The organism is Nocardioides sp. OK12, assembly GCF_024341885.1.
Taxonomy (GTDB): Bacteria; Actinomycetota; Actinomycetes; order Propionibacteriales; family Nocardioidaceae; genus Nocardioides; species Nocardioides marinisabuli.
The window spans coordinates 513,358-568,985 of the sequence record NZ_BNET01000004.1 but is presented as its reverse complement, the minus strand read 5'-3'; the positions used below and the strand labels follow the sequence as shown (position 1 = coordinate 568,985).

Sequence of the window (55,628 nt, the reverse complement as noted above, 5' to 3'; positions counted from 1 at the left end):
GCGGCGGTAGCGCTTGCCGATCGCGCCGGCGTCGTCGAAGTCGACGTACCAGTTGCGGCGCAGCTCGGTGGCCAGGTCGCGGGCCTTGGGCGAGAGGTCGGCGTTGCGGCTCAGCGGCAGCACCGCCACCTTGACCGGGGCCAGGCGCGGGTCGAGGCGCAGCACGGTGCGCTTGTCGACGCCACCCTTGGTGTTGGGTGCCTCGTCCTCGGAGTAGGCGTCGACCAGGAAGGTCATCAGCGAGCGAGACAGGCCCGCCGCGGGCTCGATGACGTACGGCGTGTAGCGCTCGCCGGCGGCCTGGTCGTAGTACGACAGGTCCTTGCCCGAGTGCTTGGCGTGCGTCGAGAGGTCGAAGTCGGTGCGGTTGGCGATGCCCTCGAGCTCGCCCCACTCCGAGCCGGCGAAGCGGAAGCGGTACTCGATGTCGACGGTGCGCTTGGAGTAGTGCGACAGCTTCTCCTGCGCGTGCTCGTAGTGGCGCAGGTTGTCGGGGTCGATGCCCAGGTCGACGTACCACTTGGTGCGCTCGTCGATCCAGTGCTGGTGCCACTCCTCGTCCTCGCCCGGCTTGACGAAGAACTCCATCTCCATCTGCTCGAACTCGCGGGTGCGGAAGATGAAGTTGCCGGGCGTGATCTCGTTGCGGAACGACTTGCCGATCTGGGCGATGCCGAAGGGCGGCTTCATCCGCTGGCTGGTCACCACGTTGGCGAAGTTGAGGAAGATGCCCTGCGCGGTCTCGGGGCGCAGGTAGTGCAGGCCCGACTCGTCGTCGTGGACGCCGAGGTAGGTCTTGAGCAGGCCGGAGAACTGGCGCGGCTCGGTCCAGGCGCCGCGGGTGCCGCAGTTGGGGCAGGCGAGGTCCTCGAAGGTGACCGTGTCGGGGTCGTCGATGCCCTTCTTCTCGGCGACGGCCTCCTGGAGGTGGTCGGCGCGGAAGCGCTTGTGGCACGACTGGCACTCGGTCAGCGGGTCGCTGAAGGTGTCGACGTGGCCGCTGGCCTCCCAGGTGCGCGTCGGCAGGATCACGCTGGAGTCGAGGCCCACGACGTCGTCGCGCATCTGCACCATGGACTTCCACCACTGGCGCTTGATGTTGTCCTTGAGCTCCACGCCGAGCGGGCCGTAGTCCCACGCCGAGCGGGTGCCGCCGTAGATCTCGCCGCAGGGGTAGACGAAGCCCCGGCGCTTGGCGAGGGAGACGACGCTGTCGACGACGGAGGGAGGCGGCTTGGCCACGGAGGGGCTCACTTTCGCGTGCAGGCGCACCGGCTGGCTGCCGGCGGGCGGGAGGACGTGCGGGAAGCGCTCAGCCTAACGACCGGGCAGCCGCCACGTTGAGGTCGGTCCCGGGCTCGACGACCTCGTAGGCACTGGCCTCGTCGATCGCCCGCGCGAGCAGGCGCACGGCGCCCATCTTGACGTCGTACGACGACAGGGCGCGGCGGTAGGCGCCGACGTGCTCCCAGCGCGTGGTCAGCACCCACAGCGTGGGCTCGTCGAGGTTGCGGCCGACGGTGCCGGCGACGAAGCCGGGGCGCGCCGCGAGCACCGCGTGGGCGGCCTCGAGGTCGGCACGGAACGCCTCCGCCTCGTCCTCGGGGACGCGGAACCTGTTGACGACGAGCACGGCGCCGACCCTACGCCTCCTTGAATTGACAACGATTCTCAACACTCTGAGAATGGTTCTCATGACTTCACGCCGCGCCCTCGTCCCTGCCGTCGCCGCGATCGCCCTGGGCCTCAGCGGGTGCGGTGCGCTGACCTCGGACGACTCGAGCAGCGCGAGCGGCTCAGGCGACTCGGCCGGCTCCAGCACCGTCGCGACCGGCCTCTACCCGCTGCAGTACGTCGCCCAGCGCGTGGCCGGCGACGCCTTCGAGGTCGAGAACCTCACCCAGCCCGGCGGCGAGCCGCACGACCTCGAGCTCGGCGTGGGCCAGACCGCCGCCCTCTCCGACGCCGCCCTGCTGGTCTACGTCGACTCGCTGCAGCCGGCCGTCGACGAGGCCGCCGAGGAGGTCGGCGGACCCGAGCTGCTCGACGCCGCCGAGGTCGTGGACCTGGCCCCGTTCGAGGACGAGCACGACGAGCACTCCGACGAGGAGCACTCGGCGGAGGAGCACTCCGACGAGGAACACGGCGAGGACGAGCACTCCGAGGACGAACACGCCGAGGAGGACCACAGCGACCACGACCACGGCGAGCTCGACCCCCACTTCTGGCACGACCCGGCGCGCATGGCCGCCCTCGGCGACGCGGTCGCCGAGCGGCTCTCCGAGATCGACCCCGACCGGGCCGAGGACTTCGAGGAGCGCGCAGCCGACCTGCGCAGCGACCTCGAGGCCCTCGACGAGGAGTTCGTCTCCGGGCTGGCCGACTGCGAGATCACCACGGTGATGACCAACCACGACGCGTTCGGCTACCTCGAGGGCTACGGCCTGGAGCTGGCCTCCATCAACGGCATCTCCCCCGACGCCGAGCCGAGCCCCGCCGCCCTGGCCGCGCTGCAGGACCTCATCGACGAGACCGGCATCACCACCGTCTTCTCCGAGACCCTCGTCAGCCCCCAGGCCGCCGAGGTGCTGGCCTCCGACGCCGGCGTCGACACCGCGGTGCTCGACACCATCGAGGGCCTGACCGACGAGACGGCCGACGAGGACTACCTTTCCCTCATGCGCTCCAACCTGGCCGCCCTGCAGGAGGCGAACCGCTGTTGAGCCTCGACACGGACCCGGTGGTCGAGCTGCGCGACGGCGCCGTGGTGCTCGGCGGGCGCCCCGTCGTGCGCCAGGTCGACCTCACGGTCCGCGCCGGCGAGTTCGTGACCCTGCTGGGCCCCAACGGCTCCGGCAAGTCGACGCTGGTGCGCGCCCTGACCGGCCTGCGCCCGCTGGAGCGCGGCTCGCTCAGGCTCTTCGGCATCCCGATGACCTCCTTCCGCGACTGGCACCGGCTCGGCTACGTGCCGCAGCGGGCGAGCGCCGCCAGCGGCGTACCGGTCTCGGTGCGCGAGGTCGTGGCCTCGGGGCGGCTCACCCGTCGCCGGGTGCTGTCGCTGCCCAGCCGGGCCGACCGCGCGGCGGTCGCCGAGGCGCTCGAGGTCGTCGGTCTCGCCGACCGCGCCAAGGACAGCGTCGCCACGCTGTCGGGCGGTCAGCAGCAGCGGGTCCTCATCGCGCGGGCGCTGGCCGGCGGGCCCGACCTGTTCTTCCTCGACGAGCCGACCGCCGGCGTGGACCTGCCCAACCAGGAGGCCCTGGCCCACGCGCTGGCCACCCTGTCGCGCTCGGGCAGCACCATCGTCCTGGTGACTCACGAGCTCGGGCCGCTGGCGCCGCTGGTCGACCGCACCGTCGTGCTGCGCGACGGGCGCCTGGTCTACGACGGCCCGCCGCTGGACCTCAACGACGCGCACGGCCACCACCACCCCCACGACCTCGACGCGGGTCGCCACGACCACCACCCCGACGTGGTGGCCCCCTGGGACCGGGAGGACCACCGGCTGTGATCGACCTCCTCGCCTACGACTTCATGCAGCGGGCGCTGCTCGCGGCGCTCGTCACCGGCCTGGCTGCGCCGGTGATCGGCACCTACCTGGTGCAGCGCCGGCTCGCGCTGCTCGGTGACGGCCTCGGCCACGTGGCCGTGACGGGCGTCGCCCTGGGCCTGCTCACCGGCGTCGCCCCCACCTGGACCGCCGTGGTCGTCGCGATCCTCGGCGGCGTGGCGATCGAGACCATCCGCGACCGCGGCCACACCAGCGGCGACCTGGCCCTGGCCCTGCTCTTCTACGGCGGCCTGGCGGGCGGCGTGATGATCACGGGCCTGGCGGGCCAGACCGGCGCCACGCTCCAGCAGTACCTCTTCGGGTCGATCACCTCGATCTCCCTGACCGACATCTGGTTCACGCTGGCGCTGGCCGTGGTGATCCTGGCGCTGGGCCTGGGCCTGATGCCGCAGCTGTTCACCGTGGCCCAGGACCAGGACTTCGCGCGGGTGGCCGGGCTCAACGTGCGGGCCTACAACCTGCTGGTCGCCGTGCTGGCCGCGGTCACGGTCACCGTCGCGATGCGCACCGTCGGGCTGCTGCTGGTCTCGGCCCTGATGATCGTGCCGGTCGCGACGTCGCAGCAGCTGGCGCGCTCCTTCCGGGCGACCGTCCTGGGGGCGGTGGTGGTCGGCGCCGGCGCGGGCGTCGGCGGCCTGCTGGTGTCGGCGTACCTCTCCCAGTCCTACGACCTCACGGTGCCGCCCGGCTCGGCGATCGTCCTGCTGGCCCTGGCGTGCTTCGTGGCCACCTGGCCGCTGGGGGCGCTGCTGCGCCGGCGCCAGCGTCGCCACGTACCGTTCCCCGACGACGTGCCCGAGGACCACGAGGTCACCGGGCACCACGACCACGAGCACGGCCCGGACTGCGGTCACCTGGCGATCCCCCACGGCGACCACGTCGACTACGTCCACGACGGCCACCGGCACGCACCCCACGGGAAGCACTATGACGAGCACTGACCGCACCGGCGCCGGCTCCGGCTCCGGCGGCCCCGCGACCTCCGGCCTGCGGCCCACGCGCCAGCGCCTGGCCGTGGCCGAGGCGATGGCCAGCTTCGACGACTTCCGCTCCGCCCAGGAGATCCACGACCTGCTGGGCAGACGGGGCGAGACCGTCGGCCTGGCCACCGTCTACCGCACCCTGCAGCGCCTCGCCGACGGTGGCGAGATCGACCGGCTGCTCACCGAGGGCGGGGAGGCCATCTACCGCGCCTGCTCCACGACCCACCACCACCACCTCGTCTGCCGCTCCTGCGGGCGCACCGTCGAGGTCGAGGGGCCCGCGGTCGAGAGCTGGACCCGCTCCATCGCCGCCGAGCACGGCTACGACGAGGTCAGCCACACGCTCGAGATCTTCGGCACCTGCCCGGCCTGCCGCGGCTGAGCCCACCCGCCTCGCCTAGGGTCGTGCCCGTGCAGATCGTGGTGATGGGTGTCTCGGCCACCGGCAAGTCGAGCGTCGCCGAGCGCGTCGCCTCCGAGCTGGGGTGGGACCTCGTCGAGGGCGACGACCTCCACCCGCGCGCCAACGTCGCCAAGATGGAGGCGGGCGACCCGCTGACCGACGACGACCGCTGGCCCTGGCTGACCCGGGTCGGCGAGGCGATGGCCGCCGCCGAGGACGCCGGGCGCAGCAGCGTCGTGACCTGCTCGGCACTCAAGCGCGCCTACCGCGACCGCCTGCGCGAGCACGTCGCCGACGTCCGCTTCCTGCACCTGCACGCCCCCGTCGACGTGCTCGAGGACCGGATGAGCAGGCGCACCCGCCACTTCATGCCCGTCTCCCTGCTGGCCTCCCAGGTCGCCACCCTCGAACCGCTCGCCGACGACGAGGCCGGCCAGGTCGTCGACGTCACCCCTCCCCTCGACGACGTGGTCGCCGCCGCCGTCGCCGCGGTCAGGGCCATGCCCCGCCCGCACTGACGCCCGGCACCGTCGCCGGTCGAGACCCGCCATCATCGAGACGGCGCCACTTCCCCCGACGTACGTCGCCTCCGTTGGTCGAGCAGCAAGGAGCGCCAGCGACGCGCGTCGTCGAGACCCCGCGACCACCGAACCGGCATCTCCCCACCGCAGGTCGTGGGGGTGCGCCCAGAACTCCCATCACTGCCTTCAAGCCACTCTCCACAGAAGCCACATCACCCTTGACTCGAACACATGTTCGACTAGAATGGGGGCATGACCACCCAGGAGCTCGAGCGCTGCGACACCGCTGACGCGGTCCTCGCCTACGCCCGCTCCCAGCGTGCGGCCCGCGACGCCGCCGAGGTCGCGATGTACGAGGCCACCTGCACCTGGGCCGCCATGCACTCCACCCGTGACGAGGCCAAGGCCGCGGTCCTGCCCGGCACCGACATGCTCATCACCCTCGCCGGGCCCGGCGCACCCAAGGTCTCCGAGTTCGCGGTCATCGAGTACGGCACCGCTCTCGGGATGTCCGCCGACGCAGCCATCCGCTACGTCGCCCACGTCGTCGAGACCCGCTACCGACTCCCCCGCCTCCACACCGCGGTGGTCGCCGGCCGGGTGCCGGTCTGGCGCGCCCGCCGCATCGCCGAGGCCACCCTCGGCCTCCCCCTCGAGGCCGCCGCCTGGGTCGACCACCACCTCGCCGGCGTCGCCGCCACCTGCTCCTACACCGTCCTCGGACGCCTCGTCGAAGAAGCCCTGTGCCGCTTCGACCCCGAGACCGCAGAAGACAAACGAGCCATCGCCGCCGAGGACCGCAAGCTCGACATCCACCTCGACACCGCCACCACCGGCGGGCAGTGCATCGAGGGCACCGTCGACATCACCGGCTGCCTCGACCTGGCCGACGCCCTCGACCTCGACAACGCCGTCACCCGCGAAGCCCGCAACCTCGCCCTCGCCGGCTCCGACCAACCCCTCGACGTACGCCGCAGCATGGCCCTCGGCATCCTCGCCCGTGCCCAGACCTCCCTCGACCTCAGCGGCAACGACACCGACGACGAGGCCGACGACGAGGCCGGCGAGCCCGCGCCGCGGGTGCCGGCACGCCAGGTCGTCCTCAACGTCCATCTCACCGACACCGCCCTGGCCAGCATCGACCCCACCACCCTCAGGTCGAACGACCTCTCCGCCGGGATGCACCTCGCACGGGTCGAGGAGACCCGCAGCTTCGTCGGCGTCGACCAGGTCTGCGAGTGGCTCCGCGTCCCCGACACCCACGTCACCTACCGCACCATCACCGGCAGCGGGTCGGACCCCGAGGCCTACGAACACCCCTTCCGCCAGGTGCACCGCCCGGCACGTCAGCACATCACCGCCGACGACATCCGCGGCTTCGCCAGCAACCCCGACCTCCGCCCCCACCCCCGCCGCCCGATCGACCTTGCCGAAGAACTCACCAGCGACGGCTACACCCCCAGCGAACGGCTCGCCGAGCAGACCCGGCTCCGCCACCCACGCTGCGTCTTCCCGCACTGCACCCGCCGCGCCCGACGCCGCACCCCCGACGAGACCCACGCCGACCTCGACCACATCGAGACCTACGACCCCGGTGGTCCACCCGGCCAAACCACATCGGCCAACCTCGCGACCCTGTGCAGACGCCACCACCGCGCCAAGACCCACACCCCCTGGACCTACCGACCCGCCCCCACCGGGTTCCTCTGGACCAGCCCGCACCGCTACCAGTACCTCGTCGAACCCACCGGCACCACCGACCTCGGCCAAGCACCCAGACCACCCACCCGGCCCGTGTAAACCAGCCGACTCGCCACACCCCCGCCGCAGCACCACCGCGACGGGGGCACCGGCACGTCCGCCTGCCAGCGACGGGTCCCGGTGTCCGGACTACCTCAGTGGTCCCGGTCGCGCACCCGCTGGATGACCTGCGAGGTGGAGAGGTCCAGGACGCGCCGGACCTGGACGAGCCTCCCGGCGGACACCGCGGGCCCGTAGACCGACTCGGCCACCTCCGGCGCCAGGTCGTTGCCGTAGACCACGATGGAGATGCGGTGGCGGTCCGGACAGCGCCGACCTAGGCGTTGGGCAGCGCGCCGCCGTAGCGCCGGTCGCGGGAGGCGTAGGTCTCGATGGCCGACCACAGGGTGCGGCGGTCGACGTCGGGCCACAGGACGTCGGTGAAGACCATCTCGGCGTACGCCGCCTGCCAGAGCATGAAGTTGGAGAGCCGCTGCTCGCCCGAGGTGCGCCAGATCATGTCGGCGTCGCCGAGGTCGGGCAGGTAGAGGTGGCGCGCCACCGTCTTCTCGGTGATCTTCTCGGGGTCGAGGCGGCCGGCGGCGACCTCGCGCCCGATGGCTCGCGCCGCGTCGGCGAGCTCGGCGCGGCCGCCGTAGTTGACGCACATGGTGAGGGTCAGCACGTCGTTGTCGCGGGTCATCTCCTCGGCCGCGCGCAGCTCCTTGACCACCGAGCGCCACAGCCGCGGCGTCCGACCGGCCCACCGCACCCGCACGCCCAGCTCGTGCATCTCGTCGCGCCGGCGACGGATGACGTCGCGGTTGAAGCCCATCAGGAAGCGCACCTCGTCGGGTGATCGCGACCAGTTCTCGGTGGAGAAGGCGTACGCCGAGACCGCCTTGACCCCGATCTCGATGGCGCCCTCGACGACGTCGAAGAGCGAGCTCTCCCCCATCTCGTGGCCCTTGGTGCGGGCCAGTCCGCGCTGCTTGGCCCAACGGCCGTTGCCGTCCATGACGATGGCGACGTGCCCCGGCACGAGCTCGCGCGGCAGGGCGGGCGGGGTGGCGCCCGAGGGGTGCGGGGTGGGCGGTCGTACGGCTCGCTTCACGCCCCGGAGCCTACGGCGCCGCCCCCGGTGGGCAGCAGCACCCGCGCCAGGGTGCCGCCGCCCGGCGCCTCGTCGAGCTCGATGCGGCCGCCGTGCGCGACCACGATGTCGCGGGTGATCGCCAGACCGAGCCCGACGCCGGGCACCACCTGCTCCCGCGACGCGCGGGTGCGGAAGAAGCGCCCGAAGACCTGGTCGCGCTCCGAGACGTCGATGCCGGGCCCCGAGTCGACCACCCGCAGCTCGACCTCGTCGACGCGGGCCTCGAGCACCACCTCGACGCGGCCCCCGCACGGCGTGTGCTTCAGCGCGTTCGAGAGCAGGTTGTCGACCACCTGCCGCAGCCGCTGGCCGTCGACGTGCGCGTGGGCCTCGGCGGGCACGCGCGCCTCGAGCAGGACCTCGCACCCGGCCGCCGCCGGCTGCGCCGCCTCGGTCTGCTCGCGCACCAGCACCGCCACGTCGCAGGCCCCGCGCTGCAACGAGGTGGGGCTGGCGTCGGCCACGGCCGTCGAGAGCAGGTCGCCGACGAGGCGGTCGAGGCGCCCGGCGTTGCGGTCGGCGACGGCGAGGTGCCGCACCGCCTCGTCGGGCAGGTCGTCGCGCTCGAGCAGCACCGCCAGGTAGCCCACGATCGAGGTCAACGGGGTGCGCAGCTCGTGCGAGACCGCCGCGACGAACTCGTCCTTGACCGCCAGGGCGTCCATGAAGTCGGTGACGTCCTTGTAGGCCATCGCGGAGCCGGTCTGGCGGCCCTGCTGGTCGCGGATCGAGCGGGCCGAGACCGACAGCGCCCGCCGCTCGGCCCCCGCGCCGACCCAGATCCGGATGTCGTCGAACTCCTCGCCCCGCTCCGCCCTGCGGGTGGGCATCTCGTCGTGCGCGACCGGCGTCGTGGCATCGGCGTGCCAGACCAGCCCCAGCTGCCCCGCAGCGCCGTCGTGGCCCTCGGGGAACGCCAGCCGCATGAAGTCCTCGTGGCGCTTGTTGTGCCCGACGTACCGACCCTCGCCGTCGAGCAGGAGGAGCCCCACGTCGACGGTCTCGAGGATCGCCTCGGCCGTGCGTCGCTGGTGCTCGATGGTCTCCATCGCCCTCTCCAGCTCCCGACCACGCCGCTCCGCCTCGTCGCGCTCCGCCTCGGCCAGCCCCGCCCCCAGCGCACGACGGCGCCCGCTGCGGTGCGCCAGCCAGGCAGCGGGCAGCACCAGCATGACCGCGGCACCCAGGGGCACGCTGCGGGTCGGCCGGGGGTCCCTGCTCATCGGCGTGCGGCTCCTCTCGACGCCCACCACCCTGGCAGCCCGGTGGCGTGCGCGGGCTTTCAACCGCGGACCGGCCGCCCGCGGGAAAGCTCGCTCAGCGCTCCACGTAGGCCAGCGAGCGCAGGCCACGCTCGACGTGCCAGGCGAGGTACGCCGCGACCAGGCCGCTGGCCTCCTTGCGGGTGCGCTGGTCGGCCAGCGCGACCACCGGCCAGTCGCCGGCGAGCAGCGCCCCGAGCAGCTCGACGGTCGCGGCCGCGGGGCCCGCGGAGCCGGGCAGCCGGCAGGTGCTGCAGAGCATCCCGCCCATCGAGGGGTTGAACCAGCGGTGCGGGCCCTCGACGCCGCAGCGTGCGCAGTGGTCGAAGGAGGGCGCGTAGCCGGCCACCGACAGCGAGCGCAGCAGGTAGGAGTCGAGCACCTGGCTCGGCCCCTTGTCGCCGGCCATCATCGCCCGCAGCCCGCCGACCAGCAGCAGGAAGTGCTGGGTCGCCGGCTCCTTCTCCTCGGTCACCAGGCGCTCGGCCGTCTCGAGCATCACGGTACCCGCGGTGTAGCGCTCGTAGTCGGCACCGAGGCCGCTGGCGAACGGGGTGAGAGTCTCGGCCTGCGTGATGGTGTCGAGGTTGCGGCCGTCGGCGAGCTGGAGGTCGACGTGGGTGAAGGGCTCCAGGCGCGAGCCGAAGCGCGAGGTCGTGCGTCGTACGCCGCGGGCGACCGCGCGCACGCGCCCGTGCTGACGGGTCAGCAGGGTGATGATGCGGTCGGCCTCGCCCAGCTTGTGGGTGCGCAGCACGACCGCCTCGTCGCGGTAGAGAGGCACTCCCCCATTGTGCCCGCCGGCCGGGAGGATCCTCCTCAGGCGCGGCGGGAGCGCCGCTTGGGCGAGCGCCAGGCCGCCTGGCAGAAGTCCCCGGCGACCCGGTCGAGGCGCTCCGGCGAGACCCGCCACTCGAGGATCGAGCGGGCCTGGACGAACTCGGCCCCCGGGATCTCCCCGGCCAGCAGCGCCGCGTCGGCGGCCGGGTGCACCGGGTCGCGCGGGTGGCCGACCACCAGGGTCGGGGCGGTGATGGCGCGCCGCTCGGCGGCCGAGGGCGCGATCCGTCCGAAGAAGAGGCCGTGGACCACGGCCGCCACCGCGTCGGCGCGCTGGTCGAGGGTGTCGAGGCCGATCCCGGCCCAGAAGGGCACCACGCCCCGGGGCACCGGCCGGGTCAGCCGGCGCAGCGTGTTGATGGTGAACGGCGCGAAGCGCGCGGCCATCAGCAGTGGCGAGAACGTCAGGATGCCCGCCTCCAGGGCGTTGTCTAGCACCGGCATCTCCAGCAGCAGCCCGCGCACCCGCTCGGGCGCCGTGGCGGCCACCTCGAGCGACACGTTGGCGCCCAGGGAGGTGCCGCCCACGACGGCCTGGGCGGCCCCGAGGTGGTCGAGCAGCGCCACCACCTGGCCGCCGAAGGCGGCCACGGAGTAGGCCTGCGGGTCGGCGGGCCGGTCGGAGCGGCCGTGGCCGAGCAGGTCGAGCGTGACGACGTGGAACCCCTCGGCGGCCAGGCTGCGCGCCAGCGGCTGGTGCATGCGCCGCGGCATCAGCTGCCCGTGCAGCAGCACCACCCACGAGTCGCCGCCGCCGTACTCGGTGTACTCGAGGCGGTCGCGCGCCCCGTCGGCGTCGAGGAAGAACTGACCGATGTGCTCGGAGACCAGCATGGCGCCCAACCTAGGGCAAAGACTGGGCTCCTCAGCGCTTGTCCACCGCCGCGCCCGCGGGTTCTCGGGACCGGACGGCCCGCACAGGTGATGATGTCGCCATGCCGACGACGAGCCGCGAGCACCTCAGCGGCCGGTGGACCGTCCTCCTCCTGGTCGCGGTGTACGCCGTCGGGCTGGGCTCGGTGGTGCTGCGCCCCGCCGACAACCCGGTGGCGGTCTGGTGGCCGGCGGCCGGCCTGTCGGTGGCGCTGGTCGCGCTGACCCGCCCGGGCCGGCGCGAGCTGGCCCTGGTCGCGGCCGCGCTGGTGGTCGTGACCGGTCTGTCGAACCTCACCGGCGGCCGGCCCTGGGAGGTGGCGGCCTTCTTCGGGTTCGCGAACACCGCGGAGGCCCTGGTGGCCGGGCTGGTGCTGCGCGCCGGCCCCACGCCCGGGGTGCCCCGGCTGGCCGACCTGCGCGACCTGCTCCGCCTGGTGGTCGGCACCGTGCTGGGCGCCGGCACCATCGCGCTGCTGCTGCTCGCGGCAGCCGGTCCCCTCGGCCTGGGCGTGCCCACCGCGGTCTCCCGGACCGTCTTCACCTCGCACGCGGCGGCGGTGCTGCTGATCGTGCCCGCGGTGCTGCTCCCGGGTCGCGGGCTGCGCGCGCAGGCAGCGCCCCGGGGCCTCTCGACCGTCGGGGCCGAGCTGATGGTGCAGGTGGTCGTCACCGGTCTCGCCACCGCCGCGGTCTTCGCCAGCGACGACGTCCTGTCGCTGACCTTCGTCCCCCTCGTCCCCCTGGTGTGGGCGGCCCTGCGGCTCGGTCCCCGGGTGACCGCGGTCGAGCTCGTGGTCTTCGCCACCACCGTCACCGTGCTGACCCAGCAGGGCACCGGCCCGTTCGCCCGCGACGCGCTGGGCCAGGTCGCGGCCGCCGGCATCGCCCAGGCCTACCTGGCCTGCACGGTGCTGCTGACCCTGCCGCTGGCGGTGCTGCTGCACGAGCGCAACCGGCTGTTCGACTCGGTGCAGTCGGAGCGCCAGCTCTTCCGCGCCAGCTTCACGGACTCGCTGGTCGGCCAGCTGCTGCTGCGCCAGGGCCGCGACGGGCTGCGGGTGGCCGAGGCCAACCAGACCGCCGCGGCCCTCCTCGACCGCTCCGCCGACGACCTGACCGGCCTCGAGTTCAGCGAGGTGGTCGACGTCGACGGCGCCGGAGGCCTGGCGGCCCGGCTCGCCGCCTCCGGCTCGGGCTGGCGCGGCCAGGGCGGTGTCGTCGGGCGCCCCGACGCGCGGGTCACGATCGCCGTCAGCCCGATCTCCGCCGGCGAGGACGAGCCGGTCTGGTCGGTGCAGCTGCTCGACGTGACCGCCGAGCAGCGCGCCCACCGTCGCCTCGAGGAGGCCGAGAAGCTCACCAGCGCCACCCTCGACACCACCGCCTGCATCATCCTGGTCACCGACCTCGACGCCCGGATCGTGCGGATCAACGCCGCGACCACCCAGATGACCGGCTACACCGAGAGCGACCTCGTGGGCCGCCGCCTCTGGGAGACCACGCTGGCCCCCGACAGCGGCCAGGACCTGGAGTCGTTGTTCCTGTGGCCCAACCGCTCGGGCTCACCGGTGGTCCGCGAGCACGACGCGGTGACCCTCGACGGCGAGCGGCGCCGGATCCTGTGGAGCAACAACATGGTCCGCGACCCCGAGGGCATGCCGGCGTACGCCGTGCTGACCGGGGTCGACGTGACCACCGAGCGCGCCAGCGCCGGGCTGGTGACGCACCTGATGCAGGCGTCGGTCTCGACCGCCATCGTCGGCCTCGACGCCCGCGGGCGCATCAGCGTGGTGAACTCCGGCGCCGAGCACCTGCTGCGGCGCGAGTCGGTCGACCTGGTCGGGCTGCCCTTCGCGATGCTGCTCGACCCCGAGCAGACCCGGACCCGTCTCGGCTCGACCGACCACGACACGGTCTTCGCGGCGCTCAGCGCCTCGCTCGGCCAGGAGGAGCAGCCCAGCCGCGACTGGTGGTGGGTCGACGGCGAGGGCGAGCGGCGCGTGGTCTCGATGACGCTGTCGGCGACCGGCAGCGAGGTCAGCCCCCAGATCGGCTTCCTGTGCGTGGGCCGCGACGTCACCGACCAGCGTCGCGCGCAGGACCTCGTCGTGGCCGCGCTCGAGAAGGAGCGCACGGCCGTCGAGCGGCTCCAGGCCATCGACGAGGCCAAGAACGAGTTCGTCTCCACCGTCTCCCACGAGCTGCGGACCCCGGTGACCAGCATCGTCGGCTACACCGAGCTGCTGCAGGACGGCACCCTGGTCGCCCCCGACACCGCGCAGGTGCCGCTGCTCGACAGCATCGCGCGCAACGGCCAGCGCCTGATCGTGCTGTGCAACGACCTGCTGCTGCTCTCGGGGCTCGACTCGGGCGACATCAGCTGGCAGGCCGAGGACGTCGACCTCGACGCGATGCTCGCCGAGGTGCAGCGCGCCACCGACGCCCTCCTCGTCGGCCGCGAGCTCGACGTCTCGTGGGAGCGTCCCTCGCGCCCGGTCGTGGCGGTCGGCGACGGCTCCCAGCTCGAGCGGGTGCTGCTCAACCTGGTCGGCAACGCGGTGAAGTTCACCGAGGACGGCGGCGTGGTGCGGGTGCGCCTGGAGACGACGCCCGCCGAGGCGCTGCTGGTCGTCAGCGACACCGGCATCGGCATCCCCGTCGAGGAGCAGGACGGCCTCTTCGAGCGCTTCTTCCGCTCCTCCACCGCCCAGGAGAAGGCGATCCAGGGCACCGGGCTGGGGCTGTCGATCGTCTCCTCGGTGGTGCAGGCGCACGGCGGCTCCATCGCCGTGCGCTCCGCCCACCTCGAGGGCAGCACCTTCACCGTGCGGCTGCCGCTGAAGGCCTGAGCCTCAGGCGCGGTCGACCGCGCTGATGACCGCCTTCAGCGACGCCGTGACGATGTTGGCGTCGACCCCGACGCCCCAGAAGATCTGGTCGCCCACCGAGCACTCGACGTACGCCGCCGCGAGGGCGTCGCCGCCCGAGGACAGGGCGTGCTCGTGGTAGTCCAGGACGCGCACGTCGTAGTCCTGCGGCAGCTCGTTGAGCGCGCCGACGAAGGCCGCGATCGGGCCGTTGCCGGTGCCCTCGAGGGTGCGCATCTCGCCCTCGACGAAGACGTTGACGCTCAGCGCGTCCTTCTCGCCGGCCGCGGAGCTGGTGTGCACCGAGTCGAGGCTCAGGGGCGTCTCGCGGTCGAGGTACTCGGAGCGGAAGACGTCCCAGATCGCCTCGGGGGTCATCTCGCCGCCGTCGGCGTCGGTGCGCTGCTGGACCACCCGGCTGAACTCGATCTGGGCGCGGCGCGGCAGGTCGAGCTTGTGCTCGGCCTTGAGCACGTAGGCCACGCCGCCCTTGCCCGACTGGCTGTTGACCCGGATCACGGCCTCGTAGGTGCGGCCCACGTCCTTGGGGTCGATCGGCAGGTACGGCGCCTCCCAGGGCAGCGAGCCGACCGGGACGCCCTGCTCGGCGGCCTGGCGGTCGAGGTCCTCGAGGCCCTTCTTGATGGCGTCCTGGTGGGAGCCGGAGAAGGCGGTGTAGACCAGGTCGCCGGCGTAGGGGTGGCGCGGGTGCACCGGCAGCTGGGTGCAGTACTCGACCGTGCGGCGGATCTCGTCGATGCCGCCCTCGACGGCGAAGTCGATCATCGGGTCGACGCCCTGGCTGAAGAGGTTCATGCCCAGCGTCACCAGGCACACGTTGCCGGTGCGCTCGCCGTGGCCGAAGAGGCACCCCTCGACGCGGTCGGCGCCGGCCATCATCGCCAGCTCGGTGGCGGCCACCGCGGTGCCGCGGTCGTTGTGCGGGTGCAGCGAGATCACGGTGCTCTCGCGGCGGGTGAGCTGGCGCGAGAACCACTCGATCTGGTCGGCGTACACGTTGGGCGTGGAGACCTCGACGGTGGCCGGCAGGTTGAGGATGATCTCGCGGCCGTCCTCGGGCTGCCACACGTCGCTGACCGCCTCGCAGACCTCCAGGGAGAACGGCAGCTCGGTCGAGGTGAAGATCTCGGGGCTGTACTCGTAGCCGATGACGGTCATGTCGAGCGCCTGCTCGCCGTGCTTCATGACCAGCTCGGTGCCGCGCACCGCGATGTCCTTGACCTCGTCGCGGCTGGCGCCGAACACCACGCGCCTGAACATCGGCGCCAGGGCGTTGTAGAGGTGGATGTTGGCGCGCGGCACCCCGATCAGCGACTGCACGCTGCGCTCGATGAGGTCCTCACGGGCCTGGGTGAGCACCGAGATGGTGACGTCGTCGGGGATCTTGTCGCCCTCGATGAGCTGGCGCACGAAGGAGAAGTCGGTCTCGCTCGCCGAGGGGAACCCGACCTCGATCTCCTTGTAGCCCATCTTCACCAGCAGGTCGAACATGCGCATCTTGCGCGCCGGCGTCATCGGGTCGATCAGGGCCTGGTTGCCGTCGCGCAGGTCGGTCGAGAGCCAGCGCGGCGCCTGCTCGATCGTGCGCGAGGGCCAGGTGCGGTCGGGCAGGTCGATCGGGGGGAACGCCTGGTAGCGCTCGATGGGCATCCCGCTGGGCTTCTGCGCCGATCGGATGGTGGAGAAGGTGCTCATGACGATGGTCCTCGCTGGTGGTCCGGGGGTCTGGCTCGGCGGCCGGCGCGCAGACGAACACTCCGCAGCGAGGGGGTCCGGCTCTGGCTCAGACCTCGCTGCGGCAGCGAAGGAGGAGAGGCTGTCGCATCATGGTGCGCCCAGACTAGCGCACCGCCCCCGGAGCAGCGGCACGCCCGCCCGCCGTGAGATTCACCCCAAGAGGTGAGCCTCCACGAACGCCCGGGAGCCGTCGCGTTGACTACTTTTCCCTCTCGTGACCGAGCCGAACGGACTGCCTGCCGCGCGCTCGGGCCGTCCGCTCCGGGTCGGGGTCGTCGACGAGCCCGAGCTGGTGGTGCGCGGCGTGCACGCGATGCTGAGCCCGTACGCCGATCGCGTGCGGCTGGCGGGTCCCGACGGCGACCCCGCGGGGCAGGTCGTCGGGCTCGACGTCGTGCTGTGCGACCCCTTCCCGGTGCCGCCCGCGGCGCGCGGCAGCCACGACGGCGGGCTCGACCGGATCGTCACCCTGGCGCCGGCCCGGGTGCTGGTCTTCAGCTGGCACACCCACCCCGTCGGCGTGCGCCAGGCGCTCGGCGCGGGCGCTCACGGGTACCTGGGCAAGACCGCGACCGGCCCCGAGCTGCTCGCGGCGCTGGAGGCGGTGGTGCGCGGCGAGCGCCCCACCCCCGACCTGCCGGTGCAGCGCGCCGCCGTCGGCTTCCCCGGGCTGAGCACCCGCGAGTCGGAGGTGCTGGCCCTGATCTGCGAGGGGCTGAGCAACCAGGAGGTCGCCGACCGGCTCTTCGTCAGCGTCAACTCGGTCAAGACCTACATCCGCCAGGTCTACGGCAAGACCGGGGTCACGCGACGTACCCAGGCCGTCGCCTGGGCGCACCGGCACGGCTGGCTGGGCTGAGCCCCGCAGGAGGCCGCCGCGCGACTACCGTGGCGCCATGGCCCGGCTCCTGGTGGTCCACCACTCCCCCACGCCCACGCTGCGCTCGCTGAGCGACGCCGTCGTAGCCGGCACCCGCGACGAGGCGATCACCGGCGTCGAGGTCGTGGTGCGCGAGGCCCTGGTGGCCGACGCCGACGACGTCCGCTCGGCCGACGGGTTCCTGCTCGGCACCCCCGCCAACTTCGGCTACATGTCGGGCGCGCTCAAGCACTTCTTCGACACGATCTTCCTGACGTCCGGCGGCGACCTCGGCCAGGACGGCTCCGCCGGTGCCGGCGGCGCGGCCGGGGGTGGACGGGGCCGGCCCTACGGGCTGTGGGTGCACGGACGCTACGACACGACCGGCGCGGTGCGCTCGGTGCAGAGCATCGTCCAGGCCCTGTCGTGGACCCAGAGCGCCGAGGTGCTCGAGGTGCTGGGCGACGTCGGCGAGCCCCAGCTCGAGGCGGCCTACGAGCTCGGCGGCACCCTCGCGGCGCTGCTGGGCGCGGACTGAGCGGACCGACCACCCGGCGGATAGGATCGGCGCGCCCCGCCCGCCACGAGCCACCCCCCTGGAGACCACGTGCGCCACCCGAGCCCGACCACGGTGCTCGCCGGCGCCCTCACCGCCCTCGCGCTGGCGCTGTCGGCCTGCTCCGGCTCCGCCGGGTCCGGTGACGCGCGCGGAGCCGGAGCCACCCAGGGCCGCAACCCCGACCCCGCCCTCGTCGACTCCACCGAGGTCCCCGAGCTCGGCCAGTGCCGCAACCTGCGGCCCGAGGACGTCGCGCTGCCCTCCAACGCCACCGCCGCCGTCGACTGCACCGAGGAGCACACCGCGCAGACCTACGCGGTGGGCACGCTGCCCGACAAGCTGCACGACGCGGCGTACGACTCGGTCGAGCTGGGGGCCTGGGCCTACAAGACCTGCTCGAAGGGGCTGATGGCCTTCCTGGGCGCCGACGAGTCGTCGGTGATGCGCACGATCGTGACCTGGTCGTGGTTCCGGCCCTCCGAGGCGGCGTGGGACGACGGCGCGCGCTGGTACCGCTGCGACGTGGTCGGCGGGGGCGGCGAGGGCATCGACTACCGCCCGCTGCCCAAGACCGCGGAGGGCCTGCTGATGGGGCTGCCGCCCGACGAGTGGATGGTCTGCGCCGACGGGCCCACCGTCGCCGGCTCGCCCAAGGTGCCCTGCTCGGAGGAGCACACCTGGCGCGCGGTCACCACCATCAAGCTCGGTGAGCCCGGCGACGAGTACCCCGGCGACCGGGTCGTCGAGGTCACCAGCCGCGACTTCTGCTCCGACTCCGTGGCGGCCTGGCTGGGCTACCCGCTCGAGTACGACTTCGGCTTCACCTGGTTCAAGGAGGCCGAGTGGGAGGTCGGCAACCGCCGCTCGGTGTGCTGGGCGCGCACCTCGTCGTGACCCGCCCGCAGCGCACCCGCCGCGCCACGCTCGTCGTGGCGCTGGCGGCCGCGGCCGCCCTCGGGGCCTGCTCCGACGACGGGTCCGCACCGGCGGAGCCCGCCGCCTCGAGCAGCGCACCCGCGCCGGAGCCCTCCGAGCCTCCCGGGTCTTCCGGGACCGCCGCGTCGGCCGAGCCGGTCGAGCCGCCGCCCACCGCCACCTGCTACCGGCTGTCGTACGACGACGCGGTCGCGCCGACCACCTCGGCCGAGCCGGTGCGCTGCGGCGCCGCCCACACGGCGGTGACCTTCGAGTCGGGCCCCCTCGACACCGTGGTCGACGGGCACCTGCTTGCGGTCGACTCGCAGCAGGTGGCCGACGACGTGGCCGAGCGCTGCCCGGCGGCGCTGGGCGACTTCGTCGGGGGCGGGGCCGACGCGCTGCGCCTGAGCCTGCTGCGCAGCGTCTGGTTCACCCCCTCCCTCGAGGAGGCCGACGCCGGCGCCTCCTGGTACCGCTGCGACGTGGTCGCGCTCGCGGGGGCCGAGCGGCTCGCCGAGCTGGTCCCGCCGATGAAGGGCGTGCTGGGCACCGAGGCCGGTCGCGACCGCTACGGCCTGTGCAGCACCGCCGAGCCCGGCACCCCCGACTTCACCCGGGTGCTCTGCTCGGCCGAGCACACCTGGCGCGCGGTGCGGGTGGTCGAGCTCGGCGGCCAGGGGTCGGGCCAGGAGCAGGGCCAGCAGGAGTACCCCGGCGAGGAGGCCGCCCGCTCCGCCGGCCAGGAGCCCTGTGCGGCCGCCGGTCGCGAGGCCGCCGACGACCCGCTCGACTTCAGCTGGGGCTACGAGTGGCCCGACGCGCAGCAGTGGGAGGCCGGGCAGCGCCACGGCCTGTGCTGGGTCCCCGACTGACCAGCCCCGCCGACCCGGCGCAGATCTCTCACTGACCCGGCGCAGATCTGCGCCGGGTCGGCTAGAAGCCGAGCTTGCGGAGCTGGCGGGGGTCGCGCTGCCAGTCCTTGGCGACCTTGACGCGCAGGTCGAGGTAGACGGGGGTGCCGAGCAGGGCCTCGATCTGGGCGCGGGCGTCGCTGCCGACCTTGCGCAGCCGCGAGCCCTTCTTGCCGATCATGATCCCCTTCTGGGAGTCGCGCTCGACGTAGACGACGGCGTAGATGTCGAGCAGCGGCTTGTCCTCGTCGCGGTCCTCGCGCAGGCCCATCTCGTCGACGACGACGGCGATGGAGTGCGGCAGCTCGTCGCGCACGCCCTCGAGCGCGGCCTCGCGCACCAGCTCGGCGACGATCGCCTCCTCGGGGGCGTCGCTGAGCTCGCCGTCGGGGTAGAGCTGCGGACCCTCGGGCAGCAGCCCCACCAGCAGGTCCTCGAGCAGCGAGACCTGGTCGCCGGCCTGCGCGGAGACCGGCACGATCTCGGCCCACTCGATGCCGAGGTCGGCGCCGAGGGCCTGGATGTCGAGCAGGTGCTGGCCGATCTGCTCGGGGGTGGCGAGGTCGGTCTTGGTGGCGATCGCGACCTTGGTGGTGCGCTTGATCTTGGCCATCTCCGAGACGATGAACCGGTCGCCCGGGCCGACCTTCTCGTTGGCCGGGAAGCAGACCGCGACCACGTCGACCTCGGCCAGCGTCGTCTTGACCAGGTCGTTGAGCCGCTCGCCGAGCAGGGTGCGGGGCCGGTGCAGGCCGGGGGTGTCGACCAGGATCAGCTGCGCGTCGGGGCGGTGCACGATGCCGCGCACCACGGTGCGCGTGGTCTGCGGCTTCGAGGAGGTGATGACCACCTTCGAGCCGACCAGCGCGTTGGTCAGCGTCGACTTGCCGGCGTTGGGTCGCCCGACGAACGAGGCGAACCCGCTCCTGTGCTCCGGTGGCTTGCTCATGATTCCCTCGCTGCGTCGTAGTCGGCCCAGATCTCCTCGTCGGACTTCCCGGCGGCCTTGCCGGCCCGCCAGATCGGTCCCGGGTCGACGGCGCGCGGCTGGCGCTGCGCCCCGCCGCGCCAGTAGCCCATGACGTCGTACGCCGTGCTGGGCAGCCGGCGCTCGCGCATCAGGTGCTTGCGGATCGCGCGCATCTGCGCCGACTCCCCCGCCATCCAGAAGTAGCCCTCGCCCTCGGGCCAGACCAGGTCGCCGACGACCTCGGCCAGCGCCGACATGCCGTCGCCGGGCTGGGCCAGCCAGGTCACGTCGCTGCCCTCGGGCAGGTAGCCGGCGGGCCGCTCGGGCACCTCGGCCCACACCCGGGTCGGCAGGTCGACCTCCTCGCTGATGCGCGCCATGGCGGGCATCGCGGTCAGGTCGCCCACGAGCATCAGCCACTGCGCGCCCTCGGGCAGCGTGAAGGAGCCCTTCGGCTCGGTGACCACGACCCGCTGGCCGACCACGTCGGGCAGCTGGGCCCACTCGGTGACCAGGCCCACGTCGTGGACGACCACGTCGAGCACCAGCTCGCCGCCGGTGAAGGAGCGCACGGTGTAGTAGCGGCTCTGGAACTGCCCGGGCACCACGAGGCCGACCCACTCGTCGGGCACCCCGGTGCTGGCGAAGCCCGCCAGGCCCTCGCCGCCCAGGCGCAGCCGCAGCAGGTGGTCGGTGATCCGCTCGCGGCCCAGCACCTCGGCCTCGAAGGTCATCGCTCGCGTGCTCACCCGCCGAGGCTACTCACCAGGAGGGACGCAGCGGCAATCCGTCGTCGCCGTCGGGGCCGGTGCGCACCGCCAGGACCTGGTGCAGCTGGATCTCGTTGCGCTCGAAGCCCAGCCGCGAGCCGGCCATGTAGAGCCCCCACACCCGCGCCGTGCCCTCCCCGACCTCGGCGACGCACTCGTCCCAGTGCTCGACCAGGTTGGCGCACCAGTCGCGCAGGGTCAGCGCGTAGTGGCGGCGCAGGTTCTCCTCGTGCACGACCTCGAGGCCGGCGTCCTGGGCCTGGGTGATGATCGTGCCCGAGCCGATCAGCTCGCCGTCGGGGAAGACGTAGCGGTCGATGAAGGCCCCGGTCTCGCGCCGGACGTTGTCGTGGCGGGTGATGCAGTGGTTGAGCAGCCGGCCCCCGTCGCGCAGGTGCTCGCGCAGGAAGGTGAAGTACGCCGGGAGGTTGCGGACCCCGACGTGCTCGGTCATGCCGATCGAGCTGATCGCGTCGAAGCCGCCCTCTGCCACGTCGCGGTAGTCGCTGTGGCGCACCTGGGCCAGGTGGGACAGCCCGTCGGCCTCGATCGCCTCGCGCGCGTACGCCGCCTGCTCGCGGCTCAGGGTCACCCCCAGCGCGCGCACCCCGTAGTGCTCGGCCGCGTGGCGCACCATCCCGCCCCAGCCGCAGCCGACGTCGAGCAGCCGCATGCCCGGGCGCAGGCCGAGCTTGCGGCAGACCAGGTCGAACTTCTCGGCCTGCGCCTGCTCCAGGGTGGCGTCGGCGTCGGGGTAGACCGCGCAGGTGTAGGCCATCGAGGGGCCCAGCACGTGGCGGTAGAAGGCGTTGGACACGTCGTAGTGGTGGGAGATGACCCCGGCGTCGCGGTCGAGGGAGTGCCGGACCCCCTCCACCACCCGTCGCCAGCGCGGCAGGTGCTCCTGGGGCGGGGGCGGCGGCGGTCGGAGGTTGCCGAGGCCGAGGCCGCGCACCAGCGTCAGCGCCTCGCCCACCGAGGGCGCGCGGAAGCGCAGGTTGTTCTGCAGCAGCCGCATCGCCTCGTAGGGGTCGCCGGGGTGCACCCCCTCGAGCCGGAGGTCGCCGCTGACGTAGGCGCGGGCCATCCCGAGGTCGCCGGGGGCGGTCAGCAGGTAGGCCAGGCCGCGCTGGTCGACCAGCCGCAGGGTGATGTCGGCGTCCGGGGGCCCGGCCGCGGAGCCGTCGTACGCCTCGAAGCGCACCGGCAGACCGTCCCTCATCAGCGAGCCGACGGCCTCACCGATCGTGATCGTCATGTTCTCCGCACCGCCTTGTCGTAGAGGCTGCTCAGCCGGTCGTCGGGGTCGTGGCGCGCCTTCACCGCGCGCAGCTGCTCGCCGCCGTAGAGGCGGTCGAAGGTCTCGCGGTCGTAGAAGGCCTCGGAGTAGAGGCTCTTGTGCCCGCCCAGGGCGTGCACCTTCTCCTCGATGGCCCGGTTGGTCGGCCCGTCGGGGGCGGTCGGGCCGACGTGGATCGTGCCCCAGAAGCCGACGTTGACGTAGACCTCGCCGGGCTCGAGGGGGTAGGCGGGCCACGCGCGCTGCGCCACGAGCGGGCACAGCCAGACCGGGCGCATCCCGACCCGCTCGTCGAACCAGGCCAGGAACTCCCCGAGCCGGGCCAGCGGCACCTCGACGTCCTGGACCACCTTCTCGCGCAGCGCCCGGCCGGCGCGCCGGTCGAGCCGCTCGGCGACCCCGAAGCGGGAGTCGAGGGCCAGCAGCCGGTGGTAGACGTCGCTGCGCCGCCAGCGCCGCGGCCACACCCGGCGCACCAGCGGGTGCTGGGCCCCGAAGGCCCGCGAGCACCAGAACCAGTCGGTGTCCCAGCGCCACAGGTAGTCGTGGACGCTCAGCCGGTCGCGGCCCTCGCCGCCCGCCGCCCGCTCCCGGATCGAGCGGTAGTAGACCTGCTGGCCGGTGTAGTCGCTGGTCGGCCCCGGCTCGTCGGTCCAGGTGGCGAGCGTCAGGTAGAGCTCGTCGGGGGCGAAGGCCACGCCGTCGAGGCCGTCGACGCGGGTGCCGTCGAGGCCGCCCGTGGCCACGACCTCGGCGACGGCCGCGGCCAGGCGCTGCGCGTCGTCGAAGCGAACGTGGCGCAGCGCGGCGTACGCCGGCACCGGCGCGAGGCGGATCCGCAGCCGGGTGGCGTAGCCGAGCGAGCCGTAGGAGTTGGGGAAGGCGTCGAAGAGCTCGTCGCCGGGGTGGGTGGTGACCACCTCGCCGGCGCCGGTCAGCACGTCCATCTCGACCACCGACTCGTGCGGGAGACCGTGGCGGAAGCTGGTCGACTCGATGCCCAGGCCCGTGACCGCCCCGCCGAGGGTGATCGTGCGCAGCTGCGGCACCACCAGCGGCACCAGCGCGTGCGCCAGCGTCGCCCGCACCAGGTCCTCGTAGGTGCACATGCCCTGCACGTCGGCGGTGCCGACGCCGGGATCGACCTCGAGCACCCCGCACAGCTCGCTCACGTCGAGCCCCGGCCCGGCAGCCTCGCTGCGGGGGCGGAAGAGGTTGGAGGTGCGCTTGGCCAGCCGCACCGGCTGCCCCGGCGGGATCGCGGCGTACGACGCGCGCAGCCGCTCGACCGCACGCTCGTGGTCCTCCCAGGTCCTGCCCGCCACCCCTCGACGGTACCCCTGGGCGCCGCCGCCGGGGGGCGTGTCGGACCCTCTGGGTGGGGCGTGTCGACCCGGGGCACGGTAGACAGGGGCCCGTGACGTGGCGAGGCACCAGGGCCCTGGTCGGGGCGACCCACCCCGGGCCCGCGCTCGCCGTCACCGTGCTCGCGGCGCTGCTGGCGCTGCCGGCCGGCCTGGGGCCCGGCACCGCCGCGCTGGTCGTCGCCGCGGTGCTGACCGGTCAGCTGACGATCGGCTGGAGCAACGACCTGGTCGACGCGGGTCGCGACCGGGCGGTCGGTCGCACCGACAAGCCGCTGGCCACCGGCGAGCTCTCCGAGCGGCTGGTGCGGGGCTGGTGCGCCGCGGCGCTCGTCGCGACCGTGGTGCTGTCGCTGGCCGTGGGCCTGCCGGCCGGGCCGGTGCACCTGCTGGTGGTGGCGGGCGGGTGGGCCTACAACCTGGGGCTGAAGGCGACGTGGCTGTCGTGGCTGCCCTACGCGGTCGCCTTCGGGGCCCTGCCGGCCTTCGTGTGGCTGGCCGGACCGCTCGACCCGCCGCTGTGGGGCGTGGCCGCGGGCGCGCTGCTCGGCGTGGGCGCCCACCTGGTCAACGTGCTGCCCGACCTCGCGGACGACGCGGCCACGGGCGTGCGCGGACTGCCGCACCGGCTCGGGCCGCGCTGGCTGCCGGTGGCCGCGGTCGTGGTGCTGGTGGCCGCCAGCCTCGTCATCGCGCTCGGCGCCCCCGGGCTGCCGGGCTGGGCGCTGGGCGTCGGCGCCGCGCTGGTCGCCGGGCTCGCGCTGGTCGCGGTCGTCCGTCCGGGGCGCGACGCCTTCCGGGCCGCGGTCGGGATCGCCCTGGTCGACGTGCTGCTGCTGGTGGTGGCCGGGTGAGCGGGGCGCCCGACCTGGTGGTCGTCGGCGCCGGGCCCGCGGGCTCCGCCGCCGCCCTGGCCGCCCTGGCCCACTCCCCCGACCTGCGCGTGCTGCTGGTCGACCGCGCCGACTTCCCCCGCGACAAGTGCTGCGGCGACGGCATCGCGCCGCACGTGCTCGACGTGCTGCGCCGGCTGGGCGCCGCCGACGTGGTCGAGGGCTGGCGCCCGCTGCGCCACCTCACGCTCGCCCGCGGCGCCCGGGAGGTCGCGGGCCGGATGCGCCGCGAGGTCCACGTCATCCCCCGCGAGACCTTCGACGCCCGCCTGGTCGAGAGGGCCGTCGAGCGCGGGGCCCAGCTCGTGCGCCACCGGGTGCGACGGGTCGAGACCGGCGACGACGGGGTCGGCGTCGACCACCTGCGCGCGGGGGTCGTCGTCGGCGCCGACGGCGCCCACTCGGTCGTGCGCGCCGCCGCAGGGCTCGGCCCCACGGCACCGCGGGCCCTGGCCCTGCGCGGCTACGCCCCGACCCCGCCCGGGCGGCGCGGGCTGCAGGTGATCCGCTACGGCGAGCGCCGCCAGCCCTCCTACGCCTGGTCCTTCGACCGCGGCGACGGCCTGGCCAACGTCGGGTACGGCGAGCTGGTCGACGGTGACCAGCCGCCCACGCGCGCGCTGCTGCTCGAGCAGCTCGAGGAGCTGCTGCCCGGAGCGGCCCGTGACGGGACCTCCTGGCGCGGCCACCACCTGCCGCTCTCGGGGCTGCGCTGGCGCCACCCCGCGGGCCGGGTGCTGCTGGCCGGCGACGCCGCCGGCCTGGTCAACCCGATGACCGGCGAGGGCATCTACTACGCGGTCGCCACCGGCGCCCTGGCCGGGCGGGCCGCGGCCCGCACCCTCACCGGGGGCGAGCCGGCCGAGGCCGGGGCGGCGTACGAGCGGGAGGTGCGGCGCCTGCTGGGCCGTCACCTGCGCCACACCTGGGCCGCCGCCCGGCTCTCGCGCCACCCGCGCGTGGTCGACGCCGGGATCGGCGCGGCCGCCCGCGACCAGCGCGTCTTCGACGACCTCGTCGAGATCGGGCTCGGCGGCGGCCGCATCGGCCCGCGCCTGGGCCTCGGCCTGCTCACCAGCCTCGTCCGCGACCCGCACCCCAGCGGCACCACCTGAAGGAGAGCACCATGCAGATCCTCGCTGTCCGGGGCACCCTGCCCGCGCACACCCACACCCAGGACGAGATCACCTCGGCCTTCGCCGACGTGATCGCCCAGGGCCGGCTCGACGAGCGGGTGCTGCGCCGCTTCCACCGCAACGCCGGGGTCAGCCAGCGCCACCTCGCCCTGCCGCTGCCGGCGTACGGCGAGCTGAGCGGCTTCACCGAGGCCAACGACCACTTCATCGCCGAGGCCGTCGCCCTGGGCTCGCGCGCCGTCGAGGAGGCGCTCAAGGCCGCCGGCCTGACCCCCAGCGACGTCGACCTGGTGATCTCGGCGACCGTCACCGGGCTGGCGATCCCCTCCCTCGACGCGCGCATCGCGACCGCGACCGGGATGCGCCCCGACGTGAAGCGGGTCCCGATCGTGGGCCTGGGCTGCGTGGCCGGGGCCGCCGGCGTCGCGCGGCTGCACGACTACCTGCTGGGCCACCCCGGTCAGGTGGCCGTGCTGGTCGCCGTCGAGCTGTGCTCGCTGACCGTGCAGCGCGACGACGTGTCGGTGCCCAACCTGGTCGCCAGCGGGCTCTTCGGCGACGGTGCCGCCGCGGTGGTGGCCCGCGGCCAGGACGGCGAGCCGGGCGCCGCGCAGGTGCTCGACACCCGCAGCCGGCTCTACCCCGACTCCGAGCGCACGATGGGCTTCGACGTGACCGGCGGCGGGCTGCGGATCGTCCTCGACGCGGCGGTGCCCGAGATCGTGGGCCGCTACATCCGCGAGGACGTCGACGGCTTCCTGGCCGCCCACGACCTCACCCGGGCCGACGTGGAGTGGTGGGTCTGCCACCCCGGCGGCCCGAAGGTGATCGAGGCGCTGCAGGAGGCGCTGGAGCTCGAGCACGAGGACGTGCGCCTGACCTGGGAGTCGCTCGACCGGGTCGGCAACCTGTCGTCAGCCTCGGTGCTGCACGTGCTCGAGGACACCCTGCGCGACAGGCCGCCCCGACCCGGCTCGTACGGGCTGATGATGGCGATGGGCCCGGGGTTCTGCTCCGAGCTGGTGCTGCTGCGCGCCGGAGGTGGCGCGGCGTGACCTCGTTGACCTTCTTCACCGTCGTCGTCGCGCTGGTGGCGCTCGAGCGGCTCGCCGAGCTGGTGGTCTCCAAGCGCAACGCCGCCTGGTCCTTCGCCCGCGGGGGCGTCGAGACCGGACAGGGCCACTACCCCGTGATGGTGGTGCTGCACACCGGGCTGCTGGTCGCGATGCTCGTCGAGGCCTACGTCCGCCGCCCCGAGGTCCCCACGGCCCTGGCGGCCTCGATGCTGGTGCTGGTCGTGGCGTCGCAGGCGCTGCGCTGGTGGTGCATCACCGCGCTCGGGCCGCGCTGGAACACCCGCGTGATCATCGTGCCCGGGCTGCCCCCGGTCACCGGCGGGCCCTACCGGTTCTTCTCCCACCCCAACTACGTGGCCGTCGTCGTCGAGGGCGCGGCGCTGCCGCTGCTGCACCTGTCGTGGGTCACCGCGCTGGTCTTCACCGTGGCCAACGCCGTGCTGCTCACCGTGCGGCTGCGGGTCGAGGACGCCGCCCTGGCCACGCTCCCGCCCTCCCCCGCGGGGGCGCGCCGTGCATGACCTGGTCGTCGCCGGCGGCGGCCCGGTCGGGCTGGCCGCGGCCCTGCACGCCCACCGCGCCGGGCTCGACGTCGTCGTCGTCGAACCCCGCGCGGGCACGGTCGACAAGGCATGCGGCGAGGGGCTGATGCCCGGGGCGCTCGCGCGCCTGGCCGACCTCGGGGTCGAGGTGGAGGGCGTCGACCTGGCCGGCATCCGCTACCGCGACGACCGGCGCAGCGTCGACGCGCGCTTCCGGCACGGGCCGGGCCGCGGGGTGCGGCGTACGACGCTGCACACGGCGCTGTCGCGGCGCCTCGCCGAGACGGGCGTCGAGGTCCGGCACGAGGCGGTGCGCTCGGTGGTCGACCAGGGCTCGCACCTGGTGGTCGACGGGCGGCCGGCGCGCTACCTGCTGGCCGCCGACGGGCTGCACTCCCCCGTGCGCCGGCTGCTCGGGCTCGACGCGGGCGCCCGCGGGCCGCGGCGCTACGGGCAGCGCTGCCACCTGCGGGTGGCGCCGTGGAGCGACTTCGTCGAGGTGCACTGGGCCGCGCACGCGGAGGCGTACGTGACCCCGGTGGCGCCCGACCTCGTGGGGCTGGCGGTGCTGAGCGCCCGACGCGAGCCGTTCGCCGCCCTGCTCGACGGCTTCACGGGGCTGCGCGAGCGCGTCGCCGGCGTTGAGCGCACCCGGGTGATGGGGGCCGGGCCGCTGCGCCAGCGGGCGCGGCACCGGGTCGCCGGGCGGGTGCTGCTCGTCGGCGACGCCGCCGGCTACGTCGACGCGCTCACCGGCGAGGGCATCGCGCTGGGCCTGGCCGAGGCGGCGGCCGCCGTCGCCGCGGTCGCCGCCGACGCGCCCGAGGGCTACGACGCCACGTCGCGCCGGCTGCGGCGCCGCCACGAGCTGCTGACCCTGGGCCTGGTCTCCGCCACCCGGCACCAGGCGGTGCGCCGCCGGCTGGTGGCCGCGGCCGACCGGGTGCCGTTCGTCTTCGGCGCGGCCGTCAACCAGCTCGCGAGGCCCGCATGAGCGCGCCGGGGCACGGGCGCGAGCAGGTGGTGCTGCTCGACGAGGCCGGGCACGCGGTCGGGGTCGCCGACAAGGCCGGCGTGCACCACGCCGACACCCCGCTGCACCTGGCGTTCTCCTGCTACGTCTTCGACCACGCGGGCCGGATCCTGCTGAGCCGCCGGGCGTTGGGCAAGAAGACCTTCCCGGGCCTGTGGACCAACTCCGCCTGCGGCCACCCGGCTCCCGGCGAGCCGTTCCTCGACGGCGTACGCCGACGGGTGCGCGAGGAGCTCGGCCTCGAGCTCGACGACCTGCGGGTCCTGCTGCCTGGCTTCGGCTACCGCGCCGAGATGCAGGGCGTCGTCGAGCACGAGCTGTGCCCGGTGCTGGTCGCGACCACCGCTACCGAGCCCCGTCTCGACCCCGACGAGGTCGAGCAGGTGGCCTGGGAGTCGTGGGCCGACTTCCGTGCCGGGGTGCTCGACGGCAGCCGCGACGTCAGCCCCTGGTGCCGCCTGCAGGTCGAGGCGCTGCCCGAGGACCCGCTGGCCGCCCCCGGCCGCCCCCTCGACGAGCTCCCACCCGCCGCCCGCCCCGACCAGGCCCAAATCTCCCCCTGACCCGTCCCAGATCTCGCGTCGAGTCGGCCCGAACCTTCCTCCGGTCACGACCAGGGCGCCCCGTGGACCACGCGCCGCCACCGAGGGTCGGGCGCGTGGCCGCGTCGTACGGCGTCGAGGTCGCGCGCTGCCGCCTCGTGCTCGGCCAGACGCTCGGCGCGCGTCGCGGCGGCACTCCCGCTGGCCGACCAGCCCTCGGCTCCACCGGTCAGGACCCGGCCCGGCGCCTCGAGGTGCACGAACTGCCCGGTGACGACGTTCGACCAGGCCGAGTCGAGGGTCTCGAGCAGGTCGGCGGAGCCCGAGTCGCAGGCGTCGCAGCGGCAGTCCACGTCCAGCACCCCCACCGGCGGGTCACCCACCCGCAGCTCGAGGTCGACAAGCAGCCCGTCGACCGGGGTGCCGAGCACCAGCAGCGGCAGCGCCCCGGGAGCACCCGGGACGAGTCGCCAGCCGTCCCGCCCTGCTCGCGCGTCTCCTGGGGCGAGCGCCCTCCGCTCAGCCAGGCCCGACCCGGTCAGGGCGGCGGTCCAGGCCAGGGCCCGAGCACCCTCGATGCGCCACTTGCGCGGGTCCGTGACCCGCGAGTACTCCTCGTCGAGCGGCTCCCGGTCGGCGTGCGGGTCGGCCCAACCGGGTGTGCTCGCCCCGGTCACGGCGAAGCGCGTCTCGACCTCCCGCAGCAGCCGCGACTCGTCCATGCGCCGCAGGGTAGACCGCGCTCCGTCCGCGAGCCGACTGGTTTGTACGCGCCGGGTCAGCGGGAGATTCACGCCGGGTCAGGGGGAGATATGCGCCGGGTCGGCGGGAGTGGGCCTGGTCAGGTGGTGGCGGTGCCCTGCAGGGCGCCCTTGGCGTCGCCGCGGTGCACCGGTACGCCGCTGCCGGCCAGGTCGCGCAGGGCTTCGAGGTCGCTCGGCGTCACCGCGTCGGCGTCGGTGAGCACCACGGCGGCCTCCAACCCCGTGGCGCCGGAGGCGACGGCCATCGCCACGCACACCCCGAGCGCGGAGACCTGCAGGGAGGGCAGGTCGACGGTGGCGGCGGCGTAGGTGCGACCGTCGGCGTCGCGGACCGCGGCGCCCTCCGCCGCCCGGGTGCGGGCGCGCGTCGAGCGCGCCAGGGTCACCAGCTTCTTGTCCTCGGCGGCCGGCTCGGCGGGTGCGGGCGTCTCAGGACTGCCCTCGGGGGTGCTCACTGGTCCTCGTCGTCCTCTCGGTGGTCGCGGTCGTCGTCGCGGCGGTGCTCGGGACGCTCCTCCTCGTCGTCGCCGTGGACGTCGGGCGCAATGCGCGAGATGAGCACGGTGACGATCTTGTTGCGGCGACCGGCGCTGTCCTCGGCCACGAAGCGCAGCCCGTGGGCCTCGACCGAGGACCCCGGGATCGGGACCAGGCCCAGGTGCTTGGCCATCAGCCCGCCGACGGAGTCGACGTCCTCCTCCTCGACGTCGTCGCCGAAGATCTCCTCGAGGTCGTCGACGGGGAAGCGCGAGGAGACCCGCACGACGCCCTCGGCGAGGTGCTCGACCTCGATCTCGTCCTCGTCGTACTCGTCGGTGATCTCGCCGACGATCTCCTCGAGGATGTCCTCGATGGTGATGAGGCCGGCGGTGCCGCCGTACTCGTCGACGACGACCGCGATGTGCTGGCGCCGGGCCTGCATCTCCTTGAGCAGCCCGTCGACGGCCTTCGACTCCGGCACCCAGTGCACGGGGCGCATCACCGACTCGATGCGCTCGACGAACTCCACGTCGGGGGCCTCGAAGTCGCGGCGCACGATGTCCTTGAGGTAGGCCATCCCGACGATGTCGTCGAGGTTCTCGTCGACCACCGGCAACCGCGAGTAGCCGCTGCGCAGGAACAGCGAGAGGCTCTGGCGCAGGTTCTTGTGCTTCTCGACGTAGACCACGTCGTTGCGCGGCACCATCACCTCGCGGGCGGTGGTGTCGCCGAGCTCGAAGACCGAGTGGATCATCCGCCGCTCCTCGCTCTCGATGAGCGAGGAGGCCTCGGCGAGGTCGACGAGCTCACGCAGCTCGGACTCGGTGGAGAAGGGTCCCTCGCGGAACCCCTTGCCAGGGGTCAGCGCGTTGCCGAGCGCGATCAGCACGTGCGGGATCGGGCCCAGGACCCGGGTGATCAGGGTCAGCGGCCCGGCCGAGAGCAGCGCGACCGTCTCGGCGTGCTGGCGCCCCATCGTGCGCGGCGCGACGCCGACCACCACGAAGGAGACCAGCAGCATCACCGCGATGGCCGTCAGCACGCTGGCCCACCAGGCCCCCTGCATCAGCTCGTCGACCTGCAGGGCGACCAGCACGATCGCGGAGACCTCGGCGGCCATCCGCAGCAGCAGCGCGGTGTTGAGGTAGCGCGGCAGGTCGTCGAGCAGCGCCAGCAGGCGCTTGGCGCCAGCGCGGCCCTCGGCGAGCAGCTCGCCGGCCCGGGCGTGGGAGAAGGAGCCGAGCGCGGCGTCGGCGGCGGAGAAGACCCCCGCGAGCACGACCAGCGCGGCCGCCGTCACCAGCAGCCCGACGTCACCCCCGCTCATGCGTCGTCAGTGGCGCGCCACGCGGCCAGCAGCTCGTCCTGCAGGCCGAACATCTCGCGGTGCTCCTCCGGCTCGGCGTGGTCGTAGCCCAGCAGGTGCAGGATGCCGTGCACGGTCAGCAGCTCGATCTCGGCCACCGTGCCGTGCCCGGCCGTCTCGCCCTGGCGGCGGGCGATCTCGGGGCACAGCACCAGGTCGCCGAGCACGCCCTCCTCGGGCTCCTCGTCGACCAGGCCGGGGCGCAGCTCGTCCATCGGGAAGGCCAGCACGTCGGTGGGGCCCTCCTTGTCCATCCACTGCTCGTTGAGCTCGGCGATGGTCGCCTCGTCGACGGCCTTGATGCACAGCTCGGCCTGCGGGTGCACGTGCATCCGGTCCATCACGAAGCGGCTCAGCGTGGAGAGCCGGCGCACGTCGACGCCGTGGCCGGACTCGTCGAGGACCTCGATGCTCATGGTCGGTTCCCCTGCACGGGTCGGGCGCGCTCGCTGCGCGCGTCGAAGTCGTCGTACGCCGCCACGATGCGGCCCACGAGCCGGTGCCGCACGACGTCGCTGGCGGTCAGGCGGTTGAAGCCGATGTCCTCGACGTCCTCGAGGATCTCCTCGACCACCCGCAGCCCCGAGCGGGTGCCGCCGGGCAGGTCGGTCTGGGTGACGTCGCCGGTGACGACGATCTTGGAGCCGAAGCCCAGGCGGGTCAGGAACATCTTCATCTGCTCGGGCGTGGTGTTCTGCGCCTCGTCGAGCACGATGAAGGAGTCGTTGAGCGAGCGGCCGCGCATGTAGGCCAGCGGGGCGACCTCGATGGTGCCGGCGGCCAGCAGCTTGGGGATCGACTCGGGGTCGATCATGTCGTGCAGCGCGTCGTAGAGCGGGCGCAGGTAGGGGTCGATCTTCTCGCTGAGCGTGCCGGGCAGGAAGCCGAGCTTCTCGCCCGCCTCGACCGCCGGGCGGGTCAGGATGATCCGGTTGACCTGCTTGGACTGCAGCGCCTGCACCGCCTTGGCCATCGCCAGGTAGGTCTTGCCGGTGCCGGCCGGGCCGATGCCGAAGGTGATGGTGTGCTTGTCGATCGACTCGACGTACTTCTTCTGGTTCACCGTCTTGGGCCGGATCGAGCGCCCGCGGTTGGAGAGGATGTTGAGGCTCAGCACCTCGGCCGGGCGCTCGGTGGTCTCGGTGCGCAGCATCGCCAGCACCCGCTCGACGGTCTCGGTGCTGACGCCCTGACCGGTGCGGATGATGGTCACCAGCTCGTCGAGCAGGCGGTGCGCGAGCGCGACCTCGCTGGGCTCGCCCTCGAGGGTGATCCGGTTGCCGCGCACGTGGACCGCGGTGCCGAACTCCTTCTCCAGCAGCGCGAGGTGCTCGTCGCCGGGACCCAGCAGGCTGACCATGTCGATGCTGTTGGGCACCACGACCGTGTGGTGGCCGCGCGCCGAGCCGCTCGCGGGGCTCTCGGTGGGGGTGCTGCGATCATCGGTGTGGGACATGGATGCCCGGAGGGCGCCTCTCGGTCACGGGGACGGTGGGTCGAGCGCCTCCATGCTACGGCGTGGCCCCGACGAGCACCCAGCCAGTAAAGGGACCCGCCGGTTAGGCTGGAGCCATGGCCGGGGCCGAGCACGACCTGCGCTCGTGGGACGACGAGGATCCCGACTCCCACGACGACGACTCGCCGCCCTACTGGTTCCCCGGCGAGACGATGCCGCCGCACGCACGGGCGATGGGCCTGACCCACCACACCGTGGAGGGGGCGCTGCTCGACTTCGGCGGCCGCCTCGACCCCGCCAAGCGGGTCCACTACTGGACGGCGTGGGCGCTGCTGGTGGTCTTCGGGCTGCCCGTGGTCTTCGCCGTGATGCGGCTGGCCTACCTGTTCTGAGCCGACCGGCTCAGAACCGCCCGACCGGCTCGCTGTCGTAGGCGACCTGGAGCGTGCCCAGGCACATCTCGTCGGTGGAGCCCTCGCCCCACAGCACGTACTTCTCCTCCTGGCCCGCGAAGGCGGGCAGCTTGTCGCGCAGCCACTGCTGGTGGCGGCAGGTCACGGTCAGGGTCTCCCCCGCCTCCAGCCGCAGCGCCTCGACCTGACGACTGCCCTGGTCGTCGAAGTCCCAGGTGTCGATGTCGAGCAGGGTGCGCTCCTCGGGCGTGCCGGCGTTGGCCACCACCGAGATCTCGCGGCCCAGCAGGTGCATGTGGCCGGCGACCCCGAGCACCGTCATCGGCTGGCTGACCCGGCGGGTGCAGGTCGTGGTCTCGGAGGGCCCGCCGCCCTCGCCGCAGAGCAGGTGGAGCATGTCGGCGGTGGAGGCGGCCCCGCCGAAGCGGTGTCGCAGGTCGGCCATCGCGGCGTCGCGCTCGCAGAGCGGCCCGTCGGAGCGCGCGGCGCGGCAGGGCAGCTCGACCGGGGCGGGCATCAGGTAGGTGTGCAGCGGCGTGAGGTCGCGCTCGCCGGGCATCCAGCGCAGCTGGGTCGCCGACCGGTCGGCCGACTGCCCGCGGAGCAGGTTGTAGTGCACCTGCATCACCACCTGCGAGCCGGCCTCGAGGCGTACGCCGTGCCCGTCGCGGGTGCGGGTCTCGTCGCCGCCCGGCGCCCAGGCGGCCAGCCAGGAGGCGTCGGCGAGGTTGGTGGCGCTGCCCTCGACGCCGCTGCCGCCGAAGCAGCTCCAGCCCGGGTCGACGGTCCTGTGGTCGAGCGCGCGGGCGGTCTCGACCTGGTCGGGCTCGACCCGGAAGAGGATCACGTGGTGCACGACCTCGGGGTTGCCGGGCAGCACCTGGCTGCCGGTCAGCCACACGTCGTCCTCGAGGCCGGGGTCGAGCAGGAAGCAGCGGTAGTCGTCGGTGCCGGCACCCCCGGGCGACGAGGGCGTGTAGTCGGTCGGCATCTCCAGCAGCATCCGCCGCTCGCCCCGGCGCAGCGGCAGCTGCTTGCCCGGCGGCAGCGAGGACAGCTGCTCGGCCACCACCTCGGGCGGGTCGACCGGCGAGAGCACGCTGGCGGGGTCGCCCTCGCGGTGGTCCTCGGTGCCGAGGGCGGCGACACCGGCGACGACCCCCGTGACCGCGAGGGCGGCGGTGAGGGCGAGCACGACGAGGCGGCGCCGGACCGGCCCGGCGGGGCGGCGCGGCCCGACGGTGCTCATCCGGGCGGCCAGCTCAGCGGTCGGCCGGCGAGCACGTGCAGGTGGGTGTGGAACACCGACTGCCCGGCGCCCGCACCGGTGTTGAGCACCAGCCGGTAGTCCTCGTGGCCCTCGGCGGCCGCCACGGCCGCCGCGGTGCTGACGAGCTCGCTCATCACCGCCGGGTCGCCGGCGGCCAGCTCGGCGGCGTTCGCGTGGTGCGCGCGCGGCACCACCAGCACGTGCACCGGCGCCTGGGGCGCCACGTCGCGGAACGCGACGGTGCCCTCGGTGACGTGCACGACGTCGGCGGGGATCTCGCCCGCGACGATCCTGCAGAACAGACAGTCCTCCACTTGTTGCCTCCCGCCGCTCATCGTGCCACGCGATCGGCTGCCGCGCCGAGGTAAACCCCCGGGGTCCCTCGCGCGTGGGACTAGCGTGACGACCCATGCGAGCGCACCCCCACGACGCCCCGGCGCCGTGAGCAGCGACCCCCACGGCTGGAGCGCCGACGAGGCGCTCGAGCAGCTGTACGCCGCGCACTGGCGCGAGCTGGTGCGGCTCGCGGTGCTGCTGCTGCACGACGTCGGCACCGCCGAGGAGGTCGTGCAGGACGCCTTCGTCGCGGTCCACGACCGCTGGGGCCGGCTCCGCGACCCCGCCAAGGCCCTGGCCTACCTGCGCCGCAGCGTGGTCAACGGCTCCCGGTCGCGGCTGCGCCACCGCGCCGTCGTACGACGTCACCTCGCGGCGCAGCCCCCGCCGCCCACCGCCTCCCCCGCCGACGAGGCCAGCCTGGTCGCCGACCGCCGCGCCGCGGTGCTCGACGCGATGCGCGAGCTGCCCGAGCGCCAGCGCGAGGTGCTGGCGCTGCGGCACTACCAGGACCTCTCCGAGGCCGAGATCGCCGACGCGCTGGGCATCAGCCGCGGCGCCGTCAAGAGCCACGCCTCCCGCGGCTCGGCCCGCCTGCGCGAGCTGCTCGCGCCCTACCTGGAGGACCGCTCATGAGCCCCCACGACCGCGACGCCGACCTGGCCCGGCTGCTGGGCGAGGCCGTCGACGACGTCGAGCCCACCGACCGGCTGGGCGAGATCCGGGCGCGCACGGCGACGCCGACCGCCGGCCGCCGCTGGTGGTACGCCGGAGGCGCCGTGTTGGCCGCAGCCGCCGCCGTGACCGCTGTCGCGGTGCTCGGGCCCGGCAACCCGCCCGTCTCCGCGCCCGACCCCGTGGGGCCGGCCCCCTCCGGCTCGGCGACCCCCGGCCCCGCGCCGGCGCCCGCGACCGTCGCGACGTACTGGCTGGGCGAGACCCCGCAGGGCCCGCGCCTCTACCGCGAGCAGATGCTCCTCGCGGACGACGGCGGGAGCAGGGTGGCGGCGGTGATCCGTGCCGTCGTCGAGGGACGCCCGGCCGACCCCGACTACCGCAGCGCCTGGCCCGGGTTCAGCGTCGACTCCGTCGACCAGGGCGAGGACGGCGGCTCCGTCGACGTGCAGATGAGCTTCGCCGCGGGCGCCGAGCGCGACGTCCTGGCCGTGAGCCAGCTCGCCCACACCGTCTGGGACCTGCTGGGCGAGCGGGTGCCCGTCAACGTCGAGGCCACCGGGCCCGGCGGGGAGTCCGTCAACGCCGGGGTCGAGCCCTACGGCGAGGACCTCGACCTCGACGTGCTGGCCCTGGTCAGCATCGACGACCCCGCCGAGGGCCAGGAGGTGGCGGCCACCTTCACGGCCCGGGGCCGGGCCTCGTCGTTCGAGGCCACCGTGCCGTGGGAGGTGCGCGACGCCACCGGCGCCGTGGTCGCCGACGGCTTCAGCACCGCCGAGGGCTGGATGGACCGTCTCCACCCCTGGACGGCCGAGGTCGACGTCTCGGGCCTCGCACCGGGCCGTTACACGTTCGTTGCCATGACCAGTGACCCCTCCGACGGCGAGTCGGGCGGGCCGTTCACCGACACACGGACCATCGTGGTCCCGTGAGCACCAGGGAGAGCACCATGGCCAGCCAGACCAGCCAGCCCAGCCGCAGCCGCACCCGTCGTCCGTACGCCGGCCGCGCCCTGCACCGCACGCTGGCGGGCGCCGCGACCGCCGCCCTGACCCTCGGTGTGCTCGCCGGCTGCGGCGAGGACAGCGACCGGGCCGAGGACCCCGCACCGGCCAGCGGCACCAGCAGCGCCACCGCCGAGCCCAGCGCCAGCGCCGGCGAGCCCACGACGAGCAGCGAGCCGTCGCAGAGCGCCGAGCCCGATCCGGGCGAGACCAGCACCGTCCCGGTCTACTACGTCGGCGACAGCCCGATGGGGCCCCGCCTGTACCGCGAGTTCCGCAGGGTGAGCGGCGACCCGGGCCTGGGTGCCGCCGACATGGTCGCCGCGGGCGTGCCGGCCGACCCCGACTACCGCGCCGCGTTCCCCGTCGACGGCAGCTTCTCCTCGGTGCGCCTCGACGAGGAGGCCGGCCTGATCCTCGTCCAGGTCCCCGACGACCGCTGGGCCGACCGCCCCGCGGACATGTCGGGCAAGCAGGCCCGGCTGGCCGTGCAGGCGCTGGTCTACACCGTCCAGGGCGCGCTGCAGAGCCGCGCCCCCGTGCAGGTCGTGGGCGAGCCCGGCGGGCCCGCCGTGCCGCTCTTCGGCGTCGACACCGACGGCGGGGTCGCCAACGCCGACCAGCTCGACGTGCTGTCGCTGGTCAGCGTCACCAGCCCCGAGTCCGACGCCGAGGTCTCGGGCACGTTCACCGCCAGCGGCGTCGCGTCCTCGTTCGAGGCCACCGTCCCGTGGGAGGTGCGCGACTCCTCGGGCGAGGTGGTGGTCGACGGGTTCGCCACCGCCGAGGGCTGGATGGACCGGCTCTACCCCTGGGAGAGCGAGGTCGACGTGTCGGGCCTCGCGCCCGGCGAGTACACCTTCGTGGCGATGACCGACGACCCGAGCGGCGGCGCTGAGGGCCCCGGCGCGTTCGAGGACAGCAAGGTCATCAGCGTCGGCTGAGCCGGCAGTCCCGTCGTACCCGGGCACGACCCCGACGCGGGGTCCCCGCGGCTACAGGTCGCGGTGGACCTCGTCGGGGCGCGGGGTCGAGGACGAGCGGCTCAGGTTGAGGACCGCCAGCGCCAGGCCGCCCCAGATCACCAGCATCGCCACCACCATCATCACGATCGCCGTGGTGCTCATCGCTGCGCTCCTTCGCTCGGGTCGTGCTCGTCGATGATGGCCTCCACGGCCCAGGGGTCGCGCCAGCCCAGCCGCGCCAGCACGAAGCCGATGACGAGCACGGCCACCGCGGAGCCCCAGCCGAAGGTCACCAGCATCCAGCTCGGGTAGCCGCCGTACGGCGTGCCAAGGTCGGAGAGGAACGCGTCGACGAGCACGTAGGTCAGCGCCACCGGTGTCACCACCCCGACCAGCGCGCGCCACCACAGGCCGATGTGGATCGAGGTGTGGTCGTTGAGGTGCGCGGCCAGCACCGGCAGCGCGCGGAGGCCCCACACGACGACGACCATCGAGACCACGGCGACCAGCAGGATGCCGAACTGGTTGATGAAGTGGTCGACGATGTCGAGCACGTGCAGGCCGCTGGTGGTACCCAGGAACAGCACGCTCAGGAGGGCCATCGGCAGCGAAACGACGAGGGTGGCGGCCACCCGGCCGAGCTCGAACTTGTCGCGCACCGCCGAGATCACGACCTCGGTGATCGAGATCAGCGAGGTCATGCCGGCCAGCACCAGCGAGGCGAAGAACAGCACACCGATCAGGGCGCCGGCAGGAGCCTGGTTGATGATCGCCGGGAAGGCGATGAACGCGAGCCCGACACCGCCGTCGCCGGCGACCTCGCTGACGGCCTGACCGCTGTCCTGGGCCATGAACCCGAGGGCGGCGAAGACGCCGATGCCGGCCAGCAGCTCGAAGCCGGAGTTGGAGAACCCGACGACCAGGCCGGAGCCGGGCATGTCGGTGTGGCGGTGCACGTAGGAGGCGTACGTGATCATGATGCCGAAGCCGATCGACAGCGAGAAGAAGATCTGGCCGAACGCCGCCGCCCACACGCTCGGCTCGGCGAGCGCGCTCCAGCTGGGCGTGAAGAGCGCGTCGAGGCCGCTGCCGGCGCCGGGCAGGAACAGCGAGACGACGACCAGGGCACCGAAGCTGAGCACCAGCACCGGGATGAAGACCATCGCGGTCGCGCCGATGCCCTTCTGGACCCCCAGCGCCAGCAGCCCGATGACCAGCGCCCACATCACCACGAGCGGCACCATCACGCCGGCGACCGGGTCGGCGGTCACGCCGGGGTCGCTGACCTGCAGGAACTCGCCGATGAAGAAGTCGGCCGGCGCGTCGCCCCAGGCCTTGGTGAAGGAGAAGAAGGTGTAGCGCACCGCCCACGCCAGCACCGCGGCGTAGTAGATGGCGATGACGGCGCAGATGCCGACCTGCCACCAGCCCAGGCCCTCGGCGCCGCGCCGCATCCGCGCGAACGACAGCGGCGGGGAGCCGCGGAACTTGTGGCCGATGCTGTAGTCGAGCAGCAGGAACGGCAGACCCGCGGTGAGCAGCGCGACCATGTAGGGGATGACGAACGCTCCCCCGCCGTTCTCGTAGGCCACGTAGGGGAAGCGCCAGATGTTGCCCAGGCCCACGGCCGAGCCGATCGCAGCGAGGATGAAGACCCGCCTGGAGGAGAACGCGCCGCGGCGCCTCTCCTCCTCGACCGCCATGGACTCGCTCACTGCTGACCTCCCGGACGTCGATGACGTGAACCACCCCATGCTAGGCCCAGCGGCGCCCCGGCCGCGGCCCCGACGCCGTACGCCATGGACTCACCCGGTTTCGAGACGGTTGCTGGCGCAACCTCCTCAACCAACGACCGCCACCACCGTTGGTCGAGCAGAGACGAGCGCCAGCGAGGAACGACGCCGAGACCCCGCAAGCACCCCACCCGCCGTACCCCATGGACCCACCCGGTTCCCAGACGGTTGCCAGCGCAACCTCCTCAACCAACGACCGCCACCACCGTTGGTCGAGCAGCGAGGAGCGCCAGCGACGAGCGACGCCGAGACCCCGCAAGGTGCCCACCCGCCGTACGCCGATGGGGCCACCGGGTTTCGAGACGGTTGCTGGCGCAACCTCCTCAACCAACGACCGCCACCACCCGAGCTCAGGACGGCGCTCGCGGCGAACGCCTAGGACCAGCGGGGGGTGCGGGAGAGGAGGGCGGAGCAGGCGGCGAGGCCGGCGGTGGAGGTGCGCAGCACCTCGTCGCCCAGGCGTACGGCGCGCGCACCAGCCGCGGCGAAGGTGGCCAGCTCGTCGGCGGAGACACCGCCCTCGGGGCCGACCACGACCACGACGTGGCCGGCGGCCGGGACGTCGAGCCCGGCCAGCGGCTCGGTGGCGTCCTCGTGCAGGACCACCGCAAGGTCGGCGCCGCGCAGCAGCTCGACCACCTCGTCGGTGCTGGCCATCGGGTCCACGACGGGGTGCCAGGAGCGGCGCGCCTGCTTGGCGGCCTCACGCGCCGTCGAGCGCCAGCGCGCCAACGACTTGGTGGCCCGCTCGCCCTTCCAGACCGCCACCGACCGGGAGGCCGCCCACGGGACGACCCGGGCGACCCCCACCTCGGTGAGCACCTCGACCGCGAGCTCCCCGCGGTCGCCCTTGGGGAGCGCCTGCACGACCGTGAGGGACGGCCCGGGCTCGGGCGCCTGCTCGGCGCTGAGGACCGTGACGTCGAAGACGCGCTTGCCGGTCGAGGTCACCTCGCCGACCACCGAGCGGCCCCGGCCGTCGGTGAGCACGACCTGCTCGCCCACCCGCAGCCGTCGTACGGCGACCGCGTGGTGGGCCTCGTCGCCCTCGACGGTGACGGCTGCGCCCACAGCCACCGCGTCGAGGCTCGGCACCAGGTGGACCGGGAGGCTCACCGTGGCCTCAGTGCGCGTTGAAGGCGTCGCGCAGGCGGCCGAAGACCGACTTCGCGCCGCCGGGGCGGACCTGCCCGTCGGGGGCCTCCTCGCCGCGCAGGGCGGCCAGCTCGCGCAGCAGCTCCTCCTGGCGGGCGTCGAGGCGACCGGGCGTCTCGACGGCGACGGTGACGATCAGGTCGCCCCGCCCGCCGCGCAGCCCGGGGACGCCGCGCCCGCGCAGCACCTGCTCCATGCCCGACTGGGTGCCCGGGCGCACCTCGAGCTCGAAGGACGTCTCGAGCTCGGGGTCGCTGTCCTCGGAGGCCACGTCGGCCTCGAGGGTCGGGATCGTCAGCGTGGTGCCCAGCGCGGCGGCCGTCATCGGCACCGTCACCGTGCAGTGCAGGTCGTTGCCGGAACGGGTGAAGACGTCGTGCGGCGCGACGTGGATCTCGACGTACAGGTCGCCGGCGGGCCCGCCGCCGGGGCCGACCTCGCCCTCCTCGGCCAGCTGCACGCGGGTGCCGGTGTCGACGCCCGCGGGGATCTTGACCGTCAGCGCCCGGCGCGAGCGCACCCGACCGTCGCCGGAGCACTCCCGGCACGGCTCGGGAATGACCGTGCCGAAGCCACGGCAGGCCGCGCAGGGGCGCAGGGTGCGGATCTCCCCGAGGAACGAGCGCTGCACGTGGGCGACCTCGCCCTGGCCGCGGCAGGTCTCGCAGGGCACCGGGTGGCTGCCCTGGGCCGCGCCGTCGCCGCCGCAGGTCGTGCAGGTGACGGCCGTGTCGACCTTGAGCTCGCGGGCCACGCCGAAGGCGGCCTCGGCGAGGTCGATCTCGAGGCGGATCAGCGCATCCTGGCCGCGGCGTACGCGCGGACGCGGACCACGACCCTGGCCACCGCCCTGACCGCTGCCTCCGAAGAAGGCGTCCATGATGTCGGTGAAGGAAAACCCGGCACCCTGGCCGAAACCACCGGCCCCCGCACCACCGAAGGGGTCGCCGCCGCGGTCGTACGCCGCGCGCTTCTGGGGGTCGGAGAGGACCTCGTAGGCCCGGGAGACCTCGCCGAACTTCTCCTTGCTGGCGGGGTCGGGGTTGACGTCGGGGTGGTACTGGCGCGCCGCCTTGCGGTACGCCTTCTTGATCGCGTCGGCGTCGGCGTCGCGGGAGACACCGAGGAGGTCGTAGAGGTCCTGGCTCACCATGTTCCTTACAGGGACTTGATCGGGGTGCTGGCTGTGGTGCTGGCTGGGGTGGGTCGTGCGGGGACGGGGCTCAGCCCTCGTCGAGGATGCGGGAGACGTAGCGGGCCACCGCGCGCACGGCGGCCATGGTGCCGGGGTAGTCCATGCGGGTCGGGCCCACGATGCCCAGGGTCGCCAGCGACTCGTCGGGAGGGCCGTAGCCGGTGGAGACGACGCTGGTGGAGGCGAGCTCCTCGTAGGGGCCCTCGGCGCCGATCCGCACGGTCACCAGACCGCCGGTGCCGGCCTCGCCGAGGAGCTTGAGCAGCACGACGTGCTCCTCGAGCGCCTCGAGCAGGGGGCGCACGGCGGAGTCGAAGGAGTCGCCGTAGCGGGCCAGGTTGGCCGCGCCGCCCACCGCGATCCGGTGGTCGGAGCGGTCGTCGCTGAGCGCGTCGAGGAGCACCTCGACGACGGGCCCGCTGGCGCTCGTCGGCCCGGTGGGCTCGGCGCTGAGCGGCGGCAGATCGCGCAGGGCCGCCATCGCCTCGGCGATGGTCTGGCCGGTGACGGCGCGCAGCACCCGCTGGCGCAGCTCGACCAGGGCGTCGTCGGCGAGGTCCTCGGCGAGCTCGACCAGGCGCTGCTCGACGCGGCCGGTGCTCAGGATCAGCACCACCAGCAGCCGCCGGGGCGCCAGCGACACGATCTCGACGTGGCGCACCGTGGAGCGCGAGAGCGTCGGGTACTGCACCACCGCGACCTGGCGGGTCAGCTGGGAGAGCAGGCGCACCGAGCGCTGCACCACGTCGTCGAGGTCGACGGCGCCGTCGAGGAAGCTCGAGATCGCGCGCTTCTCGGCCGAGCTGAGCGGCTTCACCGTGGTGAGCCGGTCGACGAACATCCGGTAGCCCTTGTCGGTGGGGACCCGCCCAGCGCTGGTGTGCGGCTGGGTGATGTAGCCCTCGTCCTCGAGCACGGCCATGTCGTTGCGCACCGTCGCGGGAGACACACCGAGACCGTGGCGCTCCACGAGCGCCTTGGAGCCCACCGGCTCCTCGGTGTGCACGTAGTCCTCCACGATGGCGCGGAGCACGGCAAGCCTGCGGTCCTCCTGCACGTCGCCTCCTCGCAGCCTCGTCGGCCTGGTCCCGGCCCGGTCACCTCGCACGACGAGGTTGGCACTCGCCAGCGCGGAGTGCCAATCCTACAAGGCCACCCCGGGCGCGCTCACCTATTGACCCGACACTCAGGTTAGGCTTACCTAACTCCTATGGACCTCTCCTTCCTCGCCGGCCCGCCGTCGTACGCCGTCGCGGCGGCCGCCCGCAGCATCCTGGCCTGCCCCGCGACCGCCGTGCTGGAGGTCGACCGCGCCCCGCTGCCGCTCGACGACGCGGTGCTCGGCGACCGCGACGGCCGGCCCACGCTGACCTGCGAGGCGACCTCGCCGCTGGCCCGCGCCGCGACCTCGCGGTCGGTGGCGCGACTGCGGCTGACCAGCGGGGTGGGCGGGGGCGCCAGCGACGTGCTCGTGCTCTCCGGCCGCCTGGTCCGCATCGACACCGCCACCTGCGGGTCCTGCGCCGAGGAGCACCTGGTGGTCGCCCTCGACCCGGCCGCCGCCCTCGTCACGCTCGCCGGGCAGCGCCACCCGCTGCCGCTGGCCGACTTCCTCTCCCCCGCCCACCGGCTCAACCGCGGCTACCTGCAGCGCAGCCTCGAGCACGTCGAGACCCACCACCACGACGACCTGCGCCGCAGCGTCGCCCACTCGACCGGCACGCCGCCCGACGACGTGATCGCCGTCAGCCTGCGCGACCTCGACACCCGGGGCGTCACGATGCGCTGGGTCGACCCCGACGGCGCCCACCAGGTGCGGCTGCGCTTCCCGCGCCGCGCGACGAGCACGGCCGACCTGGGCCGCCTGCTGCGGGAGGGCATCGGCGCGCCCCTAGGGTGAGGCCATGGTCTTCTCCGAGGTCGCCGACCGGGTCTGGGTGGCTCGCCACGAGTGGTACGACGTCAACGTGGGCGTCGTCGCCGGCGAGCGGGGGCTGGTCGTGGTCGACACCCACGGCTCGGCCGCGGCCGGCCGGCGCGTCCTCGAGCAGGTGCGGGCGCTCGGGGCCGGCGAGGTCGTCGCCGTGGTCAACACCCACGCCCACTTCGACCACGCCCTCGGCAACGCCGCGTTCCGCGAGGCCGACCCGACCGTGCCGGTCCACGCCCACGAGACGGCGCTCGAGGAGCTGCGCGCCACCAGCGTCGAGGCGGTGGCCGCGGCGTACGCCGCCGACGACGCCGCGCGCCGCGAGGAGGTGCTGGCCACCGAGGTCGTGCTGCCCGACCGCACCTTCTCCTCCGCGACCGTGATCGACCTCGGTGACCGGGTGCTCGAGCTGGTGCACCCGGGCCCGGCCCACACCGCCGGTGACCTCGTCGTGCTGGTGCCCGACGCCCGGGTGCTGCTGGCCGGTGACCTCGTCGAGGAGTCCGGCCCGCCGGGGCTCGGCGAGGACAGCTTCCCGATGCAGTGGCCGCTCTCCCTCGACATCGTGCTGGGCCTGACCACCGGCGCGAGCACCGTCGTCCCCGGGCACGGCGCCGTCGTCGACCGCGACTTCGTCGAGGTGCAGCGCAACGAGCTCGGCATCGTGGCCGAGACGATCCGCGACCTCGCCGGCCGCGGCGTCCCCGTCGAGGAGGCCCTGGCGGCCGGCGAGTGGCCCTGGGAGCCCCACCACCTCGCGACCGCCGTGCGCCGCGGCTACGAGCAGCTGCCCCGCAGCCAGAAGCGCCTGCCGCTGATCTGAGCCCACGGGGGCGTCCGTCCCGGGGCGCGACCCGGAGGGTGGGTGACCGGGGCGCCGGTCGTGACTAGCGTCACGCCCATGAGCGAGCACGAGACCGACCACGAGACCGAGCGCCCCACCGACTCCTCCTCGATCGGCGACGACCAGCTGCCCGAGGACCTGGTCGCCTCCGACGACAACCCGCTGGCCGAGGGGCTGGAGGCCGGCGAGGACGTCTACCTCCTCGAGGAGGGCAAGCGCGCCGAGGAGATGGAGGAGCCCACCGACGGGTGACCCGTACGACACCCCCGGGCGGGCCGCCACCGGCGCGCCCGCCGCACGACGTCGGTGCGCTCTCCTAGCCTCGTGCGGGTGAGCGACCGATACGGCCACGACGTCCTGTCCGGCGACTGGCGCGCCCCCAAGCGGGGCCGCGCGACCGAGGCCCCCGCCAACCCCGGTGAGGTGGTCGAGGAGGTCACGACCGACTTCTGCGGCGAGGTGGTGCAGGTCGACCGCGACCTGCACACCGTGACGCTGGAGGACCGCCGCAACCGGCGGCGCACCTTCCCGCTCGGCCCCGGCTTCCTGCTCGACGGGCGTCCGGTGATCCTGACCGCGCCCGTCACCCGCACGGCCCCCACCCGCCCGACCCGCACCGCCTCCGGGTCCGTCGCGGTCCACGACGCGAAGGCGCGGGTGGCGCGGGCCAGCCGGATCTTCGTCGAGGGCCGCCACGACGCCGAGCTGGTGGAGAAGGTGTGGGGCGACGACCTGCGCATCGAGGGCGTCGCGGTCGAGTACCTCGGCGGCGTCGACGACCTGGCCGACCACCTGCGCGACTTCGGCCCCGGCCCCGGGCGCCGGGTCGGTGTGCTGGTCGACCACCTCGTGCGCGGCTCGAAGGAGAGCCGGATCGCCGACGCGATCAGCCGCTCCCCGGTGGGCAAGCACGTGCTCGTCGTCGGCCACCCCTTCGTCGACATCTGGCAGGCCGTGAAGCCCGACCGGCTGGGGCTGCAGGAGTGGCCCACCATCCCGCGCAGCATCGAGTGGAAGAAGGGCGTGTGCCAGCACCTGGGCTGGCCGCACCGCGACCAGGCCGACATCGCCCGGGCCTGGAAGCAGATCCTGGGCCGGGTCCACTCGTTCGCCGACTGCGAGCCCGCGCTGCTGGGTAGGGTCGAGGAGCTGATCGACTTCGTCACCGAGGAGGGCCCGTGAGCCAGGTGCCGCCACCACCGTCAGGCCCGCCCGCGGGCCTGACCCCCGACGAGCGCACCTGGGGCGGAGCCGCGCACTGGTCGGCGCTGGTCGGCGCCTTCGTGGCGATGGCCTTCCTCGGCCCGCTGCTCGTGCTGCTGCTCAAGGGCTCGACCTCGCCCTACGTGCGCCGCCAGGCGGTGGAGTCGCTGAACTTCCAGCTCTCGATGCTCATCTACTTCGCCGTGTCGTTCGTGCTGGCCTTCGTGCTCATCGGCTTCCTGCTGCTGCCGGTGGTCGGTGTGCTGTGGCTGGTCTTCACCATCATCGGGTCGGTGAAGTCGGCCGAGGGCGGCGAGTACCGCTACCCGCTGACCATCCGGATGGTCAGCTGAGCAGCTCGCGCACCACGCCGTCGGCGAGCAGGCGGGCCCGCTCGGTCAGGGCGACGCGCCCGTCCCGCTCGACGAGCAGCCCCCGGGCCACCAGGCCCGGCACCGCCGCCCGCCCGTGGGCGTCGAGCACACCGGCGTCGAGCCCCTCGCGCAGCCGCAGCTCGAGCAGCACCCGTTCCACGCGCCGGTCCTCGGCGCCGAGCACCTCGCGGGCCTGCGCGGGGCTGCGGTCGGCCCCGATCCGGTCGGCGTACGCCGCCGGGTGCTTGACGTTCCACCACCGCACGCCGCCCACGTGCGAGTGCGCGCCGGGGCCCACGCCCCACCAGTCGCCGCCGGTCCAGTAGAGCAGGTTGTGGCGGCAGCGGGTCTCGGCCCCGCTCGACCAGTTCGACACCTCGTACCAGCCCAGCCCGGCCGCCACGAGCCGCTCGTCGGCCAGCGCGTACTTGTCGGCCAGGTCGTCCTCGTCGGGCATCGGCAGCTCGCCGCGGCGCACCCGGCGCGCCAGCGCGGTGCCGTCCTCGACGATCAGCGAGTACGCCGAGACGTGGTCGGGCGCGCAGGCCACCGCGGCGTCGACCGAGGTGGCCCAGTCGTCCTGGCTCTCCCCCGGGGTGCCGTAGATCAGGTCGAGGCTGACCTGCTCGAAGCCGGCCTCGCGGGCCCACCCCACCACGGCCGGCACCCGGCGCGGGTCGTGGGTGCGGTCGAGGACCTCGAGCACGTGGCGCACCTGCGACTGCATGCCGAAGGAGACCCGGTTGATGCCGACGTCGCGCAGCCGCTGCAGGGACTCGGCGTCGACGGAGTCGGGGTTCGACTCGGTGGTGATCTCGACGTCGGGGGCCAGCCCGAACTCCTCCGCGGCCGCGGCCACGACCGAGCCGAGGTCGTCGGGGCTCAGCAGCGTGGGCGTGCCACCTCCGAAGAAGATCGTGGAGACCGGCAGGTCGCGCTCGCCCAGCACCGCCCGGGCCCGGCGCACCTCGGCCACGGCCGCCTGCGCGTACGTCGCGCGCGACGCACCCGGCGCGCCGCCGGCGGGGCCGAGCTCCTCGGCGGTGTAGGTGTTGAAGTCGCAGTAGCCGCAGCGCACCGTGCAGAACGGCACGTGCACGTAGAGGCCGAAGGGGCGCTCCCCCAGCCCGGCGAGCGCGGCGTCGGGCAGCGAGCCGTCGGCGGGGACGGGTTCGCCGTCGAGCGGGGTGGAGGGCACCGCCCCATCCTCCCCCACGCTCCTCGCGGGCCCGCACGCAGCAGGGCCCGCGCACCCGTGGTGGGGTGCGCGGGCCCGGCGTCGCGTCGGTGCGGCCGCTCAGCTGTAGAAGCTGGCGATCTTCTCCTTGTTGTTGCTCTCCACGACGTTGCGCTTGACCTTCATCGAGGGGGTCAGCTCACCCGACTCGATGGTCAGGTCGTGGTCGAGGATGTCCCACTTCTTGATGGTCTCCCAGCGGTTCAGGCGCCCGTTGAGCTGCTCGACGTAGCCGCCGATCATGTCGTGGACCTGCTGGGAGCGGACGACCTCGGTGTAGTCCTTGCCGGCCATCCCGTTCTCCTCGGCCCAGCCCGCCACGGCGTCGGGGTCGAGGGTGATCAGGGCGACGACGTAGTTGCGCTCGTTGCCGAAGACCATGAACTGGCTGACGTAGGGGCACAGCGCCTTGAACTTGGCCTCGATGGCCGAGGGGGCGATGTACTTGCCGCCGGAGGTCTTGAAGAGGTCCTTGATGCGACCGGTGATGGTCAGGAAGCCCTCGGCGTCGAGGCTGCCCTTGTCGCCGGTGCGCAGCCAGCCGTCCTCGGTGAACGCCTGGGCGCTCTCCTCGGGCAGGTTGTGGTAGCCCTGCATGACGTGCGGTCCGCGCAGCTGCACCTCGTCGTTCTCGCCGATGCGCACCTCGGCGCCCGGCAGCGCCTTGCCGACGGTGCCCATGTGGTACTCGTCGGGGTGCCCGACGGTGGCGCCGGCGGCGTTCTCGGTCATCCCGTAGCCCTCGAGGATGAGGATGCCCGCGCTGTGGAACCACTGGGCGATCTCGGAGTTGAGGGCGGCGGAGCCGGAGATGAAGAAGCGCACCCGGCCACCGAACCGGTCGCGGACCTTGCTGAAGACCAGCTTGTCGAAGAGGCCGTGCTGCAGCTTCAGCGGCAGCGGCACCGACCTGCCCTCGCGCTTGAGCTCGTCGACCTTGGCGCCGACCTCGAAGGCCTTGTTGAAGATCTTCTCCTTCGCCCCGCCCTCGGCGGCCTGCATCATGTGGATGCGCGAGTAGGCCTTCTCGAAGATGCGCGGGGCCGCGCCCATGAAGGTGGGCTTCACGACGGCCAGGTTGTCGATGATCTTGTCGACGCGGCCGTCGATCGCGGTCGCGAAGCCGCAGGCCAGCTGCGAGGAGAGCAGCACCTTGCCGAACGAGTGGGCCATCGGCAGCCACAGGAACTGCAGGTCGTCCTCGTGCAGCAGGTCCTGGACCCGGATCGCCTCGCCCTCGTAGACCCACGAGCGGTGCACCAGGCGCACGCCCTTGGGGCGCCCGGTGGTGCCGGAGGTGTAGATCAGGGTCGCGAGCTGGTCGGGCTCGATCTTGCGGGCCGTCTCCTCCACCGCGCCGGGGTGCTCGGCCAGGTACGCACGGCCCAGCTCGGCCAGGTCGTCCATGCCGATGACCCAGTCACCGTCGGTGGTGCCGTCGAAGGTGACGACCTTGATCACCTCGGGCAGCTCGTCGCGGTGCGAGCGCAGCTTCTCCAGCTGCTCGTCGTCCTCGGCGAAGACGATCCGCGAGCCGGAGTCGCTGAGGATGTAGGCGGTGTCCTCGCTGTTGGTGCTGGGGTACACGGTGGTGGTCGCCGCGCCGGCGCACATCACGGCGAGGTCGGCGAGGATCCACTCGTAGCGGGTCCCCGAGGCGATGCCGACGCGCTGCTCGGTCTCGATGCCCAGGGACAGCAGCCCGGCCGCCAGGGCGGTGACCCGGTCACCCGCCTCGGACCAGGTCACGGACTCCCAGGTCTCGCCGACGGGGAAGCGGAAGGCCTCGGCGGACGAGGACTTGGCGACCCGGTCGAAGAACTGGACGGCGACGTTGGCGGGCATCGTGTCGACGAAGCTGGCGTCGTGGTTGGCAGGCATGGCGCTCCTGGCTGTGCTGGCGGGCGGTGCGGGCGGGCGGTGCTGATCCGTGGTGCTGATCGACTACGGCAGTAACCTAGATCACTTTGCGTACTCGCGCGTAGCAACCCCACCGAGGTCGTGACCAGATCGCGACCTGCGCCCCTCGCGGGGCGCCCCGCGGCCCCGTTCCCGTGCCCGTCGGGCACTGGTTAAGCACCCCATTTCACGCAGGAGGTGTAGAGATTGCCCGAACGGGCACAATGACAAGTGGTGACGTCTTCCATGGGGGGCGGCGTCGCCTGCCTTGGGGGGTAGTAGTTCGTGCAGCAGTCCATCCACGCACGCAGCGGTCTGTCCGGCATCGGACCGCTGCTCGTCGTCTCCGACCTGGTCGCCGTGCTGGCCACCGGGATGCTCGTCGACCGCGGCCTGTGGCCGGTCGCCCTGGGCACGGCAGCCCTGGGCCTGGCGCTCGTGGCCCGCAGCCTCGGCCTCTACCAGTCCCGTCTGGTGCTCTCGGTGCTCGAGGACCTGCCGGCGCTGCTGCTGGTCACCCTGACCGCGGGACTGATCGTCCTGGGCCTGGGCCTCGACCCGGCCGCGCCGCGCAGCGACGCCCTGGCCCGCGCCGCCTCCTTCACCGCCGTGCTGGCCGTGGTGATCGTCGCCGCGCGCACCGTCGGCTACGCGCTGCTGCGCACCGGGCGGCGCCGCGGCCACCTCATGCACCGGGTGCTCATCGTCGGCGCCGACGGCATCGGTACCCGCCTGGCCCGGGCGCTGCTCGCCGACCCGGCCACCGGGCTGCACCCGGTCGGCTTCGTCGACGACGACGTCGACCCGCGCCGCCTGCCCGCCCCGCTGCTCGGCGACCTGCGCTCGCTGCCGCGGGTGATGCGCGACCTGGGCGTCAACGACGTCGTCTTCGCCTGGGGCGCGCGCACCGACGACCAGACCATCGCCCTGGTGCGCCACTGCCAGATGATGCAGTACCAGGTCTTCGTGGTGCCGCGCTTCTACGAGGTCATGGGCCTCGACCGCGCCCGCCGCGTCGAGGTGGTGCGCGACGTGAGCCTGGTGCGGCTGCGGCGCTGGGCCGTGCGGCCCGGCTCGATGCTCGTCAAGCGCAGCCTCGACATCGCGGCCTCCGCCCTGGCCCTGGTGCTCCTGGCCCCGGTGCTCATCGGCACCGCGGTGGCCGTGCGCCGCGAGCTCGGCTCGCCGATCATCTTCCGCCAGACCCGCGTCGGGCGCGACGGCCGGACCTTCGAGCTGCTGAAGTTCCGCTCGATGGCCGCCTCGCGCGAGCAGGGCGACACGACCTGGAACATCGACACCAGCGACCGCCTGGGCCCCGTGGGCCGCTTCATCCGCCGCACCGGCGTCGACGAGCTGCCCCAGCTGTGGAACATCCTGCGCGGCGACATGAGCCTGGTGGGCCCCCGCCCGGAGCGTCCGCACTTCGTGGAGCAGTTCTCCGAGGACACCCCCGGCTACCGGCACCGCCACCGCATGCGCACCGGCCTCACCGGCTGGGCGCAGGTCAACGACCTGCGCGGCGACACCCCGATCGACGACCGGGCCCGTGCCGACAACTACTACATCACCAACTGGTCGCTGTGGGGCGACGTCAAGATCGTGATGCGCACCGTGCGCACGGTCGCTCGGCGCGAGCCCCGCAGGGACGACGAGATGATGGACCTCATCGTCGAGGCCGGGACTCCACCAGACTCAGCGAGAGCTGGCTGACCCGCCGCGCGGCCTCGGCCGCGTCCCGGGTGGCCAGCACGTGGCGCCAGCCCCGCACGCCCTCGGCGTCGGCGAGCCCCGGCTCGGTGAGGCGTCGCACGATCGCCTCGGCGAAGTCCTCGGGCCGGTCGGGCCGCACCATCGCCCCGCACTCGTAGGGCAGGCTCTCCTCGATCCCCTCGATCCAGGAGGCGATCACGCTGCGACCGGCCGCCATCGCCTCCATCGGCGCCAGCGCGGCCCCCTCGTACTGCGAGGGGAAGACCACCATGTCGGCGGCGCTGAGCCAGGTGGGGACGTCGCTGCGCGGGCCGACCATCTGCACGCCGTCGAGCCCCTCGGCCCGCGTGCGCAGCATCTCCTCGTCGGGGCCGCTGCCGACCAGCACCAGGCGAGCGTCGGGTCGGGCCCTGAGCACCGCCGGCCACGCCTCCAGGAGCACCTGCTGGCCCTTCTGGGCGCTGAGCCGACCGATGCACACCACGGTGGGCGCGTCGACCACCAGGCCGAGGGCCCGCCGCGCCTCGCGCCGCTCGTCGTCGTCGGTGAGCGTGAAGCGCTCGAGGTCGACACCGTTGGGCACGACCGACAGCGGGGCCAGCACGCCGCGCTCGCGCCCGACGGCGGCCTCGCCGTCGCTGACGCAGATCAGGTGGTCGGTCCAGCGCGCGGCGAAGCGCTCCCAGCGCCCCGCCAGCAGCGCCTTCGGGCCCCCTCCGGCGAGGAAGGACCAGCCGTGGGGCTGGAAGACGGTGGGGACCTGGCTGCGCACCGCGAGCCGGCCCACCAGGCCGGCCTTCGAGCTGTGCAGGTGCACCAGGTCGGGCTGGACGTCGTCGACGAGGCGGGAGTAGCGGGAGACCTCCTCGAGCACCGAGGGTCCGGGCTCGCGGGCGGCGTCGAACCAGCGGACGTCGGCGCCCAGGGCCCGCGCGGAGTAGCCCAGCCAGCCCTCCGAGGGGCACGCGACGGTCACGCCCCACCCGCGCTCGACCTGGTCGCGCACGTAGGTCAGCAGCACCCCCGCGGTGCCCTCGCTGGTGGGGACCGAGGTGTGCAGGACCCGGGGACGGCCGGGGTGCCGGCCGGCCCGCTGGCGGCTCAGGCCGCCCACTTGTCCTTGCTCCGCCCGACGAGGACGGCTCCCAGCAGGCGTGAGCCCGAGGCCACCAGGCGGTAGTGCACCTTGGTCAGCTCGTGGGGGCGCAGCTCGCCCTCGGTGACCGCGAGCAGCACCGCACCCTGGCTGCCCATGATGGCGGCGTCGTCGCTCTGGGTGATCGAGTTGGAGATGACCACGACCACGTCGAAGTCCTCGCGCATCGACCGGGCGGCGCCGGCGAAGCTGGTCTCGAGCAGGCGGGCGTGGGACTCCGCGCCCCAGCGGCCCGAGGAGAGCACCTCGAGCCCCTCGACCGGGCCGGGGTTCAGCGCCGAGGAGAGCGGCGCGCCGCGCAGCACCTCGTAGAGCCCGGCGGTGCTCGGCTCCAGCTGGGTGGGCCGCTTGGCGCCGGCGCCCATGCGGGCGTCGACCAGCAGCGTGCGGCGCCCGACGCCGGCCAGCGAGATCGCGAGGTTGGCGGCCAGCCAGGCGTTGAGGTCGCCGTCGGTCACGCCCGTGACCACGACCATCCCGGCCGGGTCCCCGCTGGCCTCGACCTCCATCGAGACCCGCAGCCGGCGGAAGACGTCGGCGTCGGGGGTGCCGGCGTACATCGCCAGCAGCCCCGGCTCGCGCGGCGGCTGGATGTGGGCCAGCACCGGGAGGTCGAGGACGTCCTCGACGGTGGCGGCGCTCGAGACGGTGTAGGTGCGGCGGTCGCGCACCAGGGCCGCGGACGCGGCCAGCACGAGCGCGAGCAGGCCGCCCACGCCCATCGCCAGCAGGAGGTTGGGGCTGGAGAAGGTCACCGGGGGCAGGGCCGGGTCGCTCGGCGAGAAGCGGAAGGCACCCTCGCTGGGGTCGTTGAGGGGCAGCGCGGCGGTGACGAGGTTGGCGATGTCGGCCGCGGCCTGCGGGTCGCGGTCGTCGACCTCGACCTCGATGAGGACCGTGCCCTCGACCCACCGGGCGTCGATGGCGCGGCGCAGCTCGTCGACGGAGCGCTCGACCTCGAGCTGGGAGCGGACCTCCTCGACGACGTCGGTGGAGTTGGCGTTCTCGGCCAGCGTGCCGCGCAGGGAGTCGAGGTCGTCGCCGGTGGCGCCGCCCGCGGCGGCTGCTGCGACCTCGGCGCGTGCGGTGTAGGTCTTGGGGGCGACCACGACGCCGACGGCCACGGCCGATCCGACGAGCACCATCACGAGCAGGACCAGCCAGCGCTGCCTCCACAGGGCACCGCCGAGCTCACGCATCTCCATTTCTCTTCCCCCCAGAAGAACTGCTGTCGGGTCTTCAACGACCGGTCGGTCAGGAAGTCCCGTTGCTGCTGCTGTGACGGTGGGCACGCCCTGTCGCCCGGTTGTTGCCAGACTGCCCCCACTCCTACCCCGCGGGTCAGTGACCAAACGTGCACCGGGCGCCAGTCTGCCTCGCGCCCCAAGCCCGAGCACACCCGGGACGAGTCCGGCGGCGGGTCAGGCCCGGACGCCGAGCTCGGCGTAGAGACGCAGGTAGTCGGCCCGCATGGCGGCCACCGAGAACCGGCGCCCGACCAGCTCGCGCCCGCGCTCGGCCAGCGCGGCGGCGTACGCCGGGTCGTCGAGCACCGCCGCGAGACCGTGGGCCAGGGCGTCGACCTCGCCCGGCTCGACCAGCTCGGCGGCGCCCGCGAAGGCGCTCAGCCCGCCGACGTCGCTGGCCACCAGCGGCACCCCGGCCGCCAGGCTCTCGAGCGCCGCCATCGAGAGGCCCTCGCGGTCGCTGGGCACCACCGCCACGTCGGTGGCGGCCAGGAGGGTGGCCACGTCGCTGCGGTTGCCCAGCAGCCGCACCCGGTCGCGCAGCCCCAGCCGCCCCACGAGCCGGTCGAGCCGCTCGCGCTCGGGGCCGTCGCCGACCACGAGCAGGGTGCCGCCCGCACGGCCCGCCCAGGCCCCGACCAGGAGGTCCTGGCGCTTGGGCGGCACCAGGCGTGCCACGCACAGGGCGACCTGCTCGTCACGGCCCAGGCCCAGGGCCAGGCGAGCCGCGGCCCGCGACGGCAGCCGCGGCACCGCGACGGCGTTGGGCACCACCCGCACCCGCTCGGGCGGCAGCCCGCGCAGCACCAGGTCGTCGGCGACCGGGTCGGAGACCGCCACCACCAGGTCCGACCAGCGTTCGAGCACCCGCACCGCGGGCGCGTAGTCCTCGGGGGCCAGGCCGTGGACGGTGCTCAGCACCGGCGGCCGCCCGGCCGCCAGCGTGCCCAGCCGGCCGGTCAGGGTCGCCCGCACGTTGTGGGCGTGCACCAGGTCGGGGCGCGAGCGCAGGCTCCACCACGCGACCTTGGCGCTGGCCAGGGTCAGGCGACGGCGGCCCGGCACCCGCATCGGCACGCGCAGGTGGTCGATGCCGGCGCCCTCCAGCTGCTGGGCCCGCCAGCCCACGTCGCTGGCCACGCACACCTCGTGCCCGCCGGCGACGAGCGAGGCGGCCAGGTCGGCGACGAGGGTCTCGGCACCGCCCGAGCCCATCTCGGCGATCGACATCAGCAGGCGCACGGCGCCTCCCCCGCGTAGACCGCCTCGAGGGCGTCGAGGCAGTGCTCGACGGTGTAGGCCGTGAGCACCCGCTCGCGCGCCGCCGCGCCCATCGCGGCCCGTCGGCCCGGGTCGTCGCGCAGCACGGCCAGCGCCGCGGTCACGGCGGCGGGCCGCCCCGGCGCGACCAGCAGCCCCTCGCGGCCGTGGCGCACGACCTCGCCGACCCCGCCCACGGTGGTCGCGACGACCGGCAGCCCGCTCGACAGCGCCTGCAGCAGCACCAAGGGGCAGCTCTCGGCCAGCGACGTCATCACCAGCGCGTCGGCCCGGGCCAGCACCTGCTCGGGCGCCTCGACCCGGCCCAGCACCTCGACCCGGTCCGCCAGGGCGCCGCGGCGCAGCCGCTCGACCAGCAGCCCGCGCGAGGGCCCGTCGCCGGCGAGCAGCACCCGGACCCCCTCGACCCCGGCCAGCGCCTCGACCAGCACGTCGAGCCCCTTGACCGGCTCCAGGGACCCCATCCAGGCCACCACCAGCCCGTCGGGGCGCTCCCTGAGGGCCGGCGCCGGCGCGAACCGGGCCGGGTCGACGCCGTTGGGCACCACGCGCACCCGGTCGGGGTCGAGCCCCACGTGCTCGACGGCGTACGCCGCCACCGCGGCGCTGGGCGAGACCACGACGGCCCGGCTCCAGCGGGTGCTCCAGCGCTCGCCGTGCAGGTAGTAGAGCCGGTCGCGGCGCCGGCGGGGGGCCACGCGCAGGTTGCCCCGCACCAGGTCGCTCAGGGAGTCGGGCACCCCGTGCAGGGTGTAGACGACGCGGGTGCCGGGCAGGGCCGGCGCCAGGGCCCGGCCCACCCACCCGGCGCGCCGGTCCTGCAGGTGCAGCACGTCGGGGCGCAGCGCGCGCAGGCGGCGCGCCAGGCGCACCAGGCCGCGCAGGTCGAGCTTCGAGGCGGCCGCGACGCGGTGCCAGACCACCCCGGCGCCCTCGGCCCGCGCGGTGCCCGGGCCGGGCGGGCCCACGACGTGGGAGTCGACGCCGCGGGCGGCGAGCCCGACAGCCACGTCGAC

Annotated in this window: 57 protein-coding genes (2 of these 57 only partly in view); 27 read left to right on the top strand and 30 right to left on the bottom strand. The window is 73.9% G+C overall.

The window, feature by feature from the left end:
* Positions 1-1,242: the 5' portion of a glycine--tRNA ligase gene (locus OCU29_RS13175; protein ID WP_179617569.1), read on the bottom strand. Its footprint begins 156 nt before the window's first position; only the first 1,242 of its 1,398 coding nucleotides appear in the window; it begins with the start codon at positions 1,240-1,242; its stop codon lies off the left edge, out of view.
* A 70-nt stretch (positions 1,243-1,312) separates the two neighbouring features.
* A complete protein-coding gene (locus OCU29_RS13170) occupies positions 1,313-1,633 on the bottom strand; it encodes an antibiotic biosynthesis monooxygenase (protein ID WP_179616903.1) in 321 nt (106 codons plus the stop codon).
* A 61-nt stretch (positions 1,634-1,694) separates the two neighbouring features.
* Here OCU29_RS13170 and OCU29_RS13165 point away from each other — a divergent pair, with 61 nt between their 5' ends.
* The 6 genes from OCU29_RS13165 (at position 1,695) to OCU29_RS13140 (ending at position 7,281) form a co-directional block, all read left to right on the top strand.
* Positions 1,695-2,723, top strand: coding sequence for a metal ABC transporter substrate-binding protein (locus OCU29_RS13165; protein ID WP_261820280.1), 1,029 nt, complete (start codon positions 1,695-1,697; stop codon positions 2,721-2,723).
* The gene (locus OCU29_RS13160) at positions 2,720-3,514 is read left to right on the top strand and encodes a metal ABC transporter ATP-binding protein (RefSeq protein ID WP_261820279.1); all 795 of its coding nucleotides are present in this window, start codon (positions 2,720-2,722) and stop codon (positions 3,512-3,514) included. The genes OCU29_RS13165 and OCU29_RS13160 overlap by 4 nt, the downstream gene beginning before the upstream one ends.
* Complete coding sequence (locus OCU29_RS13155; RefSeq protein WP_370463670.1) at positions 3,511-4,515, top strand: metal ABC transporter permease; 1,005 nt, start codon at positions 3,511-3,513, stop codon at positions 4,513-4,515. Before OCU29_RS13160 ends, OCU29_RS13155 begins: the two co-directional genes overlap by 4 nt.
* Positions 4,502-4,939, top strand: a complete 438-nt coding sequence (locus tag OCU29_RS13150; RefSeq protein WP_179616905.1) for a Fur family transcriptional regulator — start codon at positions 4,502-4,504, stop codon at positions 4,937-4,939. The genes OCU29_RS13155 and OCU29_RS13150 overlap by 14 nt, the downstream gene beginning before the upstream one ends.
* A 23-nt stretch (positions 4,940-4,962) precedes the next feature.
* Entirely contained in the window at positions 4,963-5,478 is a 516-nt protein-coding gene (locus OCU29_RS13145; RefSeq protein WP_261820278.1) for a gluconokinase, read from the top strand.
* A 255-nt stretch (positions 5,479-5,733) separates the two neighbouring features.
* On the top strand, positions 5,734-7,281 hold the full coding sequence (locus tag OCU29_RS13140; protein ID WP_261820277.1) for an HNH endonuclease signature motif containing protein: 1,548 nt from the start codon (positions 5,734-5,736) through the stop codon (positions 7,279-7,281).
* A 95-nt stretch (positions 7,282-7,376) separates the two neighbouring features.
* Here OCU29_RS13140 and OCU29_RS13135 read toward each other — a convergent pair whose 3' ends face one another.
* The 5 genes from OCU29_RS13135 to OCU29_RS13115 all read right to left on the bottom strand — a co-directional run bounded on the left by OCU29_RS13135 (position 7,377) and on the right by OCU29_RS13115 (position 11,313).
* A complete protein-coding gene (locus OCU29_RS13135; protein ID WP_261820276.1) occupies positions 7,377-7,523 on the bottom strand; it encodes a hypothetical protein in 147 nt (48 codons plus the stop codon).
* 35 nt (positions 7,524-7,558) lie between these two features.
* Positions 7,559-8,335 (bottom strand): isoprenyl transferase, encoded by a 777-nt coding sequence (locus OCU29_RS13130; RefSeq protein WP_179616908.1) that lies wholly within the window; start codon positions 8,333-8,335, stop codon positions 7,559-7,561.
* Positions 8,332-9,600, bottom strand: coding sequence for a cell wall metabolism sensor histidine kinase WalK (locus OCU29_RS13125; RefSeq protein WP_261820275.1), 1,269 nt, complete (start codon positions 9,598-9,600; stop codon positions 8,332-8,334). Before OCU29_RS13125 ends, OCU29_RS13130 begins: the two co-directional genes overlap by 4 nt.
* Before the next feature lie 94 nt (positions 9,601-9,694).
* Positions 9,695-10,423 carry a DNA repair protein RecO gene (gene recO / locus OCU29_RS13120; protein ID WP_179616909.1) on the bottom strand — a complete coding sequence of 243 codons (729 nt, stop codon included), beginning with the start codon at positions 10,421-10,423 and terminating at the stop codon, positions 9,695-9,697.
* A gap of 35 nt (positions 10,424-10,458) precedes the next feature.
* Positions 10,459-11,313: an alpha/beta fold hydrolase gene (locus tag OCU29_RS13115; protein ID WP_261820274.1), complete on the bottom strand. Its 855-nt coding sequence runs from the start codon at positions 11,311-11,313 to the stop codon at positions 10,459-10,461.
* Between the two features lie 101 nt (positions 11,314-11,414).
* On the opposite strand from OCU29_RS13115, the gene OCU29_RS13110 reads away from it, so the two are divergent.
* The gene (locus OCU29_RS13110; protein ID WP_261820273.1) at positions 11,415-14,204 is read left to right on the top strand and encodes an ATP-binding protein; all 2,790 of its coding nucleotides are present in this window, start codon (positions 11,415-11,417) and stop codon (positions 14,202-14,204) included.
* Between the two features lie 3 nt (positions 14,205-14,207).
* On the opposite strand, the gene leuA is transcribed toward OCU29_RS13110, so the two are convergent.
* Complete coding sequence (leuA, locus tag OCU29_RS13105) at positions 14,208-15,938, bottom strand: 2-isopropylmalate synthase (RefSeq protein ID WP_261820272.1); 1,731 nt, start codon at positions 15,936-15,938, stop codon at positions 14,208-14,210.
* 256 nt (positions 15,939-16,194) lie between these two features.
* Here leuA and OCU29_RS13100 point away from each other — a divergent pair, with 256 nt between their 5' ends.
* The 4 genes from OCU29_RS13100 (at position 16,195) to OCU29_RS13085 (ending at position 19,188) form a co-directional block, all read left to right on the top strand.
* The gene (locus OCU29_RS13100) at positions 16,195-16,839 is read left to right on the top strand and encodes a DNA-binding response regulator (protein ID WP_261820271.1); all 645 of its coding nucleotides are present in this window, start codon (positions 16,195-16,197) and stop codon (positions 16,837-16,839) included.
* A 37-nt stretch (positions 16,840-16,876) separates the two neighbouring features.
* Entirely contained in the window at positions 16,877-17,377 is a 501-nt protein-coding gene (locus tag OCU29_RS13095) for an NAD(P)H-dependent oxidoreductase (protein ID WP_179616914.1), read from the top strand.
* A 69-nt stretch (positions 17,378-17,446) separates the two neighbouring features.
* On the top strand, positions 17,447-18,292 hold the full coding sequence (locus OCU29_RS13090; protein WP_261820270.1) for a septum formation family protein: 846 nt from the start codon (positions 17,447-17,449) through the stop codon (positions 18,290-18,292).
* Positions 18,241-19,188, top strand: a complete 948-nt coding sequence (locus OCU29_RS13085) for a septum formation family protein (protein ID WP_261820269.1) — start codon at positions 18,241-18,243, stop codon at positions 19,186-19,188. Before OCU29_RS13090 ends, OCU29_RS13085 begins: the two co-directional genes overlap by 52 nt.
* Positions 19,189-19,249: 61 nt before the next feature.
* Here OCU29_RS13085 and era read toward each other — a convergent pair whose 3' ends face one another.
* The 4 genes from era to OCU29_RS13065 are packed head-to-tail and all read right to left on the bottom strand — an operon-like array spanning position 19,250 to position 23,592.
* Positions 19,250-20,176 (bottom strand): GTPase Era, encoded by a 927-nt coding sequence (era, locus tag OCU29_RS13080; protein ID WP_179616916.1) that lies wholly within the window; start codon positions 20,174-20,176, stop codon positions 19,250-19,252.
* Positions 20,173-20,946 (bottom strand): siderophore-interacting protein, encoded by a 774-nt coding sequence (locus OCU29_RS13075; RefSeq protein WP_179616917.1) that lies wholly within the window; start codon positions 20,944-20,946, stop codon positions 20,173-20,175. The genes era and OCU29_RS13075 overlap by 4 nt, the downstream gene beginning before the upstream one ends.
* Positions 20,947-20,959: 13 nt before the next feature.
* Entirely contained in the window at positions 20,960-22,225 is a 1,266-nt protein-coding gene (locus OCU29_RS13070) for a class I SAM-dependent methyltransferase (protein ID WP_261820268.1), read from the bottom strand.
* Positions 22,222-23,592, bottom strand: a complete 1,371-nt coding sequence (locus OCU29_RS13065) for an FAD-binding oxidoreductase (RefSeq protein WP_261820267.1) — start codon at positions 23,590-23,592, stop codon at positions 22,222-22,224. Before OCU29_RS13065 ends, OCU29_RS13070 begins: the two co-directional genes overlap by 4 nt.
* A 92-nt stretch (positions 23,593-23,684) precedes the next feature.
* Between OCU29_RS13065 and OCU29_RS13060 the strand changes: the two genes are divergently transcribed.
* Genes OCU29_RS13060 through idi form a run of 6 tightly spaced genes read left to right on the top strand, consistent with a single transcriptional unit; the run spans position 23,685 to position 28,874 of the window.
* Positions 23,685-24,485, top strand: a complete 801-nt coding sequence (locus OCU29_RS13060; protein ID WP_261820266.1) for a UbiA family prenyltransferase — start codon at positions 23,685-23,687, stop codon at positions 24,483-24,485.
* Complete coding sequence (locus tag OCU29_RS13055; protein WP_261820265.1) at positions 24,482-25,639, top strand: NAD(P)/FAD-dependent oxidoreductase; 1,158 nt, start codon at positions 24,482-24,484, stop codon at positions 25,637-25,639. The genes OCU29_RS13060 and OCU29_RS13055 overlap by 4 nt, the downstream gene beginning before the upstream one ends.
* An 11-nt stretch (positions 25,640-25,650) precedes the next feature.
* Complete coding sequence (locus tag OCU29_RS13050) at positions 25,651-26,715, top strand: type III polyketide synthase (RefSeq protein WP_179616921.1); 1,065 nt, start codon at positions 25,651-25,653, stop codon at positions 26,713-26,715.
* Complete coding sequence (locus OCU29_RS13045) at positions 26,712-27,257, top strand: isoprenylcysteine carboxyl methyltransferase family protein (protein WP_179616922.1); 546 nt, start codon at positions 26,712-26,714, stop codon at positions 27,255-27,257. Before OCU29_RS13050 ends, OCU29_RS13045 begins: the two co-directional genes overlap by 4 nt.
* The gene (locus tag OCU29_RS13040; protein ID WP_261820264.1) at positions 27,250-28,272 is read left to right on the top strand and encodes an NAD(P)/FAD-dependent oxidoreductase; all 1,023 of its coding nucleotides are present in this window, start codon (positions 27,250-27,252) and stop codon (positions 28,270-28,272) included. Before OCU29_RS13045 ends, OCU29_RS13040 begins: the two co-directional genes overlap by 8 nt.
* Positions 28,269-28,874, top strand: coding sequence for an isopentenyl-diphosphate Delta-isomerase (idi, locus tag OCU29_RS13035; RefSeq protein WP_261820263.1), 606 nt, complete (start codon positions 28,269-28,271; stop codon positions 28,872-28,874). Before OCU29_RS13040 ends, idi begins: the two co-directional genes overlap by 4 nt.
* Positions 28,875-28,918: 44 nt before the next feature.
* Here idi and OCU29_RS13030 read toward each other — a convergent pair whose 3' ends face one another.
* From OCU29_RS13030 to OCU29_RS13010, 5 genes are all read right to left on the bottom strand, one after another.
* Positions 28,919-29,575 carry a DUF6226 family protein gene (locus OCU29_RS13030; protein ID WP_261820262.1) on the bottom strand — a complete coding sequence of 219 codons (657 nt, stop codon included), beginning with the start codon at positions 29,573-29,575 and terminating at the stop codon, positions 28,919-28,921.
* Positions 29,576-29,694: 119 nt separating this feature from the next.
* Positions 29,695-30,072, bottom strand: a complete 378-nt coding sequence (locus tag OCU29_RS13025) for a cytidine deaminase (RefSeq protein ID WP_261820261.1) — start codon at positions 30,070-30,072, stop codon at positions 29,695-29,697.
* Positions 30,069-31,424 (bottom strand): hemolysin family protein, encoded by a 1,356-nt coding sequence (locus tag OCU29_RS13020; protein ID WP_261820260.1) that lies wholly within the window; start codon positions 31,422-31,424, stop codon positions 30,069-30,071. Before OCU29_RS13020 ends, OCU29_RS13025 begins: the two co-directional genes overlap by 4 nt.
* Complete coding sequence (gene ybeY / locus OCU29_RS13015) at positions 31,421-31,879, bottom strand: rRNA maturation RNase YbeY (protein WP_179616928.1); 459 nt, start codon at positions 31,877-31,879, stop codon at positions 31,421-31,423. The genes OCU29_RS13020 and ybeY overlap by 4 nt, the downstream gene beginning before the upstream one ends.
* On the bottom strand, positions 31,876-32,919 hold the full coding sequence (locus tag OCU29_RS13010; protein WP_179616929.1) for a PhoH family protein: 1,044 nt from the start codon (positions 32,917-32,919) through the stop codon (positions 31,876-31,878). Before OCU29_RS13010 ends, ybeY begins: the two co-directional genes overlap by 4 nt.
* A gap of 116 nt (positions 32,920-33,035) precedes the next feature.
* On the opposite strand from OCU29_RS13010, the gene OCU29_RS13005 reads away from it, so the two are divergent.
* Positions 33,036-33,311: a hypothetical protein gene (locus tag OCU29_RS13005; RefSeq protein WP_261820259.1), complete on the top strand. Its 276-nt coding sequence runs from the start codon at positions 33,036-33,038 to the stop codon at positions 33,309-33,311.
* 10 nt (positions 33,312-33,321) lie between these two features.
* Here the strand turns inward: OCU29_RS13005 and OCU29_RS13000 are convergent, their stop codons facing one another.
* Both OCU29_RS13000 and OCU29_RS12995 read right to left on the bottom strand, forming a co-directional pair.
* The gene (locus OCU29_RS13000; RefSeq protein ID WP_261820258.1) at positions 33,322-34,581 is read right to left on the bottom strand and encodes a hypothetical protein; all 1,260 of its coding nucleotides are present in this window, start codon (positions 34,579-34,581) and stop codon (positions 33,322-33,324) included.
* The gene (locus OCU29_RS12995; protein WP_258017022.1) at positions 34,578-34,916 is read right to left on the bottom strand and encodes a histidine triad nucleotide-binding protein; all 339 of its coding nucleotides are present in this window, start codon (positions 34,914-34,916) and stop codon (positions 34,578-34,580) included. Before OCU29_RS12995 ends, OCU29_RS13000 begins: the two co-directional genes overlap by 4 nt.
* 127 nt (positions 34,917-35,043) lie before the next feature.
* Here OCU29_RS12995 and OCU29_RS12990 point away from each other — a divergent pair, with 127 nt between their 5' ends.
* Genes OCU29_RS12990 through OCU29_RS12980 form a run of 3 tightly spaced genes read left to right on the top strand, consistent with a single transcriptional unit; the run spans position 35,044 to position 37,564 of the window.
* Positions 35,044-35,574, top strand: a complete 531-nt coding sequence (locus OCU29_RS12990; protein ID WP_261820257.1) for a SigE family RNA polymerase sigma factor — start codon at positions 35,044-35,046, stop codon at positions 35,572-35,574.
* Positions 35,571-36,548 carry a Gmad2 immunoglobulin-like domain-containing protein gene (locus OCU29_RS12985; RefSeq protein WP_261820256.1) on the top strand — a complete coding sequence of 326 codons (978 nt, stop codon included), beginning with the start codon at positions 35,571-35,573 and terminating at the stop codon, positions 36,546-36,548. Before OCU29_RS12990 ends, OCU29_RS12985 begins: the two co-directional genes overlap by 4 nt.
* Positions 36,545-37,564: a Gmad2 immunoglobulin-like domain-containing protein gene (locus tag OCU29_RS12980; RefSeq protein ID WP_261820255.1), complete on the top strand. Its 1,020-nt coding sequence runs from the start codon at positions 36,545-36,547 to the stop codon at positions 37,562-37,564. Before OCU29_RS12985 ends, OCU29_RS12980 begins: the two co-directional genes overlap by 4 nt.
* Positions 37,565-37,615: 51 nt before the next feature.
* Here the strand turns inward: OCU29_RS12980 and OCU29_RS12975 are convergent, their stop codons facing one another.
* The 5 genes from OCU29_RS12975 to hrcA form a co-directional block, all read right to left on the bottom strand.
* Positions 37,616-37,747, bottom strand: coding sequence for a methionine/alanine import family NSS transporter small subunit (locus tag OCU29_RS12975; RefSeq protein ID WP_179616936.1), 132 nt, complete (start codon positions 37,745-37,747; stop codon positions 37,616-37,618).
* On the bottom strand, positions 37,744-39,300 hold the full coding sequence (locus OCU29_RS12970; RefSeq protein ID WP_261820254.1) for a sodium-dependent transporter: 1,557 nt from the start codon (positions 39,298-39,300) through the stop codon (positions 37,744-37,746). The genes OCU29_RS12975 and OCU29_RS12970 overlap by 4 nt, the downstream gene beginning before the upstream one ends.
* Before the next feature lie 453 nt (positions 39,301-39,753).
* Positions 39,754-40,494: a 16S rRNA (uracil(1498)-N(3))-methyltransferase gene (locus OCU29_RS12965; protein WP_261820253.1), complete on the bottom strand. Its 741-nt coding sequence runs from the start codon at positions 40,492-40,494 to the stop codon at positions 39,754-39,756.
* A gap of 7 nt (positions 40,495-40,501) precedes the next feature.
* Positions 40,502-41,683, bottom strand: coding sequence for a molecular chaperone DnaJ (gene dnaJ / locus OCU29_RS12960; protein WP_179616938.1), 1,182 nt, complete (start codon positions 41,681-41,683; stop codon positions 40,502-40,504).
* Positions 41,684-41,756: 73 nt separating this feature from the next.
* Positions 41,757-42,785, bottom strand: coding sequence for a heat-inducible transcriptional repressor HrcA (gene hrcA, locus OCU29_RS12955; protein WP_179616939.1), 1,029 nt, complete (start codon positions 42,783-42,785; stop codon positions 41,757-41,759).
* A gap of 153 nt (positions 42,786-42,938) precedes the next feature.
* On the opposite strand from hrcA, the gene OCU29_RS12950 reads away from it, so the two are divergent.
* The 5 genes from OCU29_RS12950 to OCU29_RS12930 all read left to right on the top strand — a co-directional run bounded on the left by OCU29_RS12950 (position 42,939) and on the right by OCU29_RS12930 (position 46,058).
* A complete protein-coding gene (locus OCU29_RS12950) occupies positions 42,939-43,628 on the top strand; it encodes a DUF2470 domain-containing protein (RefSeq protein ID WP_261820252.1) in 690 nt (229 codons plus the stop codon).
* Positions 43,629-43,632: 4 nt separating this feature from the next.
* Positions 43,633-44,481 (top strand): MBL fold metallo-hydrolase, encoded by an 849-nt coding sequence (locus OCU29_RS12945; protein ID WP_261820251.1) that lies wholly within the window; start codon positions 43,633-43,635, stop codon positions 44,479-44,481.
* A 78-nt stretch (positions 44,482-44,559) separates the two neighbouring features.
* Positions 44,560-44,754 (top strand): hypothetical protein, encoded by a 195-nt coding sequence (locus OCU29_RS12940; protein ID WP_261820250.1) that lies wholly within the window; start codon positions 44,560-44,562, stop codon positions 44,752-44,754.
* Between the two features lie 78 nt (positions 44,755-44,832).
* Positions 44,833-45,684 carry a DUF3097 domain-containing protein gene (locus OCU29_RS12935; protein WP_179616943.1) on the top strand — a complete coding sequence of 284 codons (852 nt, stop codon included), beginning with the start codon at positions 44,833-44,835 and terminating at the stop codon, positions 45,682-45,684.
* Positions 45,681-46,058 carry a DUF4870 domain-containing protein gene (locus OCU29_RS12930; RefSeq protein ID WP_261820249.1) on the top strand — a complete coding sequence of 126 codons (378 nt, stop codon included), beginning with the start codon at positions 45,681-45,683 and terminating at the stop codon, positions 46,056-46,058. Before OCU29_RS12935 ends, OCU29_RS12930 begins: the two co-directional genes overlap by 4 nt.
* Here OCU29_RS12930 and hemW read toward each other — a convergent pair.
* Positions 46,051-47,277: a radical SAM family heme chaperone HemW gene (gene hemW, locus OCU29_RS12925; RefSeq protein ID WP_261820248.1), complete on the bottom strand. Its 1,227-nt coding sequence runs from the start codon at positions 47,275-47,277 to the stop codon at positions 46,051-46,053. The genes OCU29_RS12930 and hemW overlap by 8 nt on opposite strands.
* A gap of 99 nt (positions 47,278-47,376) precedes the next feature.
* Positions 47,377-49,197 carry a long-chain fatty acid--CoA ligase gene (locus tag OCU29_RS12920; RefSeq protein WP_261820247.1) on the bottom strand — a complete coding sequence of 607 codons (1,821 nt, stop codon included), beginning with the start codon at positions 49,195-49,197 and terminating at the stop codon, positions 47,377-47,379.
* A 303-nt stretch (positions 49,198-49,500) separates the two neighbouring features.
* Here OCU29_RS12920 and OCU29_RS12915 point away from each other — a divergent pair, with 303 nt between their 5' ends.
* Positions 49,501-50,928, top strand: a complete 1,428-nt coding sequence (locus OCU29_RS12915; protein ID WP_261820246.1) for a sugar transferase — start codon at positions 49,501-49,503, stop codon at positions 50,926-50,928.
* Here OCU29_RS12915 and OCU29_RS12910 read toward each other — a convergent pair.
* The 4 genes from OCU29_RS12910 to OCU29_RS12895 all read right to left on the bottom strand — a co-directional run.
* On the bottom strand, positions 50,882-52,042 hold the full coding sequence (locus OCU29_RS12910) for a glycosyltransferase (protein WP_179616948.1): 1,161 nt from the start codon (positions 52,040-52,042) through the stop codon (positions 50,882-50,884). The genes OCU29_RS12915 and OCU29_RS12910 overlap by 47 nt on opposite strands.
* Complete coding sequence (locus OCU29_RS12905; RefSeq protein WP_261820245.1) at positions 52,030-53,283, bottom strand: Wzz/FepE/Etk N-terminal domain-containing protein; 1,254 nt, start codon at positions 53,281-53,283, stop codon at positions 52,030-52,032. Before OCU29_RS12905 ends, OCU29_RS12910 begins: the two co-directional genes overlap by 13 nt.
* Before the next feature lie 222 nt (positions 53,284-53,505).
* Positions 53,506-54,573 (bottom strand): glycosyltransferase, encoded by a 1,068-nt coding sequence (locus OCU29_RS12900; protein WP_179616950.1) that lies wholly within the window; start codon positions 54,571-54,573, stop codon positions 53,506-53,508.
* Positions 54,561-55,628 carry the 3' portion of a glycosyltransferase family 4 protein gene (locus tag OCU29_RS12895; protein WP_261820244.1) on the bottom strand. Its footprint extends 75 nt past the window's final position, so 1,068 of the gene's 1,143 nt are visible here — the last part of the coding sequence; the start codon falls outside the window, past its right edge; it ends in the stop codon at positions 54,561-54,563. Before OCU29_RS12895 ends, OCU29_RS12900 begins: the two co-directional genes overlap by 13 nt.

Excerpts from the sequence above, each read along its gene's own strand:
- OCU29_RS13020 (WP_261820260.1), bottom strand. The coding sequence starts at position 31,424 with ATGAGCGGGGGTGACGTCGGGCTGCTGGTGACGGCGGCCGCGCTGGTC.
- OCU29_RS13050 (WP_179616921.1), top strand. The coding sequence starts at position 25,651 with ATGCAGATCCTCGCTGTCCGGGGCACCCTGCCCGCGCACACCCACACC.
- OCU29_RS13005 (WP_261820259.1), top strand. The coding sequence starts at position 33,036 with ATGGCCGGGGCCGAGCACGACCTGCGCTCGTGGGACGACGAGGATCCC.
- idi (WP_261820263.1), top strand. The coding sequence starts at position 28,269 with ATGAGCGCGCCGGGGCACGGGCGCGAGCAGGTGGTGCTGCTCGACGAG.
- OCU29_RS13110 (WP_261820273.1), top strand. The coding sequence starts at position 11,415 with ATGCCGACGACGAGCCGCGAGCACCTCAGCGGCCGGTGGACCGTCCTC.
- OCU29_RS12945 (WP_261820251.1), top strand. The coding sequence starts at position 43,633 with ATGGTCTTCTCCGAGGTCGCCGACCGGGTCTGGGTGGCTCGCCACGAG.
- OCU29_RS13095 (WP_179616914.1), top strand. The coding sequence starts at position 16,877 with ATGGCCCGGCTCCTGGTGGTCCACCACTCCCCCACGCCCACGCTGCGC.
- OCU29_RS13140 (WP_261820277.1), top strand. The coding sequence starts at position 5,734 with ATGACCACCCAGGAGCTCGAGCGCTGCGACACCGCTGACGCGGTCCTC.
- era (WP_179616916.1), bottom strand. The coding sequence starts at position 20,176 with ATGAGCAAGCCACCGGAGCACAGGAGCGGGTTCGCCTCGTTCGTCGGG.
- OCU29_RS12950 (WP_261820252.1), top strand. The coding sequence starts at position 42,939 with ATGGACCTCTCCTTCCTCGCCGGCCCGCCGTCGTACGCCGTCGCGGCG.
- OCU29_RS13115 (WP_261820274.1), bottom strand. The coding sequence starts at position 11,313 with ATGCTGGTCTCCGAGCACATCGGTCAGTTCTTCCTCGACGCCGACGGG.
- OCU29_RS13165 (WP_261820280.1), top strand. The coding sequence starts at position 1,695 with ATGACTTCACGCCGCGCCCTCGTCCCTGCCGTCGCCGCGATCGCCCTG.
- OCU29_RS13030 (WP_261820262.1), bottom strand. The coding sequence starts at position 29,575 with ATGGACGAGTCGCGGCTGCTGCGGGAGGTCGAGACGCGCTTCGCCGTG.
- leuA (WP_261820272.1), bottom strand. The coding sequence starts at position 15,938 with ATGAGCACCTTCTCCACCATCCGATCGGCGCAGAAGCCCAGCGGGATG.
- OCU29_RS12940 (WP_261820250.1), top strand. The coding sequence starts at position 44,560 with ATGAGCGAGCACGAGACCGACCACGAGACCGAGCGCCCCACCGACTCC.
- OCU29_RS13010 (WP_179616929.1), bottom strand. The coding sequence starts at position 32,919 with ATGTCCCACACCGATGATCGCAGCACCCCCACCGAGAGCCCCGCGAGC.
- OCU29_RS13000 (WP_261820258.1), bottom strand. The coding sequence starts at position 34,581 with ATGAGCACCGTCGGGCCGCGCCGCCCCGCCGGGCCGGTCCGGCGCCGC.
- ybeY (WP_179616928.1), bottom strand. The coding sequence starts at position 31,879 with ATGAGCATCGAGGTCCTCGACGAGTCCGGCCACGGCGTCGACGTGCGC.
- OCU29_RS13125 (WP_261820275.1), bottom strand. The coding sequence starts at position 9,600 with ATGAGCAGGGACCCCCGGCCGACCCGCAGCGTGCCCCTGGGTGCCGCG.
- OCU29_RS12975 (WP_179616936.1), bottom strand. The coding sequence starts at position 37,747 with ATGAGCACCACGGCGATCGTGATGATGGTGGTGGCGATGCTGGTGATC.
- OCU29_RS13070 (WP_261820268.1), bottom strand. The coding sequence starts at position 22,225 with ATGACGATCACGATCGGTGAGGCCGTCGGCTCGCTGATGAGGGACGGT.
- OCU29_RS12985 (WP_261820256.1), top strand. The coding sequence starts at position 35,571 with ATGAGCCCCCACGACCGCGACGCCGACCTGGCCCGGCTGCTGGGCGAG.
- OCU29_RS13150 (WP_179616905.1), top strand. The coding sequence starts at position 4,502 with ATGACGAGCACTGACCGCACCGGCGCCGGCTCCGGCTCCGGCGGCCCC.
- OCU29_RS12920 (WP_261820247.1), bottom strand. The coding sequence starts at position 49,197 with ATGCCTGCCAACCACGACGCCAGCTTCGTCGACACGATGCCCGCCAAC.
- OCU29_RS12905 (WP_261820245.1), bottom strand. The coding sequence starts at position 53,283 with ATGCGTGAGCTCGGCGGTGCCCTGTGGAGGCAGCGCTGGCTGGTCCTG.